The organism is Paenibacillus cucumis (ex Kampfer et al. 2016) (assembly GCF_019748695.1).
Classification (GTDB): Bacteria; Bacillota; Bacilli; order Paenibacillales; family Paenibacillaceae; genus Paenibacillus; species Paenibacillus polysaccharolyticus.
The window spans coordinates 1-43,011 of the sequence record NZ_JACLIC010000056.1 but is presented as its reverse complement, the minus strand read 5'-3'; the positions used below and the strand labels follow the sequence as shown (position 1 = coordinate 43,011).

Annotated in this window: 34 protein-coding genes; 13 read left to right on the top strand and 21 right to left on the bottom strand. The window is 47.9% G+C overall.

The genetic code is table 11. From position 1 onward, the window contains the following. Nucleotides 1–67 precede the first annotated feature (67 nt). The 11 genes from H7T88_RS28050 to H7T88_RS29100 form a co-directional block, all read right to left on the bottom strand. Nucleotides 68–1,114 (bottom strand): toll/interleukin-1 receptor domain-containing protein, encoded by a 1,047-nt coding sequence (locus H7T88_RS28050; RefSeq protein WP_221791675.1) that lies wholly within the window; start codon nucleotides 1,112–1,114, stop codon nucleotides 68–70. Nucleotides 1,115–1,388: 274 nt separating this feature from the next. Next, complete coding sequence (locus tag H7T88_RS28045; protein ID WP_221791674.1) at nucleotides 1,389–1,667, bottom strand: hypothetical protein; 279 nt, start codon at nucleotides 1,665–1,667, stop codon at nucleotides 1,389–1,391. Between the two features lie 359 nt (nucleotides 1,668–2,026). Beyond that, nucleotides 2,027–3,094, bottom strand: a complete 1,068-nt coding sequence (fni, locus tag H7T88_RS28040; protein WP_154891332.1) for a type 2 isopentenyl-diphosphate Delta-isomerase — start codon at nucleotides 3,092–3,094, stop codon at nucleotides 2,027–2,029. 534 nt (nucleotides 3,095–3,628) lie between these two features. Next, nucleotides 3,629–5,149: a phytoene desaturase family protein gene (locus H7T88_RS28035; protein ID WP_221791679.1), complete on the bottom strand. Its 1,521-nt coding sequence runs from the start codon at nucleotides 5,147–5,149 to the stop codon at nucleotides 3,629–3,631. A 113-nt stretch (nucleotides 5,150–5,262) separates the two neighbouring features. Next, nucleotides 5,263–6,423, bottom strand: a complete 1,161-nt coding sequence (locus H7T88_RS28030; RefSeq protein WP_260511199.1) for a glycosyltransferase family 2 protein — start codon at nucleotides 6,421–6,423, stop codon at nucleotides 5,263–5,265. Between the two features lies 1 nt (nucleotide 6,424). Beyond that, entirely contained in the window at nucleotides 6,425–7,198 is a 774-nt protein-coding gene (locus H7T88_RS28025) for a lysophospholipid acyltransferase family protein (RefSeq protein WP_221791673.1), read from the bottom strand. Continuing rightward, nucleotides 7,167–7,934, bottom strand: a complete 768-nt coding sequence (locus H7T88_RS28020) for a carotenoid biosynthesis protein (protein ID WP_221791672.1) — start codon at nucleotides 7,932–7,934, stop codon at nucleotides 7,167–7,169. The genes H7T88_RS28025 and H7T88_RS28020 overlap by 32 nt, the downstream gene beginning before the upstream one ends. After that, nucleotides 7,934–8,806, bottom strand: coding sequence for a phytoene/squalene synthase family protein (locus H7T88_RS28015; protein ID WP_221791671.1), 873 nt, complete (start codon nucleotides 8,804–8,806; stop codon nucleotides 7,934–7,936). The genes H7T88_RS28020 and H7T88_RS28015 overlap by 1 nt, the downstream gene beginning before the upstream one ends. Beyond that, on the bottom strand, nucleotides 8,803–10,266 hold the full coding sequence (locus H7T88_RS28010) for a phytoene desaturase family protein (RefSeq protein WP_221791670.1): 1,464 nt from the start codon (nucleotides 10,264–10,266) through the stop codon (nucleotides 8,803–8,805). Before H7T88_RS28010 ends, H7T88_RS28015 begins: the two co-directional genes overlap by 4 nt. Continuing rightward, nucleotides 10,263–11,813, bottom strand: coding sequence for a phytoene desaturase family protein (locus H7T88_RS28005; RefSeq protein WP_221791669.1), 1,551 nt, complete (start codon nucleotides 11,811–11,813; stop codon nucleotides 10,263–10,265). The genes H7T88_RS28010 and H7T88_RS28005 overlap by 4 nt, the downstream gene beginning before the upstream one ends. A 294-nt stretch (nucleotides 11,814–12,107) precedes the next feature. Next, entirely contained in the window at nucleotides 12,108–13,034 is a 927-nt protein-coding gene (locus tag H7T88_RS29100; RefSeq protein ID WP_221791667.1) for a MerR family transcriptional regulator, read from the bottom strand. A gap of 216 nt (nucleotides 13,035–13,250) precedes the next feature. Here H7T88_RS29100 and H7T88_RS27995 point away from each other — a divergent pair, with 216 nt between their 5' ends. From H7T88_RS27995 to H7T88_RS27970, 7 genes are all read left to right on the top strand, one after another. Continuing rightward, on the top strand, nucleotides 13,251–14,747 hold the full coding sequence (locus tag H7T88_RS27995) for a phospholipase D family protein (protein ID WP_260511198.1): 1,497 nt from the start codon (nucleotides 13,251–13,253) through the stop codon (nucleotides 14,745–14,747). A 289-nt stretch (nucleotides 14,748–15,036) separates the two neighbouring features. After that, nucleotides 15,037–15,651, top strand: a complete 615-nt coding sequence (locus tag H7T88_RS27990; protein ID WP_221791665.1) for a TetR/AcrR family transcriptional regulator — start codon at nucleotides 15,037–15,039, stop codon at nucleotides 15,649–15,651. 5 nt (nucleotides 15,652–15,656) lie between these two features. Beyond that, entirely contained in the window at nucleotides 15,657–16,013 is a 357-nt protein-coding gene (locus tag H7T88_RS27985; protein ID WP_090922791.1) for a DMT family transporter, read from the top strand. Continuing rightward, a complete protein-coding gene (locus tag H7T88_RS27980) occupies nucleotides 16,013–16,327 on the top strand; it encodes a DMT family transporter (protein WP_090922789.1) in 315 nt (104 codons plus the stop codon). The genes H7T88_RS27985 and H7T88_RS27980 overlap by 1 nt, the downstream gene beginning before the upstream one ends. Nucleotides 16,328–16,620: 293 nt before the next feature. Further along, complete coding sequence (locus tag H7T88_RS28950) at nucleotides 16,621–16,752, top strand: hypothetical protein (RefSeq protein ID WP_260511197.1); 132 nt, start codon at nucleotides 16,621–16,623, stop codon at nucleotides 16,750–16,752. 1,109 nt (nucleotides 16,753–17,861) lie between these two features. Further along, on the top strand, nucleotides 17,862–18,791 hold the full coding sequence (locus tag H7T88_RS27975) for a TetR/AcrR family transcriptional regulator (protein ID WP_221791663.1): 930 nt from the start codon (nucleotides 17,862–17,864) through the stop codon (nucleotides 18,789–18,791). A 33-nt stretch (nucleotides 18,792–18,824) separates the two neighbouring features. Beyond that, nucleotides 18,825–22,154 carry an efflux RND transporter permease subunit gene (locus H7T88_RS27970; RefSeq protein WP_221791661.1) on the top strand — a complete coding sequence of 1,110 codons (3,330 nt, stop codon included), beginning with the start codon at nucleotides 18,825–18,827 and terminating at the stop codon, nucleotides 22,152–22,154. 524 nt (nucleotides 22,155–22,678) lie between these two features. On the opposite strand, the gene H7T88_RS27965 is transcribed toward H7T88_RS27970, so the two are convergent. Further along, nucleotides 22,679–22,936, bottom strand: coding sequence for a hypothetical protein (locus tag H7T88_RS27965; protein WP_221791659.1), 258 nt, complete (start codon nucleotides 22,934–22,936; stop codon nucleotides 22,679–22,681). A gap of 609 nt (nucleotides 22,937–23,545) precedes the next feature. Here H7T88_RS27965 and H7T88_RS27960 point away from each other — a divergent pair. From H7T88_RS27960 to H7T88_RS29095, 3 genes are all read left to right on the top strand, one after another. Then, entirely contained in the window at nucleotides 23,546–25,606 is a 2,061-nt protein-coding gene (locus H7T88_RS27960; protein WP_221791657.1) for a methyl-accepting chemotaxis protein, read from the top strand. A gap of 134 nt (nucleotides 25,607–25,740) precedes the next feature. Continuing rightward, nucleotides 25,741–26,742 (top strand): GTP 3',8-cyclase MoaA, encoded by a 1,002-nt coding sequence (gene moaA, locus H7T88_RS27955; RefSeq protein ID WP_154891985.1) that lies wholly within the window; start codon nucleotides 25,741–25,743, stop codon nucleotides 26,740–26,742. A 330-nt stretch (nucleotides 26,743–27,072) separates the two neighbouring features. Continuing rightward, nucleotides 27,073–27,909, top strand: coding sequence for a methyl-accepting chemotaxis protein (locus H7T88_RS29095; protein ID WP_221791655.1), 837 nt, complete (start codon nucleotides 27,073–27,075; stop codon nucleotides 27,907–27,909). Between the two features lie 160 nt (nucleotides 27,910–28,069). On the opposite strand, the gene H7T88_RS27945 is transcribed toward H7T88_RS29095, so the two are convergent. Beyond that, nucleotides 28,070–28,678 (bottom strand): LysE/ArgO family amino acid transporter, encoded by a 609-nt coding sequence (locus H7T88_RS27945; RefSeq protein ID WP_221791653.1) that lies wholly within the window; start codon nucleotides 28,676–28,678, stop codon nucleotides 28,070–28,072. Between the two features lie 156 nt (nucleotides 28,679–28,834). Here H7T88_RS27945 and H7T88_RS27940 point away from each other — a divergent pair, with 156 nt between their 5' ends. Next, nucleotides 28,835–30,352 carry an aminotransferase-like domain-containing protein gene (locus tag H7T88_RS27940; protein WP_221791652.1) on the top strand — a complete coding sequence of 506 codons (1,518 nt, stop codon included), beginning with the start codon at nucleotides 28,835–28,837 and terminating at the stop codon, nucleotides 30,350–30,352. A 234-nt stretch (nucleotides 30,353–30,586) separates the two neighbouring features. On the opposite strand, the gene H7T88_RS27935 is transcribed toward H7T88_RS27940, so the two are convergent. From H7T88_RS27935 to H7T88_RS27905, 7 genes are all read right to left on the bottom strand, one after another. Continuing rightward, complete coding sequence (locus H7T88_RS27935; protein ID WP_090922754.1) at nucleotides 30,587–31,414, bottom strand: carbohydrate ABC transporter permease; 828 nt, start codon at nucleotides 31,412–31,414, stop codon at nucleotides 30,587–30,589. After that, nucleotides 31,411–32,295, bottom strand: coding sequence for a carbohydrate ABC transporter permease (locus H7T88_RS27930; protein WP_090922752.1), 885 nt, complete (start codon nucleotides 32,293–32,295; stop codon nucleotides 31,411–31,413). The genes H7T88_RS27935 and H7T88_RS27930 overlap by 4 nt, the downstream gene beginning before the upstream one ends. 233 nt (nucleotides 32,296–32,528) lie before the next feature. After that, on the bottom strand, nucleotides 32,529–33,809 hold the full coding sequence (locus H7T88_RS27925; protein ID WP_154891989.1) for an ABC transporter substrate-binding protein: 1,281 nt from the start codon (nucleotides 33,807–33,809) through the stop codon (nucleotides 32,529–32,531). A gap of 141 nt (nucleotides 33,810–33,950) precedes the next feature. Next, on the bottom strand, nucleotides 33,951–35,051 hold the full coding sequence (locus H7T88_RS27920) for a response regulator (protein WP_261769660.1): 1,101 nt from the start codon (nucleotides 35,049–35,051) through the stop codon (nucleotides 33,951–33,953). Then, entirely contained in the window at nucleotides 35,048–36,844 is a 1,797-nt protein-coding gene (locus tag H7T88_RS27915; protein ID WP_221791650.1) for a sensor histidine kinase, read from the bottom strand. The genes H7T88_RS27920 and H7T88_RS27915 overlap by 4 nt, the downstream gene beginning before the upstream one ends. Further along, nucleotides 36,817–37,032 carry a hypothetical protein gene (locus tag H7T88_RS27910; RefSeq protein ID WP_221791648.1) on the bottom strand — a complete coding sequence of 72 codons (216 nt, stop codon included), beginning with the start codon at nucleotides 37,030–37,032 and terminating at the stop codon, nucleotides 36,817–36,819. Before H7T88_RS27910 ends, H7T88_RS27915 begins: the two co-directional genes overlap by 28 nt. Before the next feature lie 170 nt (nucleotides 37,033–37,202). Then, nucleotides 37,203–39,209: a beta-galactosidase gene (locus tag H7T88_RS27905; RefSeq protein ID WP_221791646.1), complete on the bottom strand. Its 2,007-nt coding sequence runs from the start codon at nucleotides 39,207–39,209 to the stop codon at nucleotides 37,203–37,205. A 180-nt stretch (nucleotides 39,210–39,389) separates the two neighbouring features. Between H7T88_RS27905 and H7T88_RS27900 the strand changes: the two genes are divergently transcribed. Continuing rightward, nucleotides 39,390–40,406, top strand: a complete 1,017-nt coding sequence (locus tag H7T88_RS27900; protein WP_260511196.1) for an AraC family transcriptional regulator — start codon at nucleotides 39,390–39,392, stop codon at nucleotides 40,404–40,406. Here H7T88_RS27900 and H7T88_RS27895 read toward each other — a convergent pair. Next, complete coding sequence (locus tag H7T88_RS27895) at nucleotides 40,376–41,020, bottom strand: molybdenum cofactor guanylyltransferase (RefSeq protein ID WP_221791644.1); 645 nt, start codon at nucleotides 41,018–41,020, stop codon at nucleotides 40,376–40,378. The two genes, H7T88_RS27900 and H7T88_RS27895, sit on opposite strands and share 31 nt — an antisense overlap. 197 nt (nucleotides 41,021–41,217) lie before the next feature. On the opposite strand from H7T88_RS27895, the gene H7T88_RS27890 reads away from it, so the two are divergent. Next, nucleotides 41,218–42,456 carry an MFS transporter gene (locus H7T88_RS27890; RefSeq protein WP_221791641.1) on the top strand — a complete coding sequence of 413 codons (1,239 nt, stop codon included), beginning with the start codon at nucleotides 41,218–41,220 and terminating at the stop codon, nucleotides 42,454–42,456. The last annotated feature ends 555 nt before the right edge of the window (nucleotides 42,457–43,011 follow it).

Sequence of the window (43,011 nt, the reverse complement as noted above, 5' to 3'; positions counted from 1 at the left end):
AACTGTCGCACTTGGCTTGACAATCCGTCAATTAAAAAAGACCACATATTGTGGTCTCATCCTCAAATTAATCAGAGGCGAATATAGTAGCTTCAAATAGATTCACCCAAAATGGCGAAAACTGTAGTCCAAAGCGCGTACCTGGATACTCTCTTTTAAACCGTTCTTCAAGAATTTCCTTGGAGTCTTTCATTACAGTACTTAATTTATCTAAACTATTTATTGCCTGTTCAACAGTTGGATGCTCATGGTCGGCAAACCAACCGTCTTCCCATTTCATAAGTCCTTCACTTTCCAATTTTCCAAGTTCACTTTTTACAAATTGATCACTTGTTATATAAGGGGAGCCCTTAAATGTATTGTATAATGCACTTTGCATAGTCTTTGAGAGTGAGCCTATTGAATCATGCACATCCTCAACAGCTCTCATAAAAGTCTCCCACTCATCCATCTTCTCATCATCCATTACCTGAACATCTTGAGCATCTTTCATCTGCCGAAGACGTACATTCTCTGCTCGTAGGATATCAAGTTCATTTTCTACTTCTTCATATGCTCCTTTTGTGGAGTCCAGATCAGCACGCAATTCTTTAACTAACCCTGCAGTAACTACCTCTCTTGAACCCATCTCAGTAATGAATGGTGCTAAAACAGTAGTTTGAAAAGTTTTGGTTCTGCTCATAAAACGGGTCATATTGGGTTTTTGGCCGATTCCTCGATCAATAAATGCATCCCATAGTTGAGATAACCCTTCCTCGTTACCTAGCGAAATTGTTTGAGTAATGGCTCTATAAGGGGTATCATCCAGCGCTCTATAAGTTAGAGGGGGGACAATAAGTGGTACAAGGTTTTCTTCATTTACCCACGCTGCACCAAGTTCACATAAGCAGAAGACACTTTGAAAGTAACTTGGTGTGAAGATAGGCATAATTAAGTCTGCCTCTTGCATGCCGTTACGAATTTGTTCAACCCAATTTCCACCAACTCGTAATTGTTGATCCGAGGTGTTAAAAAAATTTTCTCTCCTAAGATCAAATTGTGTCTGCAGCAGATCCATGAGCGGATTAACCAACTCTCTATCTGCAGAAGCGTGACTAATAAAGATTTTTGTCAATATTTATCATCCTCATATTAAAGTATTAAACACTATCTCTATTAAATACCATAATATTCAATTTGACTATATTTTTTTGAGAGCCTTTCGAAAGTATCATAGTTTACATTTTTTTCTCATTGAAGCAATAAAAAAGGGTGGAGCTGCTTATGGGTTCCACCTTTAATCATTAGGTTAATTCTAACTGTAGTTGAGAATTGTCTTGCACTTCTAAAAATGTAAGGCTTCTTTTGCACGATGATGATAGAAATCCTCAATTACTAACGGCCTCTTGTTATAAAGCAAGCGTTGCTCCGATGCCTGGTTGATTTCCCGCATGATTTTGATAAGCGTTTCCCGGATACCATCCTTTTCGGTTTCCATGCCTTCTTTCTTTGATACATTGGCCGTGAAATACAATAAATCTGCCAATTCGTTCGTTTAACATACGGATTGAGGTTAGGTTGTCTTCATCATCCTCTGGAGCGTATGCATCAGTAAATATTTCAATCCATGCACTCCACGCAGATTGTGCGAATCCCCCAGGGAAATCATGTGAGCTTGGGGTTCGCACCAGGAAATCTCCTTCAGTAACACATTCTATTCCTACCTCGAACAATCAACGAGTGCCAGATGGGACTCCACGAATTCTAACGATCACCAGCGACGCTATTTGCCCCTTTTTGGTCACATTGAGATTCTAACGATCACCAGGGAGCTTATTTACTTGAAAGGCTGTGATTTTCGCCGGATTTTGGTGGTTTTCGCCTAAATAGCGCTTCTGGTGATCGTTAGATTTGTAAACAGCGCGAAAAGTGCAAAATAAGGCTTTGTGAGATCGTTAGAGCTTTTGAACCGATACCGATACTCACTCCGCTATCCAACCTTCGATTCTGCACTCTGACTCCTCGACGACCACGTACTAAACCAACGTTACCGTCGCTCCACCAGACGTTCTGTCCGCTTCACCTCTGCAACGCTGCCTGCGCCGATGCCGAACATGACGGTGCGTAGCTCGAATTCGACCTGCTCCAGCCGCTCGGACAGTGCTTCGTCGGAGGTGACGGCGGATTCGAGCAAGGAGCGACCAAAACCTGCGAGGTCGGCACCGAGCGCGAATGCTTTGGCAGCATCCACGCCAGTGTACAGTCCGCCGCTACCGATCAGCGCCCCATCGGGGTTCAGTGCGCGCACATCCTGGATGCATTCGGCTGTCGGAATGCCCCAATCGGCAAAAGCTTCAGCAGCCGCCCGGCGTACCGGGTTATTGTTGCGATACTTCTCCACCTGTACCCAGCTTGTACCACCTGCGCCAGCCACATCGATGAAGGCTACGCCCGCTTCGTACAGTCGCTGTGCCGTCACGCCATCGATGCCAAAACCAACTTCCTTGACACCAACAGGCACGTCCAGTTCACGACACAATTTCTCGATTCGTTGGTACAGACCGCTGAAGTTCGTATTGCCTTCGGGCTGGAATACTTCCTGCAGCGTGTTCAGATGCAGCACAAGCAGATCCGCGCCGGCGATATCCACGGCACGCTGGAAATCAGCCGTGCTGAAGCCATAGTTCAGCTGAACCGCGCCCAGGTTCGCGATGACCGGGATGTCCGGTGCCCAGCGGCGGACATCAAATGTGCTTGCGAGTTCCGGCTGCTCTACGGCAGCCCGGATCGAGCCTACGCCGAGCGCCCAGCCTCTGGCGTTCGCTACCCGTGCAAGGCGCTCATTGATCGCGCCTGTGGTCTTGCTTCCACCTGTCATCGAGCTGATAAGCAAGGGTGTACGCATTTTTTTGCCAAGGAACGAAGTGTCCAGATTCACCTCTTCAAAATCCAGCTCCGGCAGCGGATGATGACGAAACGCATACTTCTCCAGTCCGCTCGTTATGCCTTCTCCTGCCACATTCTCCTCCAGACAGAGGCGCACGTGCTCCAGCTTCCGTTCTCCCGTTGCCACTTCGGGCAGCAGCCGTCTGCCGGCTCGCTCTTGTTCGTTCATGATGAGACCTCCTATGTGAGAATGATGTGCAGGGTAGGCTCATCTGCGTTGTTATGCTTCCTGTTCCCTACCCCATGCTGAGTTGCTCTGTAACTCTTGTTTCTATGTAAAATGCGGTTGCAATGGACTGGGAGAAATCACTCACCGTTCTATCCACTCACACCTATTCAATAAATCATCCTTGTGTCGTTAATCGCTCGGCTTATTCATTCGGTTCTTAGACAGACCATATAGGGTAGTGTCTATCAATGGACAACTCTATCCAGTATACCGTTCCTCTCAACCTAATGAAAGGACACTCCAAAACCCCATCATCTCAAACGCTATTTTGTCAGGGTTTCAGAGCACCTATGCAACTCTTTGCAGCCTCAAAACAACTATTCTGCACGATTGAACCCTGCATTACTTGTTCGAACTCAGTCCAATATCAGAGCAGCTGTTTCACCTCATTAGGGTCTTGTCAGCCCCAGTCTGCCTTATTCAGTTCATCAAATTCATCAATTTCCAGCAAACCTGATCCTCCACACGCTTACTCTACCTCCCAAGTTCCGTTGCAAGTCGCTCCCCCACAAGCTGGCCGGACAGCGTAACAATCGGGGTTCCGCCGCCAGGGTGGGTTGTACCGCCAACGTACCAGAGCCCTTGAACATCTTTGCTCTGATTGCCTGGTCGCATAAAAGTCTGTTTCACCGAATTGGAGGAAATGCCATAGATCGACCCTTGATGAGCGAGTGTATCCCGTTCAATATGTTGCGGTGTGTAACAAATTAACACTTCCGATTGCATCAACCCGCCAATACCACGCGCCTCCAATTGTTCCAGCACAAACTCACCGTAACGATATTTCTGCTCTTCCCAGTTCCACGCTTGAGACAAATACGGTGCATTCACCAGAATGAACAGATTGCTGGCCCCTTCCGGAGCCATACCTTCTTCCGAGTAACCAGAGTAACAGATGTATATCGTTGGATCTGAAGGCATCCTGCGATCACGGAAAATATCATCAAACTCCAGCTTATACTGCTCTGGAAAAAAGACCGTGTGATGTAATAACTGATCGTACTTTCTGCGCACTCCCGCCAAGGTTACGAATCCTGAGATGGAAGGTTCGTACTTTGCAATCCGGGCATCACTCATTCGTTTCCGATGCTCCGGCGCGAGCAGTAACCTGTTTACACTAAGCACATCTCCATTAGCCACGACCTGTTCTGCTTCCATAAAGCCCCGATCCGTATCCACGCCGATCACCTTGCCATGCCGAGTCACGATCTGATGCACTTCTACACCCGTCAGAATCCGCACGCCTTTTTCCTGCGCAAGCCGGGTCATGCCTTCAATCAGCAGATACGTTCCGCCTTTGACCCCGTAGATGCCCACCTCTGCTTCCACATGACCCATCATGGCAAAAATAGAAGGCGACAGATAAGGAGATGATCCTACATACGTGGCGTACCGTCCGAACATGGCAAGTGTGTGTGGATGGCTGAAATACCTGCGTAACAACTTATCCAGCCTGACTGTAGGCCGCACCCGAAGCAGACTGCGTAGCATTTGAAGGTTGTATTTATCAGACGGATTCAGTAGCAACTTACCGAGGAAATGACGATTCGCCTCCGCATACAATGCGGCAGATTCATCCATAAACGCATCATAACGCAAGGCATCCTCCGGACTGTACACAGCAATCTGCTCTTTCATCCAGCCGCGATTTCTAGACAGATCGACCACTGTTCCATCCGCAAAAACATTACGTGTTCTAGGCTCTAGCTCGTACAACTGCACATAGTTCTCCATCACCACGCCTGCCTGATCAAAAACCGAGCGAAACGCATCCGGCATCGTAATCGTGCTCGGCCCGCGGTCAAAATGATACCCGTCCTGCTGGATCTGTTGCAACTTGCCGCCCACATGCGCCTGACGCTCCAAAATGGTTACTCGCAAGCCCGCCGTAGCAAGGCGAATCGCACAGGACAGACCACCGAAGCCTGCCCCGATTATAATGACATCCTGTTTCAAGTTCCCGTTTGAGGCCTCCGCCCGGTGCCCGTTATCCATTTTCATCTCTTTTCCCAGCAACATTCCTGCCCCTTTACTACCTTCTCCTATACCTTGGTCTCTCTCTGTATCTTCTGAACCGTCACCATTTCCATTCTCCTGTGCACTCTGCATCAGCTATAACGCCTGCCTTTCCATACATACCCTTTACCAGATCGACCTGCCTGCCATGAGGCCAGACCAATAGCAATCACACACGCCATGCTAATCGGTTGAAAAAGAGCAAGCCACCACGGCTGACCTCCGATATGATCGGATACCCGTTTTACAGCCATGCCAAGCAATGTGCCTATGAAACCATTCAGAAATGACGTTTCACTGCCCGTGAGTAGCCCTATGACCAGACCCAGCGGCGGCACAATATACATCACAAAGTACATCAGCATCGTCCCAAGCAACAGCACGTCCTTGCGCCCCATGCCTTCATACATATTTTTCTTATATCCGTTCCATACTTCTGCACCGTTCTGATACATTCGCGTACTCGTCACATCATGGACATCCGCCAGCATCACGGGATGACCGGCACGTTTCACTGCTTTGGCGAGACTCATGTCGTCCACCAGATGCCCTTGAATCGCTGCATGACCGCCGGATGCTTCATAACTTGTCCGATGAATGAGCAAAAAAGCCCCCGTAGCGGCGACAAACATCGGACTTGCTGACCTTCGTATCATAAAAATAGGAAGATGGCTGATGATCGTAAACATCATCATGGGCACAACAAGCTTTTCCATCCAGGTCTTCGCCACCTGATACGGGAAGCCGGTAACCAGCCCGCCGCCCTGCGCGCACCCGGCAGCAAAAGTCTGCCGAATGGCATCCGGCTTGACCCGAACGTCCGCATCCACGAACATAAACCAGTCTCCTTGGGCTTCCTGAACCAATCGGTGACAGGCGTAGGATTTCCCCATCCAGCCCGCAGGTAGTTCAGTACCCCGAAGCAAACGTACGCGTGAGTCTCGCTCGGCAATCGCCTGAACCAAAGCGGCGGTTTCATCTTCGGAGCGGTCGTCCAGCACCAGCACTTCCATGCGAAAATCCTTCGTATCACTGGCAAGCACACTTTCCAAACATGCTTCGATATGTATTCGTTCATTTCGCGCGGGGATCAATACCGTAACAAGCTGATCGGATGGCACGATATTCACCTTACGGAATGATCGTACTTTGGGCAGGCAAGCGGCATTCCACACCGCAAAGAGCAATTGCAGTAGCAACCCTCCCACCAGACACATCCACAATATCTCAGATGCATGCATACTCTCATTCATGTTATCGGTTCACCCGCTTTCGTGTCGCATCGTATTTTTCACTAGTGGAGCGTATTCCCCGAATCAGAGGCTGTGCATCTGGCAGACTTCCTTGTCCAAGCCGAATTAACGTTGCTCTATGATGATCCAGTTGCTGTTCGAGCACATGCCCTAGCCGATGAGCAATCTCTTCACTTTTCCATGCTTTCCAATCTTCCATGATCGGCGGACCAGCTTTCATAGAAATTTCCGGCAGGTCATGCTGAACCATGCCATGACATAAGGTGACTGGCACGGCAATAGCCTGTGGAAAACGACGAAGCACGAGTCCAATGCCCGGACGAAACTGAATCGGCCGAGCCTCCTGATGCAGAATTTCACCCTGCGGGAATATCCAGACCCTTTTGCCAGCAGCCAGCAACTCATTCGTATATTGCAACGATGTCCGAACACCCGATGCACTGTTCTTGTTGATTGAATACGCCCCGAGTTTGCGAAAAAAAGCATACTGCCGAAGCTGCCGCTCCTCCATCATCACATAATGATCCCCGCGCGAAGTTTGCTTCGCGGCATGATACAGTAGCAGTCCATCCCACCATGAGCTGTGGTTCATAAAATAGACAACAGGCTGAGCCGGCGCTATAGGCAACACTCCATCCAAGCCCCTACGATCTACGATTTGTGGATCGAGCGAACCCGAGAGCGTAAACGAACGAAAACGTCTACGCAACAAATAATAATGGTTGTACAGCGAGAAGACTCGGTCAAACGCTTTGGACTTTACGGCGCGAATCATACAGCCAGCTCCCCTCGGCAAGCAACACACCTGCGATGGCAATGATGAAACTGCCTGTTATGCCTTCTTTTAGCGCAAGCAGGCCAAACAGAAGGATAAACAGTTGGTACAACCATTTTGCCCGCAGTAGGGAATGTCGATCCTTCGGCATGGCCGGCAAAAAGAGAGACAGAAATGCTCCCATAATGAACCAGCTGATGTAGTTTGTCCACGGAACACCGTAGAACCCGCCTGGAGCCTGCCATTCCCAAAATCCCCTTGCATGAGCTACAGGATCGAGTACAAAATCCAGCACAATTGCCCAAAATCCCGTTTTGAGGGCTCGCACCAACTTTCCACCCCAGGTCGATCCACCGCCGCTAATCAGCGCCGAGTTGCCAACGACTGCGATCCAGGCGAATCCAAGTGTTACCGGTACACTGAACAGATGGATGCCAAAGAAGTCGGAATAGGCATACTCGCCAAAAGGCCAGTGTGTATGTACACCGATCCATTCCACACCCATCCCGCCCAGCCAGATGATAAAGGACGCTATCCAGAGACCGGGCCGTAGCCACTTGACTGACTGGTCGGACAGGTCAGATCGGCGATGTTGCTGATATATAAGGTCAAGCACATACAACGCGTAGAATACAAGAAATAGCCCATTAGAGAAGGATAACGCCTCAGGCACACCAATCGTAAGCATGAGGATGGCACCAATGGCGTACCATACCCAGTACACCCACTGAACCATCAGGATACCGCCATTCGGGAAGCTTGATACGCCAGCATCGGATACCGTTTCACAATCGCGCCCAGCATCTCCAGTTTCAATTCATCGCTGACATACGCTCGTTTCGTGTACACATCGTAATCGTTACGCTCCACGGCGTGCAGGATCGTTGAATAGAAGGCCGCGGCTAACTCAATCGAAAAGGCACTTTCAACCGGATAGGTGTCCAAACGATCCATGCCGATCCGGAACCAGTTCAGCGCTGCCGCTTTCAGATCCTGAATGATGGCGATAAATCGTTCATCCACAATGCCGTCTTCCCAGTCCTGTTCGGAGTATCCGTGTTTCTCCATAATCTCCAGCGGTACATAACGGCGCATTCTGGCCCGGTCTTCACCCACATCCCGAATAATGTTCACAATCTGCATGCCTTTGCCTAGTGCGATACCATTCATCGCTACTTCCGCACCGTTATCATTACGGAGCACAGGTAGCAGCATCTCGCCTACGGTTCCGGCAACCAGATAACAATAGTGCTCCAGCTGTTCCAGCGTTTTATAGTGGGTCACTTCCAGATCCGTTAGTTGGCCTTCCATCTGACGAAAAAACGGGCCTTTGTCCAGATGAGGGAAGCTGCTGAACAGCCATCTCAGTGCCGGCCAGATAAAGTGCCCCTCCGCTTCTTCGAGGTGTTCAAATAAATCACGAATCTCATGGATCGTATACGTTGATTGCTCCGGCTCATCCACACTGTCATCAATCATGCGGCAAAACGCATAGATTACATATACCGCCTCTCGGCGGGGACTTGGTAGGCCTTTAAATGCCTGATAAAAAGACGAGGAGCCCTTCTGCATCAACTCTTCACACCTGCTTAAAATCGCTTCGTTCATTTCCCCATCTCCTTCATGAGTTGATTGACAGCCATCCTAGCGCCTTGCATGACAATGGGCACGCCGCCTCCTGGATGTACCGATGCTCCGGCAGCATATAAACCTTGTATCTTCGAAAACGGCTTGGGCTGCGGTCGATACACACCCGACTGAAACAGGACAGGTGCAATGCCAAAACTTCCTCCACCGTATAAGCCATCACGCGCGGCGTCAGCAGGTGTACGTACTTTTTTCCATTGCAATGCTGCACGGAGTCCCGGGAATCCTCGTTCTTCTGCTTCTTCCAGCACACGTTCTGCCAGCGCTTCACTCTCTTGTTCCCAGTTCACGCCTTCCGCGTCCGGTACCGGAATGAGGAAATACAATACGCTCTGTCCAGGGGGTGCAGCCGTTTCGTCCACCGCAGCCGGATTGAATACGTAAAATGATGGCTTCGCCGGAATACGGCGCTCGTTGAAAACTTGGCGCAGACTACCATCCAGGCTTGGTGGCAAGAAAAACTGATGCGTTGTGGCATCCTCCCACCGTTTATCTACTCCGGCGTAGATCAGCACACATCCCGATGAAGGGCGATACGGCTTACGTTTCACGGGTACTTCCGGTACCTGCTTCATCAGCCCGCTCAAATTCGGAAAATCTCCGTTATAGATTACGGCATCCACCTTTTCAGCACCATCAGCCGTTTCAATTCCCTCGCATATTCCATTGCGGATCTCCAGTCCAGTGACTTCCGTGCTCAGCTTGATCTTCCCGCCGCGAGAGAGCAGTTCCTGCTCCAGAATAGCGGGCAGAGCCGCGTAACCGCCCTTCACCATCCAGATGCCATATTCGTGCTCGGCGTAAGGAAGCAATGAATAAATCCCAGGTGTACCAAAGGGCGATCCACCGATATACAAGCTTTGCAGCGAATACGCATCGAGCAATTCTTCATGTTCAAAATAATCCCCAACGGCCTTCCGCACACTCTTGTGTGCACGCAGCTTGCCCATAAGCGACATGAGCGAAGGGGTGAAGAAGTCCCTTTTGCGCGGAAACATCTGTTCCAGAAACGCTGCCCGGCCTGCGGGGAACAACGTGTCCATATCCTTCATAAACCTGTTGAATCCTCGGCCTTCTCCCGGGAACAACCGTTCAATCTCGGCGGTCTGCTCTGCCCGGTCTGTCTTCTTGGTCATGACACGTCCGCTGTGATAATGCACCCGGTATAACGGGTCACAGCGTAGCAGCTCGACTTTGGAGCGATCCACACCGGCCTCTTCCAAAATGCCAAGCAACATCTCGGGCAGGAGGACAATAGTTGGCCCCTGATCGATCCGGTATTCCCCTTCCTGTTCAAAAGCTATCCGTCCGCCTACGCGAGAGCCTCGCTCGTACACGGTAACATCCCATCCCTGACGGTTCAGCAGCAACGCTGAGGTAAGCCCTCCAATCCCGGCACCTACAACAGCTGCCCGCTTCATGATTGTCCTCCGGCTTGGGCAGTCTTCACGTAGGAGGATGGCTTGGTACGTCTTCGTGCATCCTCTTCCTGAATCAATCTGACACTGATTCGCGCCGATTCAAAGATTGTCGGCAAGCCGCTACCCGGGTGCGTACCTCCACCCACCAGCCAAACGCGTTCCAATTCCTCAAACTGATTATGCGGTCTCAGATACATCATCTGGCCCAGATTATGTGCCATATTAAACGTTGCCCCCTGGTATACATCCAGCTCATTCTGCCAATCCAGCGGTGTGAACAGCATACTTTCTTCGATCCGGCCACGAATGTCTGCCAGTTCTGGAATCGCTTCGAGCCGCTTCAACATGTCTTCTTGCACCTTCGCTCGTTCCGCCTCCCAATCGATGTCTCCCGTAAGGTTTGGTGTTGGCATTAGCACATAAAGTGCAGATTTTCCTGCCGGAGCGAGTGTCGGATCGAGCCTGGATGGGTTATGAACATATAGAGACGGGTCTGCCGATAAAATTTTGTGCTTGGTAATTTCGTCTACATTCACCCGGTAATCTTCCGGAAAATAAATCGAGTGATGTGGCAGGTCGATCTCACCATCTACACCGAGATACAACATGGCTGTGGAACAAGAATATTTTTTCTGTTTCATTTTTTCGGGTGTATATTTTTTAAGTACGCCAGGTTCGAACAGATGGTTCACTGCATGGGCAAAATCGGCATTGAGCACGACATGGTCCGCTTCGATCCGTTCGCCGTTTTCAAGCAGTACGCCCTCGGCGCGACCATTGCGAACAATAACCTGTTTCACCGGTGTACTGGTATGAATACGTCCGCCGTACTCTTCTACGACATCCGCCATCGCCTGAAATACCCGATTCACGCCGCCGATCGGATGGAACAGTCCATATTGGTGTTCGATAAACGACAAGATCGTAAAGGTTCCCGGACAATCCCATGCGGACATCCCCAAATATTTGGACTGGAATGTAAACGCCCAGCGCAGACGTTCGTCGGTAAAGTACCGGGAAAGAATGCCGTAAACCGTATTATTTATATCAAGTTTAGGTAGAGCCGTAATCGCATCTTTACGTAAATAATCGGTGAGCTTCCCAAACGGACGGCGGAGCAGTGGCATCACTTTGCCAAACTTCACTTCTTCGTCCCGCATGTACCGGAGGTAATTCTCTTCATTGCCAGGGAACAGCTCTTTGATCTGCGCTGCTGTATCCTCCCGATTGCGTGAAGGCGTGAACACCTTATCTCCAAAGTTCAAAGCGTACAGCGGGGTCAGTTCTTTCATATCTACATAATCCGAGAGCTTGCGTCCGACCACATCAAACATCTCTTCAATCAACTGAGGCATCATCAAAAAGGTAGCCCCGCGGTCAAACTTATATTCACCAAGCTCCAGACGGGAAGATCGTCCGCCAATGGCTGGCTGTTTCTCGTATACATCAACCTCATATCCCTGACCGGACAGTAACATGGCTGCTGCAAGCCCACCCGGGCCTGCGCCAATGACGGCTGCACGTTTGCGTTGTTGATTCGGTATCATGCCACTCACCTTTCTATGTAGGACTATCTCTAGTTCTCAAGCCCCTAAACTATTATTAAACCGCAATGAAACACTTTAATCGGGTAAACTCGAAAACATTATACAAATCGTGTACAAATATTATACGACAAGTAAAACATAAAATGACCCGCGGGTCAAATTAATTGTTTTTTACACGTTAAAGATCTATATAATCCATAAAAAAACATCCCTTGATCGCTGGATCAAAGGATGTCCTATATGAATCTATTCCATCAACATTCGCCTTATGTTCAATTGTTATCCTATCACTTGTTAGGCACCTGGTGGCCGATCCGTAAAATACTCCCGTTCAATCCAGGACTGCCAGTCTGCCGAATCTTCAGGCATAATCCATTCCGGGTGACGAGCGTGCTTCGCACGTTCAAACCCTTTGCCGCCCAGCACAAAACGGATATGAGGGAACTCGTCCCGAATTCGGTCAATCAGCTGATCACAAGGTTCCACAAGTCCGGGGCTCGTAATCGAAAGACAGACCAGTTTGATTTTCTGCTCGCGGAGAATCGGAAATACCCCTTCTTCCGGCGTATTGGCCCCGAGATACAGGACTTCCGCTCCATTTTTGCGCATAAATAAAGAGAACAACAATAAACCAACCTGATGATGTTCCCCTTCCGGACAGAGAGCAAGAACTTTGGGCAGATGCGGATAGATCGGGAACAGATGGAAAAACTGATAAAACCGCTGGGAGATCAACTGCGTCATGAAATGTTCCTGCGCTACCGTTGCACGTCCTGCTTCCCATGCGTCTCCAACCCGAACCAGGATCGGTACGAGTACATGGTAAAACATGCTGTCATATCCGTACATCGTGAAACCAAAATCAATCAAACCGTTGGCACGCTCGCCCTGAAAATGATAGAGGGAATCATAGATCTGATCGGCCATCTGTGCATGAGCTTCTTCCATCACGGGTACTGGGTGCACCATCGGCGCAGGTGAAGAAGAATCAGGCCTTTTAGCTTTCCTGATCTTCAACATGCGTACAGCCTCGGAGATATTGGCCTGATGCTGATCAATCTGCTCCTTTAGCCAGCGCAGATCCGCTACATTCTCTTCCGTGTACATGCGATAACCCGACTCTGTCCGCTCAGGGGTAACCGCATCATAACGATTTTCCCAAGCCCGGAGCGTGACCGCCTGAATGCCCAGCATGGCAGCGACTTGTTTGATGGAATACACGTGATTACCTACTTTCTCTCCATAAACGTTCTACAAAAATAATACGTTCATTATACACAACGACCCTACAGCTGTCGATTCATCCAATCCAAATTGCATGATTCACCTGTAAAAATCTCATGATTCTCATACAACATCCGAATTCTGCCTCCTGCGTCAACATCGCTACACCTGTGGTAATAAACGTCAGCAAGTACAGAAAGGGGGAGTCCAACATTGTTCCCATTGCGCCGCAACACCTCTGACCGCAAATCTTCCCGCGGCAAATTCCCATACATACGCACAGCAATTGCACTACTTATCCTATGGTTTATTGCTGTTATGCTCTATCAGACCTATAAACCGCTACCACCAGGCATTTCTTATGAAAGTCAAGAATATCGGGTGAAGAATGTCGAGTTCCTTCATGACCTCACGTACCCTTCTGCCGACGGACAGATGCTTCATGAACAGCAGATTTTTCAGCGGATGAAACAGGTGGTTGAGGATGCCGAGCAATTTGTCCTGGTGGATATGTTTCTGTTCAACAATTATCAGCACAAGGGACAGAACTTTCCGCCTGTCAGCCAGGAGTTTACTGATGCACTCCTTGCCAAGAAAATGCAACATCCCGATATGGACATCTGGTTCATTACCGATGAAGTGAACACCAACTATAACTCGGCCCCCAATCCGCTACTGGAACAGATGAAACAGGCCGATATTCATGTCGTCATCACTAATGTTGATCCACTACGTGATTCTACACCGGTATATTCCGCAGTCTGGCGTACGTTCTTCCAGTGGTTTGGTCAGTCCGGTAAAGGCTGGATTCCTAACCTGATGGCAACAGATGGCCCGGATGTTACATTGCGTTCATATCTGAAATTGCTTAATGTAAAGGCCAATCACCGCAAGGTTGTTCTCAGCGAAAAAACAGCTATTGTATCATCAGGTAACATTCATGACCCTAGCGCTTATCACTCCAACATTGGCTTTGAGGTTACCGGTCCGATCATTGGGGATATCATTCAATCGGAGCAAGCTGTTGTAGATATATCGGGCGGGGGCCAGCTTCCTGTCTATGACGAAATCTCCCACACTCCGTCTTCCGAGGAAGCCGATGAAAATGATCGGCCTGTTCGCCTTCGTTATGTGACCGAAGGCAAAGTCAATGATGCCTTGCTGGATGAGCTGAGTCAGGTGGGAAAAGGGGATACCATTTGGATGGGGATGTTCTACATCGCTTCACCAAAAGTATTGGAGGCTTTACTGGATGCCTCGGAGCGAGGAACCGATATCCGGCTTGTACTTGACCCTAACGAAAACGCCTTTGGTCAGGAGAAGATCGGCATTCCTAATCGTCCTGTAGCAGCAGAATTACATGGTAAATCGAATGGCAAAATCCAGATTCGCTGGTATAACACGACCAAGGAGCAGTACCATACCAAAATGATGTATATTGCCAAAGCTGCTGGAGATCATATCGTGCTCGGTGGCTCAACCAACTTCACTCCCCGGAATCTGAATGACTACAATTTGGAGAACAATGTGTGGATTGCAGCTCCGGCAGACAACAAGTTTACGTTAGACGTTGCGAATTATTTCAAGCGCATTTGGACAAATGAGGATGCCGAATTCACTCTGAATCTGGAAGAGTTCCAGGAGAAGACCACCTTCCTGAAAGGCATTTTGTATAAACTGCAGCTCATTCTTGGGTTTACTACCTTCTGATTGACGTATGTATATTCGGTGATAAAAGCGAAGCCTTTGCTTCTGATACTCTCTTTTTCAGGAACCTTTTAGGTTGTCTTGCAGGTGGCCTCTTCGTTTTTTGTAAATGATTCGTTCAGTCTACACAGAGACTCCGGATCACAACTTAATCCATACACCCATTTAACTAAATACATCCGTCTGCACTCTTCATGTGCGGCGGGTGTATTTTCTGTTTTCTATCCTGGCTTGACAGAGGATGTAATGTGTGAAAAGATGTTACCTAACGACCGTTAGGAAGGTGAATGTGATGACTGCTTATTCCATCCGGGACGCGGCCCTGTTTCATTTTGCCAGAGACGGCTATGAAGGGGCTTCCTTGAGAGCGATAGCTGATGAAGTGGGGATTAAGAAACCCTCTATATACGCGCATTTTAGCTGTAAAGAGGACTTGTTTATGCACACGCTGGACCATGCATTCGATGAAGTACGGCGACATACCTTGGAATATTTCCGTGACCACGCCCACCTGCCACTGGAACAACGGCTGCGGGGGTTGTTGACGTGGTTTGAGCAGGAGTATCAGAATCATGCCTCTGCCAGATTGATGCTACGCAACTGTTATTATCCGCCGCCCGATCTGTATAGCCAGGTGATGGATCTGGTATATCCATTTCTGGACGGTATGGAGCGTGCATTGTCACGGCTGTTGCAACGAGCGATTCGCGAGGGTGATGTTCCGCCTATTCCTGCCGAGCAGGCCGCCATTGCTTTTATGACCTTTCTCGATGGCATTACTGTTGAAATTATCTATGGAAGCTCACGTCGGTACAAGAGACGGCTGGATGCTTCCTGGCCTGTCTTTTGGAATGGTATACACAGCTTGAATGAACAGGCACGCCTTATCGTGCCAGAAGGAGATTGAACATCATGAACCGCAACTGGTTATACGTTTTTGTAGGAGGCATTATTGAAATTGTGTGGGTTAGCGGACTAAAACATGCTTCGAATGCTTGGGAATGGGCATTGACGGGACTCGCCATTGTCATTAGTTTCGGCCTGATCATTGCTGCGGCTAAACGACTGCCTGTGGGTACGGTCTACGCCGTGTTTACGGGGATCGGTACAGCCGGTACGGTATTGACCGAAATGCTACTGTTTGGTGAACCGTTCCGTTTGGCTAAAATGCTACTGATTGGACTGCTGCTCTGCGGTGTCATTGGGCTGAAACTCGTCACGGATCAGCAAGAGAAGCAGGAACCACAGGTTAAAGGAGGTGCCGTCTAATGGCTTGGCTTGCGATTGTAGGTGCAGGAATTTGTGAAATTTTCGGAGTCATCGGCATCAACGGAGCTTCTACGCGTAAGGGTTGGCCTTACATTGTCCTGATGCTGGTATCATTCGTATTCAGCTTCTCGCTGTTATCTTACGCGATGACATCTATCCCTATGGGCACAGCCTATGCGGTGTGGACAGGAATTGGCACAGTGGGAAGTACGGTGACGGGAATGCTTCTGTTTGGTGAACGTAAAGAAGCGAAGCGACTACTGTTCATTGCAATGATTTTGGTAGCAGCTGTAGGATTGAAGATCATTACGTAATGTAATGAATATCGTGCAATATAATGGATATTATCAACTTCAGGCAGAAAGACGACTTCACTCAGGGAGTCGTCTTTTTTTGTAGGTACGATTGTTTTAAGTACGTTTGTCGAGGTGCGTTTGTGGAGATACGATTGTGGAGTGCGTTCGTATACATAGGTTTGTGTAGGTAGGCTTGTGTAAGTACAAATTTCAGGTGAAATTTTTTAAACACAACAGGTGATTTGGGATATAATGTAATCTAAGAGATGACCTTGTCATTAAGCTCATTGGAAAGAAGGGGAGTGCATTTTATGAAAAAATGGTTGGTACGTATCGGAGCATATACCGGTTATTCGTTCTTGATCGCACTGGCACTCTTCTATCTCTTTTTCTTGGGAGTAATCATCATGATCGCTGTATACGATTTTATGGGAGGGGTATAGTCTGCTTTCTCTTTACTTCACTTGCTCTTTTTTCTTAGACTCGCAATGCTTTACTTGGATTTTCATTTATTCCTTTTTTATTTTAATTTCTTTTATTGAACTGTATTATATCTTCTTTAATTTGTTCTGATTTATTTTAGTTTATATCGATTTATGTTGGTTTACTTTCTATTTGCGCTTTCCTTCGCTTTTGCCCCTATTTCGTTCTCTACTTCTCGCCTCCCTCACTTCTTTACTTTACTTTACTTACTCTTTCTTGTTTTGCCTTGTTTTGCTTTGTTTTGCTTTGTTTTGCTTGGCTTAATTCCCTCATTTTCGATATTCATTCGCTGTTTCTCTCTTCTTCTCTCTTTTCCTTTCCGAAGTAGCGTGGTTCGTGCATTTTATTTTTAACGATCACCAGTAACGCTATTTGGGCCAAATTACAGGTTTTAGATTTCTAACGATCTCAGGCGAGCTTATTTCAGGATTTTGATGCGAAAATGGACGTCCAGCTTGTGTTTTCAACAAAATAAGGTTTCTGGTGATCGTTAGAATTTCAAAAGGATGAATATTGCTCAAATAAGCTCCGCTGTGATCGTTAGAATAAATTTTCGATATGTTCTCGAGTCGTTCTTAAGAGTGTTGTTGAGGTGTTGAGGTGTTTTGAAGCGTTCTTGAATGTTGATGTGTTTTCGTTGTGTTGCACCGCACGCATCTCCTGGCACGAGATGTAATGAGTTTGGCGCAACAAGATGATCAGTCGTACGGCCAAGTCTACATACTTGAAGCGTTCTTAAAGCGGGAGTTATGCGTTCTTGATGTGTTGATGTGTTTTCGATGCGTCCTTTATACATTCTTCCATTCCCTCTCCAAAAAGTACAACGTACAGCTTTACGGCTTGCGTACTGTACTCTCTCAGTTCTTCTCTCGATTCATTCAGAGTTCTTTCAGGGTTCTTCTCTCGATTCTTTTCTCAGTCCACTTTTCGGCTCTTTTACACCCCTACACCGTGCACATTTGTAATCCCTCATTCACATCGTTTATACTTAGTTTGACCACAAAGTCAATTCAAGAACTCAAGAGTTCCCAGTGAGGTGAACATACCCTTAATGAACCCGATCCATGGGATGAATGAAAAAAGAAAACTGGTCATCACCACAGCGCTCAAGCTGTTTTCCGCTAAGGGTAGCGCAGCAACCTCCATGCAGGAGATTGCCGAATTATGCGGGATGTCCAAAGGCAGCTTATATCTCATGTTCAAATCCAAAGAGGAACTGGAAGCCAGTACGCTGGAGTACTGTGTATACATTCTTATGGACGAGATGTCCCAGATTGAACACGAGAGCAGCCTGACCTCCAGAGAACGGCTACATAAACAGATTGAGGTGCTGCTAACGCATGTTGCGGAATTGAAGGAATTTTTACGCGTCCAACTACGCAGCATGATGATGGATGATGAACAACAGCGCAAGGAGCACTGCACTCCTCAGCAAAGAGATATTGAGATACGTACATTGCATTGGTTCAAAAACAAACTGGAGGATCTATACGGCTCCGAGATCGAGCCTTATACGATTGATCTTATCCTTCTGACACATGGACTATTCCTGTCGTACGTCAAAATCTGGTTTACCGAAATGCCTTCTCTTACGGTCAATAAGATGGCTACGCATCTTTTGCAAATGATGGATTATGCAGCACAGGGCTGCCTCCAGCATCGGCCTGAACCTCTGATTCCGCTGGATCAGTGGCCTGCCTGGATTGCTGAACCCCAACTAGATGCAACCATGTTGCGGCATCCCGTCCATATTCTGAAACAGATGCAAGATATCGCATCAAGCGACCTGCCCGCCGGTCAGTCAAAAAATGATGTGCTTGAGACCATTGCCATACTGAGGCAAGAGATCATGGAATTTACGCCAAGGCGTGCCATCATTCTCGGCATGATGCGTAACCTGGAAGGGATAACTATCCTTGAACCGATGCACTCCGAGCTTCAGCACATTATGGATACCATGTATAACCGGTTTATCCAGACTGACTCGTCACACACATAAACAGGAGAAACAGAGAGGAGAAGAAACCAACGTATGAAAGGGATTATTAACTTTTCACTGAACAACAAGTTTGCAATCTGGATTCTGACCATCATCATCTCATTCGCAGGCTTGTACAGCGGAATGACGATGAAGCAGGAGACTATTCCGAACATCAATGTACCGTTTCTGAATGTCACGGCGATTGATCCGGGTGCAGCTCCCGAAGGTATTGTAGAAGATGTCACGAAGCCGCTGGAACAGAAGCTACGCAACCTCGAGGGTGTGAAGACCGTCACCTCCACTTCTATGGAGAATGCGGCATCCATCACGCTGGAATTCGACTATGGAACGGATTTGACGAACGCAACAGCTACGGTTCGTGAAGCACTGAACGAGGTGCAATTGCCGGACAGTGTGCAGAAACCAACCATCTCCAAATTCAGCATTAACTCGTTCCCGGTTGTATCCCTCAGTTTGTCCGACAAGGACGGCGGGGATTTGGAAGAACTGACACGACTTGTAGAATCGGACATCAAACCCGCACTAGAAGATATTGATGGTGTAGCTCAGGTTCAAGTGTCCGGTCAGTACGTTAAAGAAGTGCAATTGACGTTTGATCAAGCCAAAATGGCTGAACTCGGTCTAAGCGAAGATACGGTGAACGGCATCGTTAAAGGTTCATCCATTCGTGTTCCCCTCGGCCTCTTCGAACTGGATAAATCCCAGAAAGCCGTAGTTGTAGACGGCAACATCATCGGACTCGATGATCTGAAAGATCTGGCGATCCCAGTCGTACCTAGCGGAGCTGGGGCTGGTGCAAACCAAGGCGCTGGTGTTTCTGCGGGTCAGGGTGCTGGAGCGGCTGCTGGACAAGGTTCTGCTGCGACAGGGACTTCCCAAGGTGGCGGTGCTCAAGCCGGTCAAGCTAGTGGTCAAACTGCGGATTCATCGGCTCAAGCTGGACAAGATGCATCTGGTGCTGCGCAAGGTTCCAACCCGGCAGCAGGTCAAGCGGGTAGCGGCAATGCTGCTACAGCAAATCCATCGGGTGCCGCAGGTGCGGCAAACGCAGCAGGAATCCCAACCGTGAAGCTAAGCGACATTGCCAAGATTGAGGTCATCGGTCAAGCCGAGTCCATTTCCCGTACCAACGGCAAGGAGTCCATCGGTATTTCCGTGGTGAAATCCAACGATGCCAATACGGTGGACGTGGTTAAGGCCGTCAAAAATAAAGCAGAAGAATTGCAGAAGCAATTCAAAAATGCCGAATTGACGATCTTGCTTGACCAAGGTCAACCTATCCAGGATTCCGTCAACACGATGCTGGGCAAAGCTATATTTGGTGCCTTGTTCGCGATTCTGATTATCCTGCTCTTCCTGCGTAACATCCGTTCAACGATTATCTCCATTATCTCGATTCCGCTCTCCTTGCTCATGGCATTGACGGCGCTCAATCTGATGGACATTACCTTGAACATGATGACACTCGGAGCAATGACGGTTGCGATCGGCCGGGTTGTCGATGACTCCATCGTTGTTATCGAGAACATCTACCGCAGACTGACGCTCAAAAACGAGATGCTGAAAGGCCGGGATCTGGTTCGTGAGGCGACTCGCGAGATGTTTATCCCGATCCTCTCCTCAACCATTGTTACGATTGCAGTCTTCTTGCCGCTCGCACTCGTTAGCGGTATGGTCGGAGAGTTGTTCATGCCATTTGCCTTGACGATGGTATTCGCCCTGCTCGCATCCCTACTGGTTGCAATCACGATTGTACCGATGCTGGCACACAGCTTGTTCCGTAAAGGGATCAAGAACAAACAAAACCATGAAGAAAAACCAGGTAAACTGGCTGAAAGCTACAAACGCCTGTTGAACTGGACGCTCTCTCACAAAATCATTACCGTTCTTATTGCGGTTCTACTATTGGTCGGCAGCTTGTTCCTATACCCATTCATTGGCACAAGTTTCCTGCCAGAGCAAAAGGATAAATTCGCCACGATCACCTATAGTCCGGAAACGGGCTCACTTCGTGAAGATGTAGAAAAAGAAGCCCTCGTTGCTGAGAAATGGTTACTGAAACAGCCAGGTATGGAGAAAATGCAATATTCCATCGGCGGTGGTAACCCGCTCGCTAGCATGGGTGGAGGCGGCGGTAACTCTGCACTCTTCTACATTCAATACAATAAAGACACCAAAGATTTTACCGATGTGAAGAAACAACTGGTTGAAGGTTTGCAAAAAGAAGTGACCAAAGGCACATGGAGTGAACTCGACATGTCCGGCGGATTTGGCGGAAGCAACTTAAGCCTGTCCATCTACGGGGATAGTGTGGAGCAATTGAAACCTGTAGCTGAAGAAGTCCTGAAACTGGTTCAAGCGGAAAAGGACTCTTTTGAAAAAGCAGATACCACCATCTCCGACACCTACGGTCAGTACACCCTCGTTGCCGATCAGGAGAAGCTCAGCAAACTCGGCCTTACGGCGGGTCAACTGGCAATGGCACTGAGCCCTGTACGTGAACGTCCGGTACTTACGGAAGTGGATATCGACAACAAAACGTACAAAGTCTATGTAGAAACGGACAACAAAACGTTCAACAGCATCAAGGATATTGAAAATGAAAAGGTCACTTCACCGCTGGGCATCCAGATTCCAATCAAGGATGTAGCCAAAGTGGAAGAAGGCACTTCACCGAACTCCATCATGCGTATTGATGGCAAAGTGGTTGTACAGGTGACAGCGAACATTCTGGCATCCGATGTGACCAAAGCTTCGCAAAACCTGAAAGCCAACATCGACAAGCTGGACTTGCCGGATGGCGTTGAAGTGAAGTTTGGCGGTACAACCGAACAGATTAATGACACCTTTACGCAGCTTGGTCTGGCAATGCTGGCAGCCATTGCGATTGTATACTTCGTGCTCGTGGTGACATTTGGCGGCGGACTTGCACCATTCGCGATTCTGTTCTCTCTGCCATTCACCGTGATTGGTATCATGGTTGGTTTGTTTATCGCAGGCGGTACACTCGATGTATCCGCTATGATGGGTGCACTGATGCTGATCGGTATCGTTGTTACCAACGCCATTGTTTTGATCGACCGTGTTATTCATAAGGAAAACGAAGGACTCACGACGCGTGAAGCGCTGCTGGAAGCCGGAGCTACACGTCTGCGTCCAATCCTGATGACCGCTCTCGCAACGATTGGTGCCCTGCTGCCACTGGTAACAGGTCTCGAAGAAAGTGCAGGTATCATCTCGAAAGGACTCGGAATTACCGTAATCGGTGGTCTGATCAGTTCTACACTGCTTACGCTGGTCATCGTGCCAATCGTGTATGAGTTCCTGATGAAATTCAAAAAGAAAAAAATCGTCGATTAATTCAGTCTATCGTTATTCCCACGATTCAGATGTGATCGCGAGCAAAAATTTGCCCTTGACGGGTACTGGAATCTGTAGTGATTCCCGTGCCTGATCAAGGGCATTTTTTATCGTGTCGATGGTAAAAAGTCGAACATGTATCTGCTACCAATCTGATGCCATTTAAGATGTGTGACAAAAAGATCGATTATTTTTGTTATCCAGACTAAATGAACGTCAGGTTTAATCTCATCCGATCTAAATACACATACTTCCCCTTAAAAATCCAGCAAGTATGCAACCTGAATCCAGCATCTTTTGTATCAAATCTACAGATAAGTCATGGGAAAGGGCGGTGATGGTGTGGGGGAGACTACGCTTCACATCCGAGTTAGAGACATGCTGAAACGTCCTGTGTCTCGCAAGGCCGAGTACCTTGCCAGTCATCGTGCATTGGAGTGCTACGTACGCTGGATAAATTGTCGTTATCATCTGATAGAAAGGTTCGGTTTCCCTCAACTGGCTCTCTCGCTCGGCTGGAAGGTTCACGGAATGGACCGAATGCACTTGGCCCGGATGGGCAGAGAGTACGATGATGCGGTCCGATAAAAAGACTGCTTTGGGGATGCTATGGGGATGCTATGGGTAACAAAGAGGAAGGTTTTTCCGGTGGAACGTTTAATCTCAAGTAGCTCCATCTGCAATTTTTCTTTGGTGAATTCATCCAGCGCAGAGAACGGCTCATCCATTAATAGAAGAGGTGGATCAAGTGCATGGACCGCTGCCAAAGATGACAGAAACATGATCCACCTCGATAAGCTGTTGTTCAGAGGTAACTCTTGTGGATGGATGAAGTAATACAACAGAGGGAGAGTTCATAGGCATTCTCCTTTGGAAGGATGGGATGGTTGGAGCAAACGTCAAGGCTGAATGGTGGAAGGTTAACCTACACAAACGTAACGGGTTGACTTGTTAGATACTACTATATCGATTTGGCCGAAAATTACATTATACAAACTGTGTGGAGTATGGGCTTGTACATGTGACACACTGTAAAATGAGATTAATTCTCATCATATTTGTTGCATATCTGTTGTATATCTCTTACACGTTTGTTGTGACATGAAGTAACATGCAGTTGCCATAAATCAAACTCCCTCTCCACTCCTCTATCTTCTGCAAACAGCGTATATTCATTTGTATTAATTGATGAAATATTCGGAAAATATGACACATCTACTCGTAATGCTATGAGATTTCATGTATAACGTTGGATATAGACAGAGATTGTAATAAAGCCATGGTGGGATACAGTTGTACCAACGATAGCTTGAATTACCACAAAATCATGAAAAACAACATGTTTGAGGGCTGTTCAAATCTTTTTAAATCCAAAATTCGGGGTGGTCATCATGTTTGATTGGCTGGGATGGAAAAAAGGGTTACCGCTGTGGTGGTCTTATCGGTTGAATGCACACCGGAAGGAAGATGTGGAGCACATTTTTGAAGGGATCGCGGAGACAAGAAGACAGTTATTGATAGATTGGGCGAGTGATCAGTGGAGTCATCTGGATCGATTGCTTCAGCAGATCGGATCGGTTAACTTCCAGGAGGTGGAGCACGGATCAGCACAGGCAGAAAAGCTGGATACCTGGTTTAAGGCGAGCTATGCACGCACCCAGGATAGTACGGAATTGTTCATACTTAACGAGCAGCATCAAGTTGTATTTTCTACATATCAGAAACATATAGGTCAGCGTTATACCCCTCACGAGAATATATCCTTTGGTCCCGGATTGAGCTATGGACAAGCAACTATACACGGTCAGAAATGTCTGTATGGTCCGTATTCTGATCCGCTTACGCTGGAAATCGGACCACGCTCGTCCACATTTCATGACGCGATTACCCTGATGTTCATTGTCCCTATCGTGCAACAAGGTAGGTACGCAGGTGCTTTATGCAGCCGTATTCCTGGCGACGTGCTTGGTGATCTCATTCAGCGTGAATCGGGACACATCTATCCGGACTCAGGTGATAACTATCTGTTTATGGCCGAGTCTGTGTTGCGACCTGAGCTACAGCCAGGTACTGCTCTATCTCGGAGCCGCTTCGAGGATCGAACATTCACACATGGAGAAAACCTGAAAGACGGTGTAACAACCGATTGGGGCATCGTGTCTGTCCAAGAGCATACAGAGCTTGAGCTGATGTTCACCGATCCCTCTACCGGCCAATTACATCCGGGCGTATCGAAAACGATTCAAAATGGCTCCAATCTGTTTGTGTCCTATCCCGGTTATTCGGATTACCGCCATATTCCCGTCATCGGTAAAGGTATCACCTTTCATCTCCCTCACTGCCCGGATCGCTGGGGCATGATGTGCGAAGGTGATCTGGAAGAAGTGTACCGCATACGCAGTATCGGATGGCGACAATTCAAACAGCATAGCTTCTATATTATGCTCTCGGCCCTTCTTGCTGCCGCCTTGATTTTTGTGCTGACAGGCAGCGGATGGAACGCTGCTGCAATCGCCGGCTTTCATGTCATCTTGGGATTCTTGGGTGCATTCCAGCTTCATCGCAAACAATACAACCGCGTCCATGGGGACTTGCGGAGTCTCAGTCAATTCATTCGGGTGAACGCGGAGGGTAAAGGTGATCTTACCCAGCGTCTGGACACAAACGCTTTTGCTCAAGATGAATCAGGTGAACTGGCTAAATGGATTAATAATATGATTGATTCTCTGGAGAGCATTATGCTCAAAGTCCAGCGGGCTACGGTGGACGTGATGGATAATCAGCATCTGATGCGTGCATCTACAGAGACCACTCAAGTGACTACTGACCGCGTCAACCTCAAGCTTGGTTCAATGATTCAAATCTCCAGTGCCGTGTCGGATACTAACCAGACGATCCTCTCCTTCCTCGGCACAATGAAAGACATCTACCGCGCCTTGGCGGTCATTGAAGAAATATCCGCACAGACCAATCTGCTCGCATTAAATGCGACAATCGAAGCCGCTCGCGTCGGAGAGCATGGACGCGGGTTCTCGGTTGTCGCTGAAGAGATTCGTAAGCTGGCCGATGTGTCCCGCTCCTCTACAGAGGACATTCATCAGATTTTGGATCGGATCTCGACGGCTGCAAGCGCAGCTTCCAAGCAAATCACCGAAGGAGACCAGGTGCTCGCCGAAGGAACAACGCTGGTTCAAGCAGCGTCAGAGCTTCTCCAAAAAGCCAGCTCCGAAGAAGCCGAGCGTACCCAAGTCGTCGATCAGGTCGTATTTTTGATGGAAAATATCGCTGCCATCAGCCACCAAAATCGGGTGACCTCCGCCGAGGTGGAAGCCGAGATGATGGCGTTGATTCGGGATATGTTGAAGGTTCAGCAATCCTCCCATGATGTGGAGGCCATTACCCTGTTCCTGCAACAAGTCGTTGGCCAATTTCAATTAAATCAGCCTGCTTAAATTGCTATCATGGGACGTCATCATTGACGCGGATTGGAGAAATAGCTAAAATTTGATGCAACTGTTGCTTTTACAATTGTCGTATCATTTACTATAGAAGGTTTCCAATCTGAACCGTTGAAAGGGTGGTCTGCATGGAACTGCTTCAGGATTCATTTGGCCGTATACATGACTACATCCGTATTTCCGTTACGGACCGCTGCAATCTGCGCTGTGTCTACTGTATGCCCGCGGAAGGCATGGAGTTTGCTCCGCATGATGAGATAATGAGTTATGAAGAAATTACGGAAGTGCTAAAAGTGCTCGCCCCGATGGGCATGCGCAAGGTTCGGCTCACGGGGGGAGAACCCCTGGTACGTAAGGATTTGCATAAACTTGTGGGCATGATCTCTGCCATTGATGGCATCGAGGACATTGCACTGACCACGAATGCCTTGTTGCTGGACAAACAGGCGAAGGCTTTGAAGGATGCTGGGCTGAACCGCATTAATATTAGCCTGGACTCCCTGCATGCTGACCGCTTCTCTATGATCACACGCGGTGGAGATGTCAATAAGGTACTGAAGGGTATCGAGGCAGCTACTGCGGTGGGCCTGGCACCGATCAAGCTGAATGTCGTGCTCATGAAAGGCATTAATGATGATGAGATCAAGGATTTTATCGCTATGACGATGGATCAGCCGCTACATGTGCGATTCATTGAATACATGCCAATCGGGCAGGCTTCCGATTCCTGGCGTCAATCGTATTTGCCGCTGGAGGCCGTGACGGATGTATGCGCCGAGGCTGGCTGGACGGTTGAGAATACCGAGGGCCCTGCCGGGAACGGTCCATCACGTAATATGAAAATTACAGGCTCCCAAGGCACATTTGGTCTTATTCATCCAGTCAGTGACCACTTCTGCGATAACTGTAATCGGCTGCGCCTTACAGCGGACGGACATATCAAGGCTTGTCTGTACTGGTCAGATGAATACAATGTTCGCCGCTATGTAGATGATCCCGATGCGATGGCCGCACTTTTCCTGAAAGCACTCGGTACCAAACCGAAAAATCATGAAATGGCGCTGGCACTGGAGAAAAAAATGCAATCCCACACCCCGACGGTACGACGCATGTCGCAGATCGGTGGATAGAACGAAGCCGTACAGCCCCTACGACACGCAAGAAATGCTTCAATCACCTAACGGAAGACACATCGTTTATCGAACATTCCGTCAGTTGAGAACGTCATAATAAGTGCTGTATTATGTATGATCAAAACAGACGAGAACATCATGTTCCCGTCTGTTTTTTTTGCACATATGTAAATATCGTATTAAAAACATAACATGCTCTGATTCAAACGCTTCAAAAAAATGTAATAGACGTTATGCCCTTTTTAGGCCTAAATTATGCTAATCGATCTGACGATGTATAATATACACCCAGATGATATACACACATACCTACAGGAGCTGAACTTATTGAACATCGTAGAAGCACTCACTGCAGCAAGTCCTTATTTTAAAATTATGCTGAAAGAACACGATATTATGATTGCCGTTACCGATACCGAGAAGTTCTGGTATTACGTTCCCGGCAACGAGCTTGATCTTGGCATCAGAGCCGGAGATCCGATCTCTCTTGAAGACCCTACACTGCGCCGGGCACTTGTGCATGGGGAGACCTCAGCCAATCGCATTGACGCCAAATTTTACGGCACACCCATTATTTCATCCGCCACTCCTCTTTATGATGATGAAGGAAAGATTGCAGGAACGCTTGCTATAGGTTTTTCACTTCAGAACGAAGAAAAGCTGGAGCACTTTACCGACCTGATTACAGGCATCAGCGGCAGGTTATCAGAGATGGTGCAGACGGTCGCTGCACAGTCCGAACAGCTAACTGCTTCGTCTACGCAAATTTTGGACAACACACGCCTCGCTGTGAAGAACTCCGGAGAGGTCAATAAAGTTGCCGTATTTATTCGTGAAGTATCGGAACAAACGAATCTGCTTGGTCTGAATGCAGCCATCGAAGCCGCACGCGCGGGCGCGGCAGGTGCGGGGTTCGGCGTAGTTGCCACCGAAGTGCGTAAACTGTCCACCGGAACCAAGGAGGCGACGGTGAACATTGAACGTTCCCTCAAGGATGTGCAGTCCTCCATTCAGCAGATGGAACAGGAAATTACCTCCATAACACAGTCCAGCAATGCACAGTCTGAACTTGTAACGGAGTTCAGTGAGATTATTGACCATCTGAACGCAACAAGCCAAGATCTTAAAGTGTTTATTGAATCGATGCTGCTAAAAGCAGAATAAACGGATACATCAAGCTTCCCGTGACTCTGTGACGGGGAGCTTTTTTGCTACGAAGTGTTAGCTAGCAGGTGCACGGCTGCCCCCTTCTTACACCCATCCAGCCTTTACGATTCCCTAGTTTTCATTGATTCACCTTGCTCATGTGCTTTGAACACCTGATTTAGGAGTTAAAAAGCCTCCAGCACATCATCAGCGCGATTCCAACCATAATCAAAGCGGATATGCGGTTCAGCACAATTCGTAGATGCCCTGTGCGATCATGATTGCCAACTACGCTGCCTGCAGCGGCAAGCCCCAGAAACCAAATCCAGGATACAGCCATTGTTGTGACCGTAAAATACATACGCTCCCCCCCTGCATACTGAATGGAACTTGTACCAATGACAGCCACGGTATCCAGCAATGCATGCGGATTGAGAATAGACACCGAAGCGGCAAAAGCAATCTGCCGACCTGCCGACATCGCTGTCGGGGCTTTATCTGAGGAAGCCGATGATTTCCATAACCCCCAGGCCATGTAGAGCAAGAACAGGCTTCCAGCCACATATAAAACATGGGTGAGTATAGGCCATTGAATCAAAATGAGAGACATGCCCCCTACAGCGGCTCCAATCAGCAGCGTATCACTAATCCCTGCTGTAATTATAGCCGGCAGTGCATGCAAGTATTTCTTCTGCGTTAACCCTTGATTGAAAATAAATACATTCTGAACACCCAGCGGTAAGATCAAGCCAAATGCCAGCACCACTGCATGAATAAAAACGTCCATTGTCCATCCCCCTTATCTCTTTCTTCAGCGTAAATGAAATTAGGGAAGACGTAACCAACCACTTGGATGGCATGGAGCCCAACCAAATGGTATAGTGGACGATACAAACACGATAACGGACTCTTTCTTTATAACTACAGGAGGTGAAATTACCTGATGGGACGTCAATATTCCAATACATCTTCTAGACAAATTTGGCAGCCTAACCCTGCGCTTGATTTGCCTATGTATCGTCAGATTGAAGCCTATATCCGGCAAAAAATCACAACAGGCGAGTGGTCGGCTGGGACTCGTCTGCCTTCTCAGCGAACACTGGCAACATCCATGGGTGTAAACCGCAGTACGCTGGTCACCGCTCTGGATAACCTGACTGCGGCAGGGATGATTGAAGGCCGACACGGAGGCGGTACCTACGTCTCCGGTTCCGGTTGGCACAGTATGGCCCATGCCGCCTTACCCAACTGGAGCGAAGCTGCACAGGAAGGCTGGTACTATCCGAATTTGCCCGAGATTCAGCAGATTAATCAGGCAGAGTTCAGACCCGGCATTATTCGGCTGGGTACAGGTGAGCTCGCGCCAGAGCTGATGCCTAACGAAGCGTTTAATAAAATCCTCCAGACCCTGTCCAGCCAAACACGTATGCTGAATTACATCGAACCTCAAGGCAGCCTGGCGCTTCGTGAGGCGTTGTCCATACATTTGCAGTCTAATGGCATTCAGGCCTCACCTGATTCGATTCTGATCGTATCGGGATCTCTACAAGCACTGCATCTAATCTCTGTGGGACTGCTGCCTCGTGGATCTACTGTCTTGTTAGAGAAGCCGTCCTATCTCTATTCCATCCATGCCTTCCAATCGGCAGGGCTAAAGCTAAACGGAATTGCCATGGAGGAAGAGGGATTACATCTGGGACATTTAGAACATGCGATACGAACGTTGCACTCAGGAAACGACGAGAATAACAGCGAGTCCTTCCCGCTACTGTACACCATACCGAGCTTCCATAATCCTACAGGCAGCGTGATGAGCTGCCGTCGCCGGGATGAATTGATGTCCCTCGCCCGCAACTCCGGCATTTCGATCTTGGAGGATGCCGCTTATCAGGAACTTTGGCTGGATCACCCTCCTCCTCTTCCACTTAAGGCAATGGATCAGGAAGGTCGGGTGCTGCATATGGGCACTCTCTCCAAAGCGGTCAGTCCAGGTCTTCGTCTTGGCTGGCTTGTCGGTCCTGTGCCCGTCATTCGAAGGCTGGCCGATATCAAAATGCAGACGGATTACGGTACCAGTTCACTCGCACAGGAAGCCGCCGCATTATGGTTTACAGATGGCCATCACACAACTCATATGGAGCGGCTACGTCCGGAGCTCCGAAGACGCAGAGACTTCATGCTGGAGCTACTGCATCGCTATTTTCATGACATTGCAGAATGGGCAACGCCAGAAGGCGGGTTCTATATCTGGCTACGCTTCACAGCGGAACCCTTGTCTATCCGTAAGCTGTTCTCTGCCTGTCTGGAAGCCGATGTTCTAATCCACCCAGGTTATCTGTATGATCGGCTGGATGCGAGTCATATCCGGCTCTCTTATGCCTATGCTTCGCAAGATGAGATGGAGCGCGGACTGATTGTCCTTGCACAAGAAGCACACAGGCTAATGAAGCCCAGCGTGTGAGCAACATCTCTTTACATTGCAATATTGTAAAATACGTCGTTGCCCCCTATTGTACTGCTGATACTCAACTTGCGCTTATTTGGGATGCTCACCTTGGTGTCCCTCTCTTTCCATAAATGAGAATAGCCTTGAACTAACGGAGTATATCCGCAGTTCAAGGCTATAAGCATGAGCTTTTACACACTTAAGTGTGTAGAGTGGAATCGCAGGAACAGGAACAAGCTCCTATACCTATTATCCTTTGACCGCTCCCTCCGCAATACCCTCCATAATGAACTTTTGGAAGAATGCATAGATCAGGATAACCGGAATTGCAGTCAAAACCAGAGAAGAGAGAATTAACGGCCATTCCTTGTTATACTCACCAAACAGCATGTTCGTGGACAGGATAAGTGTGTACCGGTTTACATCCGTCAACATCAATAGCGGTAACAGGAAGTCATTCCATATCCACAGGAAGTCCAGAATTGCAATCGTCACCGTGATCGGAAGCAGCAGCGGGAAAATAATCTGAAAAAACGTCTGGAACTCGTTACATCCATCGATCTGAGCCGATTCTTCGAGTTCACGCGGAATGGACTTCACAAACCCGTGATAGAGGAAGATCGCCATGTTTACACCAAGTCCGATATAGATCAGAGCCAGTCCGTAAGTGCTTCCCTGCACCCCCATCCCCTTCGCGACACGCGTCAGCGGGATCATGATGGAATGGAACGGCACCAGCATGGAAGCGACAAACATGAAGAAGATCAGATTGCTAAGCCTGCCGGAAGTCCGTGACAGCTTGTATCCTGCAAGCGAAGCACAGAAGACGATGCCTCCGATACCCAGAATTGACACAATCGCGGAGTTCAGCGAGCTGCCGAGCAGATTGATTTTGTTAAACGCATCCGTGTAGTTCTCCCAATGTAATGTGGTCGGCAGAGCAATAAAGGATTGGAACATTTCACCCTGTGTTTTGAATGAGTTCACCACAGCCATGTAGATCGGTAGCATGGCTACCAGAGAGCCGAGAATCAGTAACAGCCGAATCAGGTAGTTATTCAGTCGCTGCATTCTCATGCTTCCACCTCTTTTCTCTTCATGACGGTGATCTGGATGAGTGTAAAGATAAGAACGATAGCAAACAATACAACCGATTTGGCACTGGCATAACCGTATCTGAAGTTGTTCGAAAAAGCTTCTTCATAGATATTCATGGTGATGACCTGTGTAGCCCGACCCGGGCCGCCGCCTGTCAATCCATAGACCACCTCGAACACTTTGAATGCACCGTTCAGTGTCAGGAAGAAACAGATTGTAATAGCGTGTGTAATCATCGGCAGTACGACGTTACGTAACACTTGAAATGCATTTGCACCGTCAATAACCGCGGCTTCCTTGAGGCTTTTCGGTACACCCTGCAATGCAGCCAGGTAGATGATCATCATATAGCCCACACCGTTCCAAAGCGATACGATTAGAATCGAGTAGAAGGAGAACTTCGGATCACCGAGCCATTGTTGGTCGAGAAAAGAAACGGCCAATTTCTCAGCCAGCTGCGGCAACACCTGGGAAAAGATGAACGTCCACATGAATGCACTGATGATTGTACTGATCATATTGGGCATGAAGAACAATGTGCGGAATAACCCTTTGCTGCGTGTACGCGACTCAATGAACACGGCGAGCAGCAATGCAATGACATTTTGCAAAATCAGCATAAAAATAACATATTTCATCGTAAACCACAGCGAGTTGAGGAAGTCAGGATCTTCCTTGAACAATTCCACAAAGTTCCCCAGCCCGATAAAGCTGTAGTCACGGTTTAACCCGTTCCAATCCGTCAAGCTGTAGAACATCCCGCTAAACGTCGGGTACAGCAGGAATATCGCATAGATTACAAAGGCCGGCGCTGTGAACGCGAGCAATGAAAGATACTTTTTGAACACATTCGTAGCCATAACTTCTCCCCCTTTTTGCACAGCGGATGAAGGTTAACGGGGGAACGAAGATCGTTCAGCCAGCCGTTTCATCTGCTTCGAGACTGTTACGAAATAAAGTACCGCTAATTTGTTGACAAAACCCCGAGCTTAATACGGAACCAAACGAGATTTTGTCAACAAACGCAGGTACTGCTTTCTTACAGCTCAACCTTGTTGATCGTTCAGGCGCTTACTTGTTAAGCATCCCGCTCTTATTTATTGACTTTATTGTAGGATTTCCACGCTTTGTCGAGCGCATCGATCACCTGCTGTTGATTCAACTGTCCGGAGTAGTACCCTTGAAGAGCTTTACCAGACTCATCCTTCACGGCTTGTGGAATCTTTGGATCTTGATAAGCTTTGCCTTCATTAACATATTTCAGGGCGTCGTCTACCCACGGGAAGCTCTTGAACGTATGCACTTTGGCAACCGGATTAAACTTGAGCGCTTCATAGAATGCACTGGAATCTTTATCATCCAGAATGTAGTTTACAAAGTCGAGTGCCACTTCTTTGTTTTTACTTGATGACGATACAGCTAGTGAAGTGGATGTGCTCAGGTTGATTTTCGTATCATCCGGATTATCGTTCAGCGGCATTGGAGCTACACCAAAATTAACGTCAGGGTTGGACTTCAGAATCGTTTCTGCGTACCAAGGTCCTTGAATCCACATCGCCGCTTTGCCTGTAGCATAAGCGGCAGCGCCGTCATCGGCTCCAACTTCAAGCGCTTTATCCGTTCCGTTCGCATTGACGAGATCAAACACATCAAACAGTGCTTTCATATCGGAGAAGGAAGCTTCGTCCTTGTTCATTTTTTCCACAAAGTCTTTGTGCTCCGTTTGTGTCAGCGCCCCTACAGTGAGTGGCAGGAATAATTGCGGAACCCAAGCTTCTTTGTAAGACAGCTCAAACGGTGTAATGCCAGCTGCTTTCAGCTTCTCTACAACCGCTTTCATTTCTGTCAACGTTGTTGGAACCTCCAGCCCTTGTTCCTTGAAGATATCTTTGTTGTACAGATAACCCCATGACAAGGTTTCCAGTGGAACCGCAACCACTTTGCCGCTTGCATCCGTTACCGAAGGTTTAACCGAATCCAATAATTTATCTACAAAAGGTTGGTCGGACAAGTCCTCCAGATATCCGGCTTTGCTGAAAGGTGGAATCTCATTCACCGCATGCAGAGCAAATACGTCTGGTGCGTCATTGGAAGCAAGTCTTGTTTTCAAAATCTGAGGTGCATTATCTGCTGGCGGCATCTCCAGTTGCACATTCACTTCAATGTTTTTGTCTGCTTTTTCCTTGGCTTTGAACTGTTCTATATATTTATCGTAATGTTCTTTCAGCCTTGGTTGAGCAACGAATACTTTGAGGTTTACGGTGCTGCCAGCTTTGACTTCGTTCTGTTCATTATCCGTGCCTGCATTCGAGCCGCAGCCTGCGAGCAGAACGCTGACCAGTGCCGCACTTACAACGCTTTTCCATACTTTCATCTCTTATGACCTCCCGGTGTGACTGGTTTGTCTTTCATAGGCTTATTATATATCGCAAAATGTAAGCGCTTCATTGGACAAAATTAGACTCTTCCATTGGATTATTTTAAACCTTAATTCAAGCAACATTCCCCGAATGATTCATTCGGGGAATGGGTTAGGCAACTTATGCTGGCCTTTGCGCATCTCTCCGGGTGACACACCAAAGTGCTTTTTGAATACCCGATAGAAGTAGGACACATCTTCATACCCCGTCATCTCGGCGATATGTTTGAATGGAATCTGATCATCCATCACCCACTCTTTGGCCTTGGTCATCCGAAGTTGAACCACATAATCGGTCACGTTCACGTCATATTCTTTCTTGAAAGCTTTGCTCAAATATTCCTTACTGACAAAAAATATTTGGGCAAGCTGCTCCAGCGTAATCATCTCCATGCAGTGTTGCTGCATATATTGCTTTACCTCTTCGAGGTTGAGCTTGTTCTTATACTTACGCTGGGCAATTAATTGTTCCAGCGCCTGAACATAGGAAGCGGAGATCCATTCCACAGCCGCCCGGATCGAACCCAGCGCTGATGCAGGAGGCAATATTCCCTCTTCCGGACGATCAAACAGCCCATTGGACACACATAGCTCGTCCAGTATATTCTGCAGCTCATAAACCGCACGCCCAAGCTGGCGAGGTCTGCGAACCTCGTTTTGTTCCAGCTTCTGCTCTAATTGATGAAACCATTCCCGCAGGCTCGTCAGGTTCAAGTCGTTGAAGCGCAGACGTGCTTGCTGCTGGAACAGAGAGAATTCACCCGCGAATGAAGCCCGATAAGCTTCCCACACTTCTGGTGCCGTAGCAGCTTTATCCAGTTCATGACTACATTTCGCCAGCGTAGCATTTAGTTCATCCGGATTCACCGGTTTCAGCAGATAATCAGCTGCACGATACCGCAGAGCATGTTTAGCATAATTAAAATCATCATAACCGCTCACCACAACGACCTTAATCTCCGGGTACTGACTGCTCAGCGTCTGCATCAGCTCGACACCATCCGATCCAGGCATACGCATGTCCGTAATAATAAGATGAGGTTGCAACGTCTTGACCATCTGTATCGCCTGTTCTCCATCCTCTGCTTCACCGCAGACAACCAAGCCGAGCTCATCCCATTCACCAAGATTACGTAAAATATCGCGATTCCACGGCTCATCATCCACCAGCAACACTCTATAGATCTCCTTGCTCACAAGGGCTCGCCTCCTGTTGTGCAGGGGATCGTTACGATCACTTTTGTTCCCTGCCCAAGTTTACTTTCCATACGCATACCGTAATCGGGTCCAAAATGCATCACCATTCGTGATGCGGCATTGAGCAGTCCAATACTCGTGCCTGAATTCCATACCCGATCGGTATACCGCGTAATGCGTTCCAGTTTGGATTGCATCTCTACGAGCCTGTCCGGCTCCATACCCATGCCATTATCACAAATTTGAATCGTCACCCTACCCTGCTGTGGATCACAGAGCACTTCGATGCCTAGCTTCCACTCCCCAGGCTTTTTCTCCAGCCCATGCAAAAATGCATTTTCTACAATAGGCTGTAAGGATAACTTCGGAATATAACACGCTCGGAGTTCTCCCGTAATTTCCAGTTTATATTCAAGTCGGGTGGCAAAACGTTGCTTCTGAATCAGCATATAATGCTCCAATTGATCCAGTTCGGATTGCAGAGGGACAAGGCCGTCCGGTGCCCGTACAATATAGCGGAACATCTCACTTAATGCCCGGATCACCTTGTAGCTATCTGCCGGCTTTTGCGAATAGACCATGCCACCGATCATTTGTAATGTATTTTGCAGAAAGTGGGGATGAATCTGAGATTGTAGTGCTTTGAGCTCGGCTGTCTGTTTCTCCAGATTCATCAAATAGTTATCCCGGATATGCTCCCGAATTCGACTAGCCATACCGTGCAGATTTTTCTCCAGCAGGCCAATCTCATCCACTCGTCCGCTACGCTCTACTTTACGATCCTTGATCAACTGGATACCCTTCATTGAATTCGCCAGTCTGACAATAGGTTTAGAGGTTCGCCAAGCGACCAGTGCCGCCAGAGCAACAGACACGACCGTTGCCACTCCGCCCACAACTAGCCCATACTTCATCGTTTCCAGTGCACTCTCGTTAATGACATGATCCGGTACGATTTTAATCACCCTTAGCCCTGTCGACTCAATATCGTGATAGAAAATATATTCCTGTGCTGTACGAATAAAACCCGCGTTATTCTTCGTTTCGCTCAGCTGCTTCAACGCTTCATCCGATGGCTGGATGGAGGAGTTTGGCTGATATACCGGATGACCTGAACTGTCTCCGATATAGGCGGTATAATCTCCCCTGCTGTCGAGCAGTTCAAGCGTCTGGTTAAACTCGGCCCACTTGATCTCCAGACTGATTGCTCCGATCTGAGCCTGATCCTCAAAGCGGTTCATGCTGCGGGTCATATGGAACTTTTGCGGATCTACCGGATCATTGATAATTGTAAAGTCTTTATGCTCCGTAAAAAGCTTATGATACCCTTGCGGAATATCCGCAACCGTCTTAATTCGGGATTCCATAGAATTGAAGGTGAACAGGGTGTCCTGCTCCTTCAAGTACAGTTCGACCCCAAACACATAATTGCCAGCAGAATAGTACACACTGTTCAGCATATTAAAAACAGCCTTTTGTTCGTCAAAACGGCTGGAAGCAGGCGCTTCTTGGCCCAACGCCAAATACTGATGTAGCTCATCACTGATCTGAATGGAATAAATGATATTATTCATGCGGGTAAACTGTTCTGCCAGATAGACAGAGGCCCAATTCATATTGACCCGGTTCGTATCCATAACCTCGGCTTCCATGGAGGAACGCGCATTCTCCGCGGCTACCGCAGTTATCACAATGACTGGCAGTACAGCGACCAGGGTCATGGTCAGTATCAATTTATTACGAATGCTGCGCTTGAAAGGGTCTATCAGCCGACGGTATAATTCGTTAAACACAGCGCATCCACTCCTGAGCTAAAATAAGACAAACGCCCCAGCATCAAAGCCGAGGGCGCCATGGTCTTGTTATTTTTTTCGGAAAATATGAAGTGAATGTTGAACCAAGATTTTACACAGGCCACTCCGATGACAGAATAACCTGGAGAGTAGCGGTTATCCCCAGATTTTTTGATTCCTTTTTCCAAAAGGGAAAATCCGGTGATAAGCGTATGCTTCCGATGGAGCTTTCTTGCAGAAAGCTTTTAGGCGAACGCTTCGCTTTTTCAGGTTTTTTCTGTCCTCTCCGTTAAAGTGTAAAAGAACAATTCAAAATCTTCTATTTTCCTTGGGAACTTAAAATCTGCACTATTATTCCCTAGTGTTGTTCGATAATGCGTATGCCCCATCGTTCCAGCTTGATCTCCTGCCCAGCAGCAATCGAATCTCCCGATAACAGCTCTGTCCCTTCGCCGTGCACGTGCTTGAAGGAAACCGGCTCATCCGCATAGTTGAAATAGTAGCGGATGGTATGCCCATGATCGTTCAAACCCGTCTTCACAATGATTGGAAAAGCAAGCTCCTGATCCGCTCCCCATACACCCGCGTCCTTCATCACACGTTCCAGTACCTTGCGAATGACGGCAGCGCTCGTATAACAGCCAACATATGTTGCTTTGCCTTTACCGTAGTTATTTTGCGTGATTGCCGCATACTCTCCCCAATGTGGATGATCGTACCAAGCGAGCACCTCCGCAGTCGTCGGCGTAATCAGCTCCATCCAGGTGTGTACCTGATTATGCTCCTCACCTACGCCAAATGGATCATCGCGTAGCCCAACATGCTTTGGCTCAACAAACAAGTTGTAGCTAATGCCACATGCTCCACTGATCAGTCCGGGCTGACGTGTAGAACGAACTTTGATGTGTTCATTGGCAAAACCGCTTTTGAACGAGTAGACGATATGTCCGCCGTCCTGTACAAATTGATTTAATTTTTCCAGCAATGCATCCGAAGCAGCATACAGAGCAGGCACCACTAGCACATCATAATCTGCATAACTCTCCACGGAAGGATCGATAAGATCGCAGCCAATGTTCATTTTATACAGCTCATCGTACATCCAGCGCACAACGTCGTTGTAGTTCTTGTCACTGGTAAAGTTAAAGCCAAACCACTTGATGGAGGTTAACGCCTCGTTACTAAACAGTACAGCCACCCGATTTGTTATCTTCAGATTCACCAGCTTAGGACTCAGGCGAGCAAAATCGCGGCCAATCGTCTGCGCTTCGTTATACACCGGATTCGATTCGAAATCATGGCTTAGCAGGCCTTTCCAGTAGGTCTCAAACGAATTGTGCAGCGAGTGCCAATGCCAGTAGGCCACCATATTTGCTCCGGAAGCCAGATGACTGAATGCCTGTAATCGCAGTTGGCCCGGATAAGGAACCCAGTGCCAGAAGGCCTGTGCTTCGGTCTCCAGAACAAGGTAGTTGGATTGTTTGGTGGAACGCGCCACATCTCCTCCGAACGAAATCTCAATGCCGGTTAACTCATCTTGGGAAGGATGATAGATATCTACACTGGTGATGTCAAAAGGTCGGGATGCTGCAAAATGATCCACATCCCCCTGAATGCCGTAGGAATACCCGCGCCATTCAAAGTCAAAGTTCTGGGTAACAAACTGGCCTTCCTGTTTGTACTCATTAACAATCCCAACTTGCCACGCCAAGAAATCCGTGACCAATTGCCGCTGGAACTTGGCAAACTCAGCTCCCAGGCTACCGTTAATCGTACCCACAACGGAAGGGAAGTCCTCCCAACTATTGATCCGATTACTCCAGTAATCCAGTCCAAATTCCTTGTTCAACTCGTCCAGGGAGCTGAACTTGTTCCGCATATATTTAACAAACTGTAACTGCACGTTGTCTCCAGCTGTGTTGTAGTGCTTGGTTTCATTATCTGTCTGATATCCGATAACCGCCGGATGTTTGCTCACGCGTGAGATCAGCTTACGAATGATGCGCTCTGCATAAAACAGATACGTCGGATGCGTGATGTCCATAATCTGTCTTGCTCCATATTTTCCAGGTCCCTGTGCGGTTGTTGCCAGCACGTCCGGGTGCTCCTTCACCATCCACGTCGGAACAGCATACGTTGGTGTGCCTACGATGACATGAATTCCGGCCGCATGCATCGCATCCAGCACCCGATCGACGGAAGTGAAATCAAACACACCGTTTTGCGGTTCATGGGTACTCCACGTTGATTCGGCGATGCGCACGACATTGATCCCAGCATCCTTCATCATCTGAATGTCCTTGTCCAGTCTTTCATATGGCATATATTCATCATAATAGGCTACGCCGTATAATAATTTGTCCATGAAATAGTCTCCTTTGAGTGTATAAGGTAAGTTGACATGTTCCCGCTTCTGATGGTAGCGTTTACATTAATGCTAGTATCGTTTTATTCGTTGTTTAATATCTGTTGATACGCTTGCATATCCCGATATATTAGGATGTCCGCGTTAAACTGATTATAATGAAGTACATGCATAGTGCCGATGGCACAAGGCGAGTATTTTTTACCCTTTTCCGAGGTGAATGTCATGGATATCCGTTCGCAGCTTCGAGAGATGCCATACCATACGCTGGCTCACTGGCTTCCAATTATCGATTGTAACATCAAATTTTATGGCGCTCATAGCCAGCAAGTTCCATATAGGTGGGCTATGCCTGAGGAGACACATCCGGGCTTTGAGATCATTCTGATCATTCATGGAACGCAGGAGAGTGTGATTCATGGCTACACGTATACGGTGGATGAAGGCTCTATTCTGCTTATTCCGCCCGGATTCAAACATACCAATACATGTATTTCTGCGGAGGGTATGACCTATTTTAGCGCACATTTTAACGTGGATGATCCGGTATTCACCTTAAAACTCATGTCCCAGCGTAGCAGAATCTATGCCGCCGGTACGGGAGATAATATGAAAATAAAAGCCGTGCTTGAAAGCTGGATGAGCATGATTAATACAGCCGAGGCTTATTCGTCCACAGACAAATTACTCATGCAAGCACGGATGTTCGAACTGTTTGCGCTGTTATCTCAAGCAGCAGAGAATACACCCGAATCCACGATCTCGGTTGATGCTGCTCATGCCCCTGCTCCGACCGCCATGCATTACGCAGGAGCGATCGCTGAAGCGATCAAGCAGGCTTTCCATGCCCAGTTACGATCACGGGACGACAATGTATCTTCGGTCAAAGTCGAGCAGATCATTTCGTCGTTTGGCATTAGTCCGGGATATGGTTTACAAGTTTTTCGCAAAGTATTCGGTCATTCTCCGCGGGCCTACCTGTCCAGCCTGAAACTGCAAGAGGCCAAGGTGTTGATCGAGCAACCTGATCTTTCGCTTGGGGAGATTGCCATCAAACTTGGTTACACCCATTTGTCTCATTTCAGCAGACAATTCAAACGCTGGACAGGCCAAAGCCCTCTACTCTATCGAAATCAACATGCAGAGAATAGCCTGAATCCCGTTGCTCAACCTCCAGAAGGAAACTCCGAACGCTGAAGATGAATTCGTATATTTTCGAATTCTTCGGGAGTATTCATATTGCTCAATTGTAGTGCGGCATGTTCAATACCTACTTGCTCCAGTTCGTCTATTTCGGCAAAATGGCAACCGATCTTTTCCAGCCAGCGAATGACACGCAGCCGGTCATGAATAAGGCACTGTTCTAGCTCTGGAAGCACATGTCTGTGGTAAACCCCTGCAAGGGGATGAATGCGTCCTTCTACTCGCGGAACGATGGCGTTGCATGTTGGATATTGTACTGCGAGCCTCTTCATTCCATTGAAAAAAGAGGTTTGCAGAAGCGGCATGTCGCAGGCACTAACCAGATTCCACTCTGTCTGGGAGACACTGAGTGCTGCGTGGAGCCCCGCAAGTGGCCCCTTGCCCGGGTAAACATCCTGTACGCATTCGAAGTCTTCATCCCCTAGTGCGGTGTAAATTGCTTCGCTCGGCCCCGCTGCAACAACAACCCGGGATACGGCGGGTCTGATCGCATTGTTTATATGAGTTAACACGGCTGAACCATTCAGTTCGAGTAGTGCTTTGTTCGTTCCCATTCGGCTGGATAATCCACCTGCCAATATAATGCCTGTCCATTTTTCAGCGTCCATAACGCTCTCCTCTTCCCGTAAGAACCTGAGTTATATATTCGTGCAATATTACACCGAACTTATAAAGCACATATCCATATTATACATTCCGTTGCATCCGTTCTGGGATAGGACATGCCTTTAATTCATATATTCTATACGTTGAATCCCCTTTCAACAAATGATACATTGAACAATATGATTCGATTCGGAAAGGAATGGCTCAATTGGACAGATCTGCACCTGTGAGAGGCACTTCCTCGCTGACCTCTCTGAAACTATATAACTTTTTCATCTACGGAGCCATTTCGATCTTTGCCGGATTCCTGCAGCTCTATCTTCAAGAGATTGGTATGACCAAACTGGAGATTGGAAGCCTCATGGCCATCGGTCCTTTTGTATCTCTGTTTGCCAATCCGTTCTGGGGGTTCTGGAGCGATAAGTCGCGCAATATCCGTATTGTTCTAATGATGATGATGGGAGGCACCTTTGTGCTTGCACAGGGTGTATTTTATGCGCCCTCATATGCCTGGATCTATGTCGCCATGATTTTCTTTTATTTTTTCCAAAGTCCCTTATTCGCTCAAACCAACAGCCTGATTCTCGGTTATATCGACGGTACAGGTCAGAAGTTCGGATCCTTTCGGCTCTGGGGCTCTCTAGGTTGGGCGCTGACTGCAGTTGCTGCTGGGCCGGTTATTGACCGTTTTGGCGTTAGCAGTGTGTCCATTATTTTTGCATGCATGATTGCAGTAGCGTTTGTATTCTCTGTACTTTTGCCAAGGCAGCCCATTGCTTCTGATACCCCGATTGTGACGTTTCGGCGGTTCGGCAAAGTGATGTTTAATCCGTATTTTATGATCTTTATCGGTCTTGGGGTGCTCGTTTCGGTACCCAATGCCATGAACAGTACATTTATGTCTCTTTATATTGTAGAGATGGGCGGCGACAAACAGATGGTCGGCTGGGCCATCTTCACATCCTCTATTCTCGAAGTGGGTGTGTTCCTGTTGCTGGATCGGTTACTGAAACGCAAGATGAGCATACTACTGGGCTCTCTGATTCTGGTCAGCCTGTTGTTTGCTCTTCGCTGGCAGCTCATGGCGCTGGCTAACAACCCGATGGAGGTTGTCTTTATTCAACTCATGCACTCGGTCACCTTTGGCGGTTATTTCTATGTGGGCACACAACTGACGATGCTGTTTATTCCACGGCCTTACCGCTCCTCAGGGCAAGCGGTGTATACGATGGCTTGGGGTGGTCTCTCCGGCGTCATTGCCGGGCTGTTTGGCGGTTGGCTATTCCAGAGCTTCGGTGCAGAGGTAATGTACAACATCGGTGTCTTCTTTTCACTCATCGGCGCTGCTGGCTTTGCCATCATGTGGCTGTGGAACCGTCGTAATGGGTACCAGCCAACGGTGCTGACCGAGATGGGCAATATGGATGAAGACAAGTAAGTGGGGATGTGGCTGACCACCCTCGCATGAAGCAGAGCACTGCGTGCTGGGAAATTCGCAGTACGAGCTAGATGAGTTCAGTAGATGAAGTAATTGAATGAGGTAAGTAAATGAGGTAAGTAGATGGAGGATGTAGTTGAGGAATAGCTGAGAAGTCATTGAACAAATGAAGCTTCAGTTTTTGCGTAATGATTCCTGCAGACAATGGAACAGTCCTGTGAAAAGTTAGTGGTAACTCTCGCAGCTAACCGCTAACGATCACCACGAAGCTTATCTGTGCAAATTTTTAGTCATTTCATATTCTAACGATCACCAGAAGCCTTATTTCCATTCAAACCGGGGAAAACAGGGTGAAAAGACTACATTTTCAGGAAATAAGCTCCGTACGGATCGTTAGAATTCAGAAGTGCCGAATAGTAGGGAAATAGCGTTCCCTGTGATCGTTAGAGTAATTTGCATAATATAAGGAAGACATCCCCTCTATATCGAAAAACACAAAAAGGGCGTCCCGTCATCTTAAGGATGTAAAATGTACCCTATAAGATGGACACTTAA

Excerpts from the sequence above, each read along its gene's own strand:
- moaA (WP_154891985.1), top strand. The coding sequence starts at position 25,741 with ATGGAACTGCTTCAGGATTCATTTGGCCGTATACATGACTACATCCGT.
- H7T88_RS27930 (WP_090922752.1), bottom strand. The coding sequence starts at position 32,295 with ATGGCTACGAATGTGTTCAAAAAGTATCTTTCATTGCTCGCGTTCACA.
- H7T88_RS27925 (WP_154891989.1), bottom strand. The coding sequence starts at position 33,809 with ATGAAAGTATGGAAAAGCGTTGTAAGTGCGGCACTGGTCAGCGTTCTG.
- H7T88_RS28025 (WP_221791673.1), bottom strand. The coding sequence starts at position 7,198 with ATGATTCGCGCCGTAAAGTCCAAAGCGTTTGACCGAGTCTTCTCGCTG.
- H7T88_RS28020 (WP_221791672.1), bottom strand. The coding sequence starts at position 7,934 with ATGGTTCAGTGGGTGTACTGGGTATGGTACGCCATTGGTGCCATCCTC.
- H7T88_RS27985 (WP_090922791.1), top strand. The coding sequence starts at position 15,657 with ATGAACCGCAACTGGTTATACGTTTTTGTAGGAGGCATTATTGAAATT.
- H7T88_RS27905 (WP_221791646.1), bottom strand. The coding sequence starts at position 39,209 with ATGGACAAATTATTATACGGCGTAGCCTATTATGATGAATATATGCCA.
- H7T88_RS28010 (WP_221791670.1), bottom strand. The coding sequence starts at position 10,266 with ATGAAGCGGGCAGCTGTTGTAGGTGCCGGGATTGGAGGGCTTACCTCA.
- H7T88_RS28950 (WP_260511197.1), top strand. The coding sequence starts at position 16,621 with ATGAAAAAATGGTTGGTACGTATCGGAGCATATACCGGTTATTCGTTC.
- H7T88_RS28030 (WP_260511199.1), bottom strand. The coding sequence starts at position 6,423 with ATGAATGAGAGTATGCATGCATCTGAGATATTGTGGATGTGTCTGGTG.
- H7T88_RS27895 (WP_221791644.1), bottom strand. The coding sequence starts at position 41,020 with ATGGACGCTGAAAAATGGACAGGCATTATATTGGCAGGTGGATTATCC.
- H7T88_RS28015 (WP_221791671.1), bottom strand. The coding sequence starts at position 8,806 with ATGAACGAAGCGATTTTAAGCAGGTGTGAAGAGTTGATGCAGAAGGGC.
- H7T88_RS28035 (WP_221791679.1), bottom strand. The coding sequence starts at position 5,149 with ATGGATAACGGGCACCGGGCGGAGGCCTCAAACGGGAACTTGAAACAG.
- H7T88_RS27970 (WP_221791661.1), top strand. The coding sequence starts at position 18,825 with ATGAAAGGGATTATTAACTTTTCACTGAACAACAAGTTTGCAATCTGG.
- H7T88_RS27940 (WP_221791652.1), top strand. The coding sequence starts at position 28,835 with ATGGGACGTCAATATTCCAATACATCTTCTAGACAAATTTGGCAGCCT.
- H7T88_RS27980 (WP_090922789.1), top strand. The coding sequence starts at position 16,013 with ATGGCTTGGCTTGCGATTGTAGGTGCAGGAATTTGTGAAATTTTCGGA.
- fni (WP_154891332.1), bottom strand. The coding sequence starts at position 3,094 with ATGAACGAACAAGAGCGAGCCGGCAGACGGCTGCTGCCCGAAGTGGCA.
- H7T88_RS27960 (WP_221791657.1), top strand. The coding sequence starts at position 23,546 with ATGTTTGATTGGCTGGGATGGAAAAAAGGGTTACCGCTGTGGTGGTCT.
- H7T88_RS27935 (WP_090922754.1), bottom strand. The coding sequence starts at position 31,414 with ATGAGAATGCAGCGACTGAATAACTACCTGATTCGGCTGTTACTGATT.
- H7T88_RS28005 (WP_221791669.1), bottom strand. The coding sequence starts at position 11,813 with ATGATACCGAATCAACAACGCAAACGTGCAGCCGTCATTGGCGCAGGC.
- H7T88_RS27975 (WP_221791663.1), top strand. The coding sequence starts at position 17,862 with ATGAATGAAAAAAGAAAACTGGTCATCACCACAGCGCTCAAGCTGTTT.
- H7T88_RS27990 (WP_221791665.1), top strand. The coding sequence starts at position 15,037 with ATGACTGCTTATTCCATCCGGGACGCGGCCCTGTTTCATTTTGCCAGA.
- H7T88_RS27945 (WP_221791653.1), bottom strand. The coding sequence starts at position 28,678 with ATGGACGTTTTTATTCATGCAGTGGTGCTGGCATTTGGCTTGATCTTA.
- H7T88_RS27900 (WP_260511196.1), top strand. The coding sequence starts at position 39,390 with ATGGCACAAGGCGAGTATTTTTTACCCTTTTCCGAGGTGAATGTCATG.
- H7T88_RS27890 (WP_221791641.1), top strand. The coding sequence starts at position 41,218 with ATGGCTCAATTGGACAGATCTGCACCTGTGAGAGGCACTTCCTCGCTG.
- H7T88_RS27965 (WP_221791659.1), bottom strand. The coding sequence starts at position 22,936 with ATGTTTCTGTCATCTTTGGCAGCGGTCCATGCACTTGATCCACCTCTT.